The organism is Rahnella sp. CFA14(1/10), assembly GCF_004195095.1.
In the GTDB taxonomy this organism is placed as follows: domain Bacteria; phylum Pseudomonadota; class Gammaproteobacteria; order Enterobacterales; family Enterobacteriaceae; genus Rahnella; species Rahnella perminowiae.
On record NZ_SEWS01000005.1, the window covers coordinates 115,344 to 173,014 of the forward strand.

The following is a 57,671-nucleotide window of genomic DNA, read 5'->3' on the forward strand; positions in this document are numbered from 1 at the left end:
TCCTGCTCACCGATTTCCTTTGCCAGTTGCTGTGCCTGCTCGCCGCCGTTGGAATGCATCTCCAGCAGGCGGTCGCGGCCATTTTCCAGCTTCTCTTTCAGCGCGTCATGTTCTGCACGACATTTGAGGATGAAGTCGTCCAGTCCTTCCTGTTCGGCAGGTGTCGCCAGGAACGCAATCAACTGATCATAAGCACTGTCATAAATAGTGCGGCCGGTCGGGCAGGTATGCTCGAATGCATCAAGACCTTCATGGAACCAGCGCACCAGAACCGATTGCGCAGTCTGTTCGAGGTAAGGCACCATAATATCGATATTGTTTTGCTGCCCGATACGATCCAGACGTCCGATACGCTGTTCCAGCAGATCCGGGTTGAACGGCAGGTCGAACATCACCATTTTGCTGGCGAACTGGAAGTTACGGCCTTCGGATCCTATTTCAGAACATAGCAGAACCTGGGCACCTTCTTCCTGGGAAGCAAAGTATGCGGCAGCGCGGTCACGTTCAATGATCGACAACCCTTCGTGGAACACCGCTGCGCGGATCGCTTCACGCTCACGCAGAACTTGTTCCAGTTGCAAGGCTGTGGCGGCTTTCGCACAGATCACCAGGACTTTTTCGTCACGGTTAGCTGTCAGATAACCCAGCAGCCACTCGACGCGCGGATCAAAGTTCCACCAGGTGGCGTTCTCGCCTTCAAATTCCTGATAAATCTGTTCCGGATACAACATATCGTGCGCACGCGCTTCGGCGGTTTTCTTCGCGCCCATAATGCCTGAGACTTTAATCGCAGTCTGATATTGCGTCGGCAGCGGAAGTTTCACGGCGTGCAGATGGCGTTCAGGGAAACCTTTCACGCCATTACGGGTGTTGCGGAACAGCACGCGGCTGGTGCCGTGGCGGTCCATCAGCATGGAAACCAGTTGTTTTGCTGCGGCTTCGTCGCCTTTATTGGCGGCGGCCAGCAGGGCATCGGTATCCGCATTTCCGACACTTTCACCCAGCAGCGCCAGGGCTTCCGGCGTCAGCGGTTCTTTGTTCAGCAATAACGTTACGGCATCGGCTACCGGCTGATATTGCTGTTGTTCTTCGATGAATTCTTCGTAATCGTGGAAACGGTCCGGATCCAGCAGGCGCAGACGTGCAAAGTGGCTTTCCTGACCCAGTTGTTCCGGCGTAGCGGTCAGCAGCAGAACACTCGGGATTTGCTGAGAAAGCTGTTCGATAACCTGATATTCGCGGCTCGGCGTGTCTTCGCTCCACACCAGATGGTGGGCTTCATCGACCACCAGCATGTCCCAGGCAGCATCAGATAACTGCTCGAGACGGGATTTATTGCGGCGGACGAAATCAAGGGAACAGATCACCAGTTGTTCCGTTTCAAACGGGTTTGTCGCTTCGTGTACGGATTCAGCGTAGCGGTCATCATCAAACAAAGAGAAGCGCAGATTGAAGCGGCGCAGCATTTCTACCAGCCACTGATGTTGCAAGGTTTCCGGCACCACGATCAGTACGCGTTCAGCACGGCCGGACAACAGTTGCTGATGAATAATCATGCCCGCTTCGATGGTTTTACCCAGACCCACTTCATCGGCCAGTAAAACGCGCGGCGCATGGCGCTGACCCACTTCGTAAGCGATGTGTAACTGATGTGGGATCAGGCTGGCGCGCATACCACGCAGGCCGCCGAATTCCAGCCGGAACTGCTCCCGCTGATATTTACGGGCGCGGAAACGCAGGGCAAAACGGTCCATGCGGTCAATCTGACCGGCGAACAGACGATCCTGCGGTTTGCTGAAGGTCAGTTTGCTGTCAAGCAGCACCTCGCGCATGGCAACACCGGTTTCTTCTGTGTCCAGGCGGGTGCCGATATAGGTCAACAGACCTTTGTCTTCAACAACTTCTTCGACCTGCAACTGCCAGCCTTCGTGACAGCTAATGGTATCACCGGGGTTGAACATCACGCGGGTGATCGGGGAATCATTTCGGGCATACAAACGGTTTTCACCGGTGGCGGGGAAAAGCAGGGTGACCATGCGCACATCCAGCGCTACCACGGTTCCTAATCCTAATTCGCTTTCCGTATCGCTTATCCAGCGTTGACCCAATGTAAACGGCATAATCTCTCTCTGTGTTGTTTGCTCTGTATACGGCGACTGCGCAATGCTTGTTCAGCCCGGGATGTTTCACGGGCAATAGTTTTCTTTCCCCGCCCGTAGGCGCGGAGTGATTCACTGTGTGAGGATGATTCAGAAATGGGAAAGGGCGCTATGGTAATGGAAGGTAAGCGATTCGTCACCTGTGAATCACAAGAGCAGCACCTTCTTTTGTTTAAAATAAACCCATCTGACCTGTAATCAGTGTAGCAAAATCATCGTGAAGGAAAGGCAAAATGCCATCGGCGACCGGTTCCAGCTGACGCTCGATGTAGTGATCGTAATCGACAGGGGACTGCCGATTTTCCAGCGGTTCTGGGCCGGACGTGGTCATTACATAGCTGATCCAGCCGCCATTCTGGTACTGCTTTGCCCGGCCATGCAGTGCGTTATAGTCATCGGCCAGCCGCGCGGCGCGAACATGTGGGGGCACATTTTTTTCATAATCGCTCAGCTTACGGCGCAGACGTTTGCGGTACACCAGTTTGTCGTCAAATTCTCCGCTGAGGGTACGTGCCACATAGTCGCGCACGTAATCCTGATATGGCTGACGGTGAAATATGCGCTGATACAATTCCTGCTGGAACTCCTGTGCCAGCTTCGTCCAGTCGGTGCGCACGGTTTCCAGCCCTTTATAAACGATGTGCTCACCGTCTGCATCATTCACCAGCCCGGCATAGCGCTTTTTGCTGCCGGTTTCTGAGCCACGAATGGTCGGCATCAGGAAACGCTGATAATGCGTTTCGAATTCCAGCTCCAGCGCGCTTTCCAGCCCGTATGCCTGTTGCAGATGCGCTTTCCACCAGGCATTCACCTGTTCTACCAGACGGCGGCCAATCGCGTTGGCGTCTTCCTGCGAACGGGCTTTATTCAGCCAGACAAAGGTAGAATCGGTATCACCGTAAATCACCTGATAACCCTCGGCTTCAATCAGTTCGCGGGTCTGGCGCATAATGTCGTGTCCGCGCAGGGTAATGGAAGAGGCGAGACGCGGATCAAAGAAGCGGCAGCCGCTGGAGCCGAGCACGCCGTAAAAAGCATTCATGATGATTTTGAGTGCCTGCGAAAGCGGTTTGTTTTTCTGTTTCTTGGCTTCTTCGCGACCCATCCAAATCTGGCGGACGATTTCCGGCAGACAATGTTTTTCGCGTGAGAAGCGGGCGTTGCGATAGCCTGGTACCGAATGTTCATCATCCGGTTGTTGCAGACCGGCAACCAGCCCGACCGGGTCGATCAGGAAAGTGCGGATAATTGACGGGTACAGACTTTTATAATCAAGTACCAGCACCGAATCATACAAACCGGGACGCGAATCCATCACAAAGCCGCCGGGACTCATTTCGCCCTGCAATTCACCCAGATTGGGCGCGACGTACCCGGCGCGGTGCATGCGGGGTAAATAAAGATGAGTAAAGGCCGCCACTGATCCGCCGCTGCGATCCACGGCCAGACCGGTGACCGAGGCGCGTTCCAGCAAAAACGGCATCAGTTCGGTTTTGGCGAAAATACGCGTTACCAGTTCGCAGTCTTTGAGGTTATAGCGTGCCAGCGCCGGTTTATCTTCCCGAAAACGCTGTTCGATTTCGGCCAGCCGCTGATAAGGATTGTCGCTGGCCTTGCCTTCGCCTAATAAACTTTGCGAGACGAATTCCAGACTGAATGAGCTGAAGTTCCAGAACGCCGATTTCAGTGCTTCAATGCCGTCGATGATCAGGCGGCCAGCCGCTGCAGCAAAAAAATGCCCCTGTTTGAAACCGTGTTCACGCCACTCCAGTTCACCACCACCGCGCCCGAATTTCAGCGGAATTTTGTAGCGGTCAGCATGCTTTTGCAAAACACGCAGGTCAAACTGCACTACGCTCCAGCCGATGATGGCGTCGGGATCGTAAGTTTCCAGCCACTCATTAAGCTTTTCCAGCAACTGCGGGCGGCTGTCAACATACACCAGATTGAAATCAAACTGACTGTCCGGATCGCCGTTAGGCGGACCAAGCATATACACGTGTCGCTGCCCGCAGCCTTCCAGCCCGATGCAGTACAACTCGCCGTTGCCGCTGGTTTCGATATCCAGAGAACACAGTTTTAGCGGCGGGCGGTAACCCTCCGCTGGTTTCATTCTCGTGTCGAGCAGCAGCTTGTCCGGCCCGGGTTTGCCGCTAAACCAGACCGGCGCGGTAATATAGCGCTCCATCAGAAAGCGTTCAGGCGGGCGGATATCCGCTTCGAAAACATTAACGCCGTTTTCTTTCAGCAGTTTTTCTATCCGCATCAGCTGGCGGTGTTGCGGGCAATACAGCCCGAGAACCGGCCGGGAATGGAAATCCTGTAGCGGTAATTCACGCAGGCTGACATTTTTTTCATCGGTGAGAATTCGCTCCGCCGCCGTGCGCTGCGCGGCCGGAATAAACGCCACTGATTCCTGTAAAGGCAGGCGCACCTTTTGCGGCCCTTGATCGGTCGCCAGCCACAATTCCACCTCCGTACCGCGCGGCGTGTCGCGCCAGTGGCGGGTCAGCACAAATCCCTGAAGCGGCAGGGTGTCATTGTTGGCTGAAGCGGGACGAACAAAGGTGGAAGTAATAAGCGCCTCGAAACGGTAGAGATAAACAAATAAGAGCCTGAGACAGAGTATGGTTATTTATACAGTCTTTGTCTACGGCTCAGGTTTCTGCCAAATACGCATACAATTACCCGGTTGACTGTGATAGTTCGTGCACTGACAATTCAGCCGCTTAATGTATTTACTACAATGAGAATGCAGAAAACTTACACTTGTCTCATTTGTACGCTGCGTAATTTGCGCAGTCATCACTCAATTTTGGGAATTTATGGAAGCCTATCTACAACATCTGGTCGCTCAGTCGGTGGGCTTTGCATTAATTATTGTCGCCGTGGTGGCCTTCTTCGAGTCGCTGGCGCTGGTGGGCCTGATCCTTCCGGGTACTGTCATGATGGCGACGCTGGGGACGCTGATCGGCAGCGGTCAGGTGGGACTGTACGAAGCCTGGCTGGCTGCGGGACTGGGATGTTTCTTCGGTGACTGGGCCTCGTATTTTATTGGCCGTGGTTTCAAGGAGCCGCTGCATCGCTGGCGTTTCCTCAGGCGTTACCAGTCTTTACTGGATAAAACCGGTTACGCGCTGGATCGCCACAGTTTTGCGACAGTGATTATCGGCCGCTTCATCGGGCCAACACGTCCGCTGGTGCCGATGGTTGCCGGTATGCTGAATTTGCCGCCGTATAAATTTGCACCGCCGAATATTATCGGCTGCATCACCTGGCCACCGGTGTATTTTCTGCCAGGCATTCTGGCAGGCGTTGCCATTGATATTCCGGCCAGCCACAACAGTTCGGTATTCAAATGGATGTTGTTTGCTGCCGTGGTATTGATCTGGCTGAGTGCCTGGTTGCTGTGGCGCTGGATCCGTTCGGGGAAAAGCTCACCTGACGCGATGAATAAATGGTTGCCATTACCGCGTCTGCGCGTGGCTTGTGTACTGAGTCTTGTGGCGACAGCCGTGAGCCTGGTGATGTTGAGCAAACAGCCGATGATGCCGGTTTATGGTCATTTGCTGTGGAAAGTGATCACCCGCTGATCCCCGGTGTTATTCCTAACACTCTGGCCTGCGGTGCACTGCCGTTGGCCAGCGCCTGCGTCGGCCCGTCGTAAAAAATCCGGCCGTCAACAATCAGCAGCGTTCGCGGTGCAATCCTTGCGGCATCATCGAGATTGTGTGACACCATCAGCAGGGTAAGATTACGTTGCCCGCATACCTTATCCAGCAACGTGAGCATCTCACTGCGCAGCGCCGGATCGAGTGCGGAAAAGGGTTCATCAAGCAGTAAAACCGGCTGGCTGCGCAGCAGACAACGCGCCAGTGCCACACGCTGACGCTGGCCGCCGGACAGCTGCGACGGCAGCCGGTCCAGACATTCGGCCAGCCCGACCTGTTGCGCGATGTTTTCAAGTTCCTGCTTCTGTTGCGCGGTCAGTTTCAGCCCCGGATGTAATCCCAGCCCCATGTTCTGACGCACCGTCAGATGCGAGAACAGGTTATTTTCCTGAAACAGCATCGACACCGGACGCCTGGCCGGAGGTGTTGTGCTGTGATCTGCGCCGTTGAGCAGGATCTTTCCGCTGACCGGTGCCAGAAAACCGGCGACCAGACTCAGCAGGGTACTTTTCCCTGCGCCGCTCGGGCCAAGGATCGCCACACGTTCACCGGCATCGATGTGTAAATCGAAGCGCATCGGCAGATGTTCGTACAAATACGTCAGTTTATTCAGCGTCAGCATGGCGGCCCGGCAGTTTCTCAATCAGAGTGAATAACAGAAAGCATAGCAGCAGTAATAACAGCGCCGTCACCGCACCATCCTGGCTGCGGTAGGAGCCGATCTGCTGATACAGATAAAACGGCAGGGTGCGGAAATTCTCATTGCCGAACAAGGCAATGACACCGAAATCCCCCAGCGAAAGCACACAGGCAAACGCCAGTGCCTGCGCAAGCGGACGTTTCAGTGCGCTGAGTTCAACCCGGCGCAGCCGATACCAGCCGTGCATATCCAGCGAAAGGCACAGCAGCGTGTAACGATCTGCCACGTCGCGCATCGGGTTATCCAGCACTTTTAACGCATAAGGTACGGCCATCAGCGCATTCGTGAGGATCACCAGCGGCCAGGGGGACTGCGGTAAACCCAGGGTATCGCCGAGCAGCAGAAAAAAGCCGGTGGCCAGCACAATACCCGGCATTGCGAGGATCAGCATACCGCTCATATCCATCGCCTGTGCCCAGCTGTTTCTCTGGCGTAAACGCAGTTCGCGGCTGCTCCACAGCAGCATCATGGTCAGCAGCACACACAATAATCCGCTGCCCAGCGCGATACGTACTGATGTCCATAATGCCTGCCAGAGTGCGGGTTGCTGCAAAACACCCACGGCTGCCCGGTTTACGCCATCAGTAATCACGGCGAGTAACGGCGGCAGGATCAGCAGCAACGCGAGGCCAATCAGCACGGCATCGGCGATGCGGCGCGGCCAGGAATCGTCGGGATTACGCCAGCGCTGAGAATGCGTTTGCCCGACCGGCAACGCCTGACTGAGTTTCTGACTGAGCAATACCAGGGCCAGACAACAAAATAGCTGGATCAGCGCCAGGCTAGCCGCGCGGCTTAAATCGTAGTCGTAGCTCAGCGCCTGATAAATGGCGAGTTCAATGGTCGTCGCCTGCGGACCGCCGCCCAGGGAAAGGACGGTGGCGAAGCTGGCGAAACACAGCATAAAAATTAAGGCGGCAGCGGGGAAAATCTGCCGGCGCAACGCGGGCCATTCCACGAAGCGGAATTGCTGCCAGACATTCATGCCCAGTTGGGCGGCCAGCTGGCGCTGTTCAACAGCGATATTTTCCAGTGCCTGCACTAAAAGACGGGTCGCCAGCGGCAGATTGAAAAACACGTGCGCCAGCAAAATCCCCTGTAATCCATAGGGCGAGAAATGATAATCCATGCCCAGCCAGCCGCAAATCTGCGCCAGCCAGCCCTGCCTGCCGTAGACACTGAGAATGCCAAACACCGCCACCAAAACTGGCAATACCAGCGTCATCGCGCATAAGCGCAATAACAGCTGGCGGCCGGGAAAACGGCGACGGAACAACGTGCGGGCCAGCAAAATGGCCGGCAGCACTGAGCATAGCGCTGAAAGCAGCGCCTGCCAGAAGGTAAAGCGGATCACGTGCCAGAGATAAGGATCCTGCCAGAGGGCGGGGCCGCTCATCTGTGGCGCATGACGCCACAGAGAGCCTAAGGCCAGTGCGGCCACCAGCAACATAGCCAGCGACGCGATGACCCCCGGCCACAGCCAGCGCGGGATCAACGGCTGACGGCGTTCTGCCATGCCTGAATCCACTGGCTGCGGTGAGTGGCGACATCCTGTGCGCTGTATTGCAGGGATTTCGCTGGCACGGTCAGCTGTTTAAAGGCGTCAGGCAACGGCGTATTCACGACCGGATACATCCAGTTGCCGGTCGGGATCACTTTCTGGAAATCTTCCGTGGTGACGAACTTCATGAACTGTTCAGCCAGTTTCGGTTGCCTGCTGTTTGCCAGCTGCCCTGCAACTTCAACCTGCATATAATGACCTTCAGTGAAGTCCGCTGCGGCGTAGTTATCTTTCTTCTCTTCAACAATATGGTATGCCGGAGAGGTGGTGTAGCTCAGTACCAGATCGCTTTCGCCTTTGAGGAATAAACCGTAAGCCTCGCTCCAGCCTTTGGTGACGGTAACGGTTTTCTTCGCCAGTTTTTGCCAGGCTAGCGGGGCTTTGTCGCCATAAACTTTTTGCATCCACAGCATCAGGCCCAGACCCGGCGTGCTGGTGCGCGGATCCTCATAAATAACTTTCCATTTCTGGTCGCTGTTAATCAGCTCATCAAGGCTTTTTGGCGGGTTCTTGAGTTTATTTTTGTCATAGACGAACGCGAAATAGCCGTAATCGTAAGGCACGAACGTGCTGTCATTCCAGCCACCCGGCACTGTCAGTGTGGCGCTGGTTTTCGGCGCTTTGGCAAATAAACCGGTTTGTTCTGCCGCCTGCAGCAGGTTGTTATCCAGACCGAGGACGACATCAGCTTTGCTGTTTTTACCTTCCATCCGCAGACGGTTCAGCAAAGATACGCCATCTTCCAGCGCCACGTATTTCAGTTCACAGCCGCATTGCGCCTCAAAGGCCTTTTTAATGGCCGGACCGGGGCCCCAGTCGGCAGAGAAAGAATCGTAGGTGTATACCGTCAGAACAGGTTTTGCAGCCAATGCAGGTGCAGAAAGTAACAGCAGGCAGGACAATAATTTTTTCAACTTTGCGCTCCAAAAAAATGAAAGGGCAAAGGATTTTGAGTGAGCATCGCGCAGTCTCAAATCCCTCCGCCGGTATCAACCGGATCAGGTTCGACGGGTCTATATCTCAGCCAAACTTGCTGCGCAGGTGTTGATCCGGCGTCGGGCAGTGCTCGAAATGCTCACGTACTTTGTGTACGCTCTGCTTTCTCCGCGCTGGCCTTCACCGGCTGAACACTTGCTCGCGGCGTTTACATCGCTGCTTTAACAAGTCGGGCACCCCGTTGAGAACGGATGTCATTCTAGTGATTAACGGCGCGATGCGATAGTCCGATTAACTGTCAGGTGGCGCAAACCAGGCGGATTTAAAGTCGAACCAGCCGAGGGTATTCATGCGCACGCCGCGCATACTGCGTTGACCCTGCAATACCAGCCAGTGATGGAACAGCGGGTGGATCTGATGGCTGACCGTCTGTTTCTGACTCCATGTCGCCATCGATAAGTTCCCTGCGTGCCACTGCGCGGCATCGTCGTTCATCTCTTCGCTGAAGCAATGCCTGGCCAGTGGCAATTCGTAGAAATGCGCGAATAATGAAAACTCCAGCGGCAGGGTGAAGTTGGCACTGCCGAGCCATACATCACTTTTAGCGTCGCCGCGGTGCCAGACTGCGTAATCCACTACCTGAGTAATCAGTTCGATACCTTCAGCCACCAGCAGCGGTTTCAGCGCATTACAAATGGCCTGATGTTCGGAGTGCTCGCCGTAAAATGTCAGTGTTATCTGCGTCAGATTTTGCGGTCTGGGCGGACGCGGCTGCGGCGCTTTATGATGCCATCGCGGCAAAAGGCCGTACGCCGGGGACCAGTAGCGCTGATAAATGGGTTCCGCATTATTCAGCAGAGCGATGGGATTGAGTAAATCGCACAACCACTGGCGTGTTTCTTCTGATTGTCCGACCGGTGAGCGCTGGTCAAAAAGCAGGAAATAGCAGCCTTCTTCAAGGCGGCTTTCCAGCTCGCTTTTGCCGGATTCATCGGCCTGAAGCTGCACGCCGGAATGCACCAGCTCTTCACTCAGTTCCGGTAGTACCCAGATATTCACTTCATCAATAAGCGCCCGGAAGCCAAAATAATCGTCAAAGGCGCGGATGCGCAGCTGCGTTTTAATATTACGTACCACGGCGTAAGGACCGGTGCCGACCGGATGGCGGGCAAAATCAGGCAGGGACTGCCATTCCTGTGGCAGGATCATGGCGTGGATATTGCCGAACAGCCATGGCAGCCAGCGATCGGGTTCATTCAGATGGATATCGATGACATTCGGCGTGGGCGTTGTGACCGACTTCAGGTTGCTGAACAACGGATGCGATTTCAGGCGCATAAAAGTAGTGATGATATCCGCCATCCCGAGTTCACGGCCGTGATGAAAATGAATGGCGGGACGCAGATAAAACCGCCAGTGTAGCGGAGAAACTTTCTGCCAGTGATGGGCTAAATCGCCTTCTGCTTCCCCATTTTCCTCATTTATGCGTGTCAGACCGCTGAAGATCTGTCTGGCAATATGGGTTTCTGAACGGCGCAACATAGTGCCGGGCAGCAGGTTAATCAGCGGACGGTAATACAACACGCGCAGGATATGTTTGCCCTGGCGAAAACTGCGTCCGAGCTGTGACAGCAGCATCTGACGCACCCTCGTTTTGTCGCCGACCAGTTGCACCAGTTGATCAATGCTATCTTGTTCCAGCAACTCCTCGGCGCGCTGTTGCTGGAGTGCCAGCCCGGTATACAAAAAACGCAGGGTAGATCGTTTGCCGCGTCCGGCTTCAGCATCCCACGTCAGCCAGCCCCGTTGCTGCATGGTGCTGAGCAACGATCGCATATGTCTGCGCGAGCAGTTCAGAACCTCAGACAACGCCTGTAAGGTAGTTTCGGTGTCTTCACCGTGACAACTTTGCCACAAGCGGATGAATTGTTGTTGCAAACGGGACGAGGGCATAAAAGAGGAACTCCGTGAGCGATTTTCATCAATTTATCTTTCCCCATATTACTCCGATACTGTTTCTCAACCAAAGCCTGTTGTGAATGACCGGAGGTCAGCATGAAACGCCAGTTAACTGCCCGTTTTTATCAGTTTTACTTCAAGGCCATCAGACAAGGCGCGGAGAAAAACCGTGCTGACTGGCTGTCATGGGTGCCGGTGCAGTACCGGATGGATATTCTGGCGCGGCTGACGCAGTGGGATATGGATTCCATGAATGACGAGGAATACCGTCAGCGGATGTAAACCCCCGTATCACAACGGCAACCGAATCCGATTTTCTGAGTAATGGTGTATTGTCACCAGCCAGTGAGGTAACTCACTGGTTTTTTTATGCACATTATCCCCTTCACATTTCAAGCTGCAGATGCGTTGGTTGCTCTTGCTCACCCGAATCAGGGACTTATGTCAGCTCATCGGGATTCGCGCGATTGCCGCCGTTCTGCAACCCGAACTGTTTGGGTATACACTGTATGTTTTGCCGTAAGACATTCATTTCTCAGGGACGACGTTATGTCAAAACCTCGTATTAATGCCATTTATGTCACCTTTCTGGTGGTGTCCTTGCTGTGTGGTATTGCAGGGGCGCTGCAGGCGCCCACACTCAGCTTGTTTCTGACCAACGAAGTGAAAGTCCGCCCGTTGTGGGTTGGCTTCTTCTATACCGTCAATGCGCTGGCGGGGATCGCGATCAGCTTTCTGCTGGCTAACCGTTCCGATAACAAAGGCGACCGGCGGAAATTGCTGATGTTCTGCTGCCTGATGGCGCTGGGTAACAGCCTGGTATTTGCCTTTAGCCGCGATTATCTGGTGCTGATCACCGTCGGCGTATTGCTGGCGGCGATAGGCAATGCGTCGATGCCGCAGCTCTTTGCGCTGGCGCGTGAACATGCCGATCGCTCCGCCAGTGAAGTGGTGATGTTCAGCTCGATGATGCGTGCGATGCTCTCGCTGGCGTGGGTGCTGGGCCCGCCGCTCTCTTTTATGCTGGCGCTGAATTACGGCTTTACGCCGATGTACCTGAGTGCCGCCGCAGTGTTTGTCGGCAGCATATTAATGATCCTTTTCTTCCTGCCGTCAGTGCCGCGCCTTGAACAACCGGTGGATGAAAAAGTGGTGCCGGTTAGCGCCTGGCGCAACAAAGATGTGCGGCTGTTGTTCTTTTCCTCCCTGCTGATGTGGACCTGCAATATCATGTATGTCATTGATATGCCGCTGTACATCACCAGTGATTTAGGGCTGCCGGAAGGGCTGGCGGGGCTGCTGATGGGAACCGCTGCCGGACTGGAAATTCCGGCGATGTTGCTGGCGGGTTATCTGGTCAAACGTACTGGTAAACGCAAGCTGATGCTGTATGCCGTGGTAAGCGGTGTGATTTTCTATGCCGGACTGGTGGCGTTTCAGTTCAAAGCCGCGCTGATGATCCTGCAATTGTTCAACGCGATTTTCATCGGCATCGTCGCCGGGATCGGAATGTTATATTTTCAGGATCTGATGCCGGGAAGGGCGGGTTCAGCGACCACACTGTTCACTAACAGCATCTCCACTGGTGTGATTTGCGCGGGGTTGTTGCAGGGCTTTATCGTGGAAAACTTCGGCCACTATCCGGTGTACTGGGCGGCGACTGTGCTGGCGGTGGTGGCGCTCGGGCTGATGTATAAAGTCAAAGACGTGTGAATGACGTGGGCTTAAAGAGCGATTAATTCGCTCTTTAACCTATTCAACTGAATAATACATTTAGTTTTTCAAGTTTCTGCAATGACTTAATTTTTATTAGTTATCTGGATTCTCCCTCAGGAATAAACATTCTTCTCCCCCTCTAATCCTCCTTACCGTCTGGATAATTAAAGGAAGTGGCTATATTATCGGCTTTCTAATATAGTGACAAAGGGGAAAAATATGATTCCGGGTGTACTTATAAGGAAAACATATAATTCATTTATTGATGAGAAGAAATCTGAGAGCGTTTGTATTGGTTTATGTCTGGCCTGGCTTGGTGATATATTAAAAGAACGGCCAGCACAGAAAATGGGCAGCTGGTTTTCCGGCTGGCTTTCCGGTTGGTTTTCCCCGCCACTGACACCGGATAAGAAAGCCTCAATCCCCTCTGATACTGTGAAGCTAAGGCTATTACTGGAGCGGGCATACCGACGGCATGAGAGCTATCTGAAAAGCTGCAGGGAGAGTCAGCAGGATCCGAAACGTCAGACAGGACGCCATGAGGCCTTTGTTAATTACAAAATTTTCCGTCAGGCAGAAAAGGAAAAAATAACCGGTGTTCCTGGATTACAATATCGTCTGATAGCACGTAATGATTTCATGTTGTTTAACGGCTTAAATATTTTTGGTCACGCTCACCCTCTCACCGGGGCGATCATTGCTTTCCGGTTTTCTGAGATACCGGGTGAGATCGGCTACCATCCCGTCGCGGCTTTTCGCTACAACGCCACGGAATATTTTTTCTCGATCCCAATTTAGGGTTATTTAAAACATCATCTTCTTATCCTATGCGGGATATCACTAAATATATTAATAAACTATACAAGGAGGTAGTGTCATTATTAGAATTTATAGTTACCAGGAATAATTAATAAAAAAGTGGCGGTTTTACGCGCAGCACCCGCAGTTGAATAAAAACATTGGAAGTTTTTTAATATGATTAATATTATTTCTATAGAAAAAAATTATGCGTCGTTTCTTGCTGAGCAACAAGCTAAGGGATGTTGTTTTGGCTTTTGTCTGACCTGGCTGGGCGACATTATAAAAGAACGGCCATTACAGCCCTCCGGCCGCTGGTTGTCCGGATGGTTTTCATCCGTACCGTCTGCTGATAAAAAAGCTCTGTTACCTGCAGATGCCGCCCGTCAACGTCTGCTTTTCGAACGGGCGATGAGGAAGCAAAAAAACTATGCCAGGCGTTATCAGGAGAATCACTTGAACAGCTTTGATGCGTTAACGTATGACGAAGTCACGGTGAACTATAAAAATGCGCATCAGCAGGAAAAAGGAAAAATAACCGGTATTCCGGGACTGCATTACTCGCTGAGGGAGCGAAGTGATTTTATGTCATTTAAGGGGATGGAGGCGTACAGAGATAAAAAAACCATCTCAGGCGTGATCATTTCATTCCGTTTCACAAAAGGAGAGGATAAAGCGGCATTCCATGCCGTCGCTGCATTTCGTCATAGTGAGTTCGAGGCTTTTTTCCTCGATCCCAACTTCGGTTTATTTAAGACGATTACAAGATATCCCATGCTGGAAATTGCTCAGTTCTTATCAGGGAAGTACAAGAATGTTATGCCTCTAAGCGAGATAACGATCACAAGACGCTTGCAGATAACATGAGTCTGTCAGGAAAAAGAGACTTGCCATGCGCAAAAGCGGGAGGATTTCCCGCTTTTGCTTTTTCTTCGCAGGCCAGTAAATAATTAGCGCATAAAGGCAGGCTGATTTTTCTCGTAGCTGGAGATGTTTGTTTCGTGCTGCAACGTCAGGCCGATGCTGTCCAGACCGTTGATCATGCAGTGACGGCGGAAGCTGTCGATGACGAACGGATAGGTTTTATCGCCTGCTTTGACGGTTTGCGCTTCCAGATCTACTTCGAACTGAATACCTTCGTTGTTTTTTACCAGTTCAAACAACTCGTCGATTTCTGCTTCGCTCAGGGTGATGGGCAGCAACTGGTTGTTGAAAGAATTACCGTAGAAAATATCGGCAAAGCTTGGCGCGATCACCGCATGGAAGCCGTAATCGGTCAGCGCCCAGGGCGCATGTTCGCGGGAAGAACCGCAACCAAAGTTTTCGCGTGCCAGTAAAATGCTCGCGCCTTTGTAACGCGGCTTGTTCAGCACGAAATCAGGGTTTGGCACCTGACCGGCATCGTCCAGAAAACGCCAGTCATTAAACAGATGCTGGCCGAAACCGGTACGGGTCACTTTCTGCAAAAACTGTTTGGGAATGATGGCATCGGTATCGACGTTAGCTGCATCCAGCGGAACCACCAGACCGATGTGTTGGGTAAATTTAGCCATGGTGTTTTTCCTCAGTTCAGTTCACGGATATCAGCGAAACGGCCGGTGACAGCCGCCGCCGCCGCCATTGCCGGACTGACCAGATGCGTACGGCCGCCACGACCCTGACGGCCTTCAAAGTTACGGTTGCTGGTGGATGCGCAACGCTCACCCGGTTCCAGGCGGTCATTATTCATCGCCAGGCACATAGAACAGCCTGGCAGACGCCATTCGAAACCGGCTTCGATGAAGATTTTATCCAGACCTTCTTCTTCAGCCTGCGCTTTTACCGGGCCGGAGCCAGGGACCACGATGGCCTGCACACCGCTGGCGACTTTACGACCCTGGGCTATCGCTGCCGCAGCGCGTAAGTCTTCGATGCGTGAGTTGGTGCAGGAACCGATGAAGACTTTATCAATCGCCACGTCGGTCAGTTTAATGCCCGGCTGCAAATCCATATACGCCAGGGCTTTTTCAGCCGATGCACGTTCTACCGGATCAGCAAACGAGGCAGGATAAGGGATGGTTTGATTCACAGCCATTACCTGACCCGGGTTGGTGCCCCACGTGACTTGCGGTGCTATTTCGGAGGCATCCAGCGTCACAACGCTGTCGAATTTCGCACCCTCTTCTGTTTTCAGGGTTTTCCAGTATTCCACTGCCGCGTCCCAGTTCTGGTCCTTCGGCGCAAACTGACGTCCTTTCAGATAGGCAAACGTGGTTTCGTCCGGCGCAACCAGACCGGCCTTAGCACCCATTTCAATCGCCATGTTGCACAGGGTCATCCGGCCTTCCATGGACAGCCGCTCGATGGCTTTACCGCAGAACTCCACCACATGACCGGTACCGCCCGCGCTGCCGGTTTTACCGATAATGGCCAGAACGATATCTTTCGCCGTGATACCCACAGGTGCTTCGCCGGTTACTTCGATTTTCATTGTTTTGGCGCGGCCCTGTTTCAGGGTTTGTGTCGCCAGAACGTGTTCAACTTCAGAAGTCCCGATACCGAAAGCCAGTGAGCCAAATGCACCGTGTGTGGCGGTATGGGAATCGCCGCAGACAATCGTCATGCCCGGCAAAGTCATGCCCTGCTCAGGGCCGATAACGTGAACGATGCCCTGATACGGGTGGTTCAGGTCATACAACTGCACGCCGAATTCAGCACAGTTCTTGATTAATTCCTGCATCTGAATGCGTGCCATTTCGCCGCTCGCATTGATGTCTTTAGTTTGCGTGGACACGTTGTGATCCATGGTCGCAAACGTTTTACCCGGCTGACGTACCTGACGGCCCATCGCACGCAGGCCATCGAACGCCTGCGGGGAGGTCACTTCGTGAACCAGGTGGCGGTCAATGTATAACAATGGCGTTTCGTTTTGCGCTTCGTAAACCACATGCGCATCAAACAATTTCTGATACAGAGTCTTGGCCATGTTATGCCCCTTCTTTTACAAAGCGGGCAATGATATCGCCCATTTCACTGGTACCCAGCGCCTGCTGGCCGTTAGCCAAATCACCGGTGCGGTGGCCTGCTTCCAGTGCTTTATTAACGGCCTGCTCGATAGCATTGGCCGCGTCATCAGCGCCCAGGCTGTAACGCAGTAACAGCGCGGCAGACAGAATTTGTGCAATCGGGTTGGCAATGTTTTTACCGGCGATATCCGGCGCTGAGCCGCCCGCGGGTTCAAACAGACCAAACGCCTGCTCGTTCATGCTGGCTGAAGGCAGCATCCCCATCGAACCGGTGATCATCGCGCATTCGTCCGACAGGATGTCGCCGAACAGGTTTGAACACAGCAACACGTCAAACTGCGACGGATCTTTAATCAGCTGCATGGTCGCGTTATCGATATACATGTGGCTCAGGCTGACATCCGGATAATCTTTGGCGATTTCATTCACCACTTCGCGCCACATAATCGAAGTCTGCAAGACGTTGGCTTTATCGATGGAGGTCACTTTACTGCGGCGTTTGCGCGCCGATTCAAAGGCGATGCGGGCGATACGTTCAATCTCAAAGCGGTAATATACTTCGGTATCAAACGCTTTCTCGTGCATGCCCTGACCTTCGCGGCCTTTAGGCTGACCGAAGTAAATACCGCCTGTCAGTTCGCGGACACACAGAATGTCGAAACCTTTTGCGGCGATATCGGCACGCAGCGGACAAAACTCTTCCAGCCCCTGATACAGGCGGGCAGGGCGCAGATTGCTGAACAACTTGAAATGTTTACGCAGGGGCAATAATGCGCCACGCTCAGGCTGATCGTTCGGGGGCAGATGTTCCCACTTCGGGCCACCCACGGAGCCAAACAGGATCGCATCAGCTTGTTCGCAACCGGCGACGGTCGCTGGCGGCAAGGGACTGCCGTGTTTGTCGATGGCTGCGCCACCCACATCGTATTCGCTGGTGGTGATCTTCAGGCCAAAACGCTGACGTACGGCATCCAGCACTTTGTATGCCTGGGCCATGACTTCCGGGCCAACTCCGTCTCCGGGTAAGACGGCAATATGATGGGTCTTGCTCATGTTCACACCGTTTCCTGATTATTTTGAATGTTGTTGTGTTGCTGACCTGTCTGCTGCAAACGTTGCTTTTCGATCTCAACTTGTTTGCTGCGCCAGATGTTATTCAGTACATGTACCATCGCTTTTGCGGAGGATTCGACAATGTCTGTCGCCAGCCCGACACCGTGGAAGCGGCGGCCATTGAAGGAGACGACCACGTCAACCTGGCCCAGCGCATCGCGGCCCTGACCTTTGGCGCTCAGCTGGTATTTCACCAGTTCAATCTGATAACCGGTGATGCGGTTGATGGCCTGATAAACGGCGTCAACCGGGCCGTTGCCGGTGGCGGCTTCGGTAATGATTTCTTCGCCACAGGCCAGATTAACTGACGCGGTGGCGGTAATCTTAGAGCCGGACTGCACACTAAAGTTATCCAGGCGGTAGAATTCAGGCTCTTCCTGCTGCTTGTTAATGAAGACCAGCGCTTCTAAATCGTAGTCGAAAACCTGGCCTTTTTTGTCCGCCAGTTTCAGGAATGCGGCATACAGATGATCCAGGTTGTAATCGGATTCTTTGTAGCCCATTTCTTCCATACGATGTTTAACGGCAGCACGGCCGGAACGGGAAGTCAGGTTCAGTTGAACCTGGTTCAGGCCAATGGATTCCGGTGTCATGATTTCGTAGTTTTCGCGGTTTTTCAGCACGCCATCCTGATGGATACCTGAAGAGTGTGCGAAGGCATTAGAGCCGACAATGGCTTTATTGCCCGGGATAGGCATGTTACTGATCTGGCTGACAATCTGGCTGGTACGGTAGATTTCTTTGTGATTGATGTTGGTGTGAACGTTCATGTAGTCACTGCGGGTGCGGATCGCCATGATCACCTCTTCCAGCGCGGTGTTACCGGCGCGTTCACCGATACCATTCAGCGTGCCTTCCACCTGCCGCGCACCGGCCTGAATCGCAGCGATGGAGTTACCGACTGCCATGCCCAGATCATCGTGGCAATGCACAGAGATAATCGCCTTATCAATATTGGGCACGCGCTCATACAAATTGGTGATGATGCCACCGAACTGAACCGGCGTGGTGTAACCGACAGTGTCGGGGATGTTGATGGTGGTCGCACCGGCTTTAATCGCAGCTTCTACCACACGGCACAGGTTATCCAGCGGGGTCCGGCCTGCATCTTCGCACGAGAATTCAACGTCATCGGTATAGTTACGGGCGCGTTTTACGGAGTGTGTGGCCATCTCCAGCACCTGATCAAATGAACGTTTCAGTTTAGATTCAATGTGCAGGGTAGAAGTGGCCAGGAATACGTGAATGCGGAAGGCCTCTGCCACGCGCAATGCTTCGGCGGCGGCGTCAATATCACCGTCTACGCAACGGGCCAGACCACAAACACGGCTGTTTTTAATCTGGCGCGCAATAGTTTGTACAGACTCGAAATCACCGGGAGAGGAGACCGGGAAGCCGACTTCCATCACATCAACGCCCATTCTTTCCAGCGCCATTGCAATTTGAATCTTCTCTTTAACACTCAGGCTGGCTTGTAACGCCTGTTCACCGTCACGCAGCGTGGTATCGAAAATAATGACTTGCTCGCTCATGGGTTATTCCTTGTCTGCTTTTATTTTCGCGCCCTGCGGGGAGATAAAAAAAAACCCGCGCATCGGCGCGGGTTTATTGTCTGTGGAAGTTGAATCAGTTCTGATTTTCGCCCACTGGCTTACCGCGCATATATTCTGCGTTGAGTAGTAGGCCTAGGAGACGGGTCATCTTGAACATGTGTTTTCAGCTTCTCATCATGGGGTGGTCAGAACGGCTTTCGTTCAAACAGTGACTAAAGTGATACGGGAATGTGTGCGGTATGTCAACCTTCACTGTGTGGAAATTCCAGAAAATTGGCATGATGATATTCACTCTCATTTAGCATAAAACTCTGGTATTAATGAAGTCCTCGGCATGCCGACGTTTTAACAAGGGTCGTAAAAAAACAACAACAAAAAAAATGCCATGTTCGCCATTGTCGGGATAAATACTCTATTTAATACAGTGGTTTAAAAGTGATTTAGTTTGGCTTAACTTATTATTCATTTTTCAAATGTTGTTTCCAAAAATATTTTGCTGTCTTATATCATAAGTTTCTTTGCGGGAAATAAAATTTGCATTTCTGTTTCTGATTATTGGAAACAAAAATTCATATTTTTCTAAAAAATGAATTGATGAGAATATAGCGTGTTTTCTCTGCCGATATTTATGTTCCCCAATGTCATCTCAATGCCGCGCTTTATAAAATAGATTATTGAAGATAATCATTTTTATTTGGATTCGAATGTCAATTATGAGGGATATCATGTCTGACGCCGATACAGAAATTCACCCTAAACCTGCTGAGGCAGAAACGCACCTTCGCAATGTTGATTTAAATTTGTTAACAGTTTTTGATGCCGTGATGCAATTACAAAATATTACACGTGCGGCCAATATGTTGGGGATGTCCCAGCCGGCGGTCAGTAATGCCGTTGCCCGTTTAAAAGTAATGTTTAACGATGACTTATTTGTGCGTTTCGGGCGTGGGATCCAACCAACAATGCGCGCGCGTCAGCTTTTTGGCCCTGTCAGACAGGCCTTGCAGCTCGTGATGAATGAATTACCGGGGGCAGGTTTTGACCCTTTCCTCAGTACGCGCCAGTTTAATGTCGCTATTTGCAGCCCGCTCGATAAACGCTTCACCAGCCAGGTGTTGAATGCTGCAGAAGAATTATCACCGGGTGTCAGTGTTAAACTACAGACCATTGTGAACGATGATATTGAACATCAGTTGCGTTATCAGAATATAGAATTTGTGATCAGTTATCGTAAGTTTGAACGTGCTGATTTTTGCAATCAAGCTTTATTCAATGATGAGCTGGTTCTGGTTGCAGCGCAAAATCATCCCCGTATCAGTCCGCATATGTCAGATGAAAAATATCTGAAAGAAAAACATGCTGTCATGATGATGGACCGGTTCTACTCGTTCAGCTCTCCTTATTACGACGACTCTGAGTTAGTTTCGTTGATTTCCTATCAGGGAACTGATTTATTTAGTGTTATGGAAATTGTCTCCAAAACCGACATGGTTGCGCTGGTGCCGCGCTGGCTGGCACAGGCAAATGCCGGAATACTTAATTTGTCAGTCATTCCGCTACCGTGGATGAAAAATACACTCACATGTTATCTTTCCTGGCATGAATCCTCCAGCAAAGACAAAGGCAATATGTGGATGAAAACATTATTGAGCCAGTGTGTTGTTTCTCTGTAATCAGACAGTCTTTACGATGTTTTTTGCGGCTGTGATTGCAGCGAAAGTGGCTGCCTGCTCTTCTTCACAAGGTTTTTTATCCTGCAGGTTTTTTCCTCGTTAATGCCCTGCAGGTTTTTTTTCGTCATCGGATTTCCGGGGCATCTTCCCAAAACCCTGCTGCTGCTCCTACAATTTCATTTCACCGTGCAATATTTGCCGGTAGACTGCGTTAAATTTTTGTAACAGAGCAACGCAGTGAGCTCCCTCCCTTTTACTGACTACGCCTGACGCCGGTATAAACGCTCAATGAATCCAACCTTAAATGATTACCATCAGATAACCCGTTTCCGTCAGCAAGTCAGTGCCCGTGCTGAACAGACTGCATTTCGCGAGTGGTCCCCGGCGGTGACATCCGCCCTGACCTGGCGTGAGCTTGGCGGAAAGGTGGATGCCTTATCCGATGTGTTATTGCAGGAACACGTTGGCGTTCAGGAACGCATCGCCATTTGTGGGAATAATTCGATAGCCTGGGCGACGGCAGACCTGGCGATCTTGCAATTGCGTGCGATCACCGTGCCGGTTTATGCAACTAATACCCCCGCGCAGTCTGCGTATGTCCTCAATGATGCGGATATCCGTATTTTGTTTGTCATCGGCCAGAAGCAATATGACGCAGCGGTGGCCGTACGTGATCTCTGTCCGCAACTGAAACATATTCTGGTGCTGGACAATGAGGTCGAGTTACGTGGCGTACCGATTGCCCGGCATGTTTCTGGCGTCGTTCCGCAGGATGCGGCTTTAGCTGCTGAGCGTGAAGTGCGGATCAATGCCCGTAACCTCGATGATCTGTTCACGCTTATCTATACCTCCGGTACCACCGGAGAAGCAAAAGGTGTGATGCTGGATTATCGCAGCATGGCGACGCAACTGATGCAGCATGAAAAGCGTCTGAGTATTACTGAACATGATGTTTCCCTCTGCTTCCTGCCGCTTGCGCATGTTTTTGAACGCGCGTGGAGTTTCTTCGTGATGCATAGCGGTGCGCAAAATGTCTTCCTGCGCGAAACCGATCTGGTGCGTGAGGCCTTGCAGGCCATTAAACCGACGGTAATGTGTGCGGTTCCGCGTTTCTATGAAAAAGTGTTCAGCGCGATCCACGACAAAGTCGCCCGCGCGGGCCCCCTCAAAAAGCGGCTTTTCCACTGGGCCGTCGCACAGGGTAAAGAGAAGTTTCTGATCGAACGTCGTGGCGGGCGTCATCCGTTTTGGCTGACGCCCGCACATTTTCTCGCTGATAAGCTGGTGCTGAAAAAGTTGCGTGATTTGCTGGGAGGTAATCTGCGCTTTCTGCCTGCCGCCGGTGCGAGTCTGGATGACAACGTCATTCTTTTTTTCGAATCACTCGGCCTGAACATCAAATATGGCTACGGCCTGACGGAAACCTGCGCGACGGTGACCTGCTGGGAGGAAAATGACTTCCGCTTTGGTTCTGTCGGTACGGCATTACCAGAGATCGAAGTGCGGATCGGCGGGGAGAATGAAATTCAGGTTCGCGGTCCGACTTTACTGCGTGGTTATTTCAATAAGCCGGAAGAGACGGCGGCCAGCTTCACCGCTGACGGCTGGTTCAAAACCGGTGATGCCGGGAAAATGGATGCACAAGGTAACGTATTCATTACTGAGCGGCTGAAAGATCTGATGAAAACGTCCGGGGGTAAATACATTGCTCCACAGCGTATCGAAGGCACGCTGGTTCAGGATCGTTATATTGAGCAGGCAGCCGTTATCGCCGATGAACGGCACTTTGTTTCCGCGCTGATCGTGCCTGATTTTGATGTGCTGAATGTCTATGCCCAGGCGCACCATATCGATTACTTCAATCGCGCCGGGCTGGTGAAAAATGCGCAAATCCTCTCGCTGTTTGCTCATCAGTTACGTGAGATACAGCATGATCTGGCCGGTTTTGAGCAGGTGAAAAAGTTTGTATTGCTGACCAAACCTTTCACGATGGAGGCCGGGGAACTGACGCCAACCCTTAAACTGCGCCGCAAAATCATTTTCAGCCGTTATCAGAAGGAAATCGATCAGCTTTATCAGGAGTAATGCTTCACCCGTCCGCTTCATCATTTTCTTTTCTGAATCACCGGTGCCTGTCACTTCGCCGGTTTTTCCCTTCGTTTTACCTCCCTTACAGACATAATTTAATACTGTAATTTTTCCAGCCTCCCTGATATTTCTGACTGGTTAATGCGCGCAGGCAGTGTTTTGTCCCGAACGAAAGAATGAAGGCAGTGTGAGGCGATAAAATTCTGTCTGCACAGAATTTTTGGCGTTTGCCTGACTCGGGTTCTGACGCTAAGGTACTGAGTTAGATTCTTGAACGCTAATAAGAACAGCAGGGTGTAGTAAGCCCGATAGAAAGTCCTAAAATTCAGCGATTTATGTTGAAATCGCTGCTGATAGAACAGCTAGCTGAAGCAAAAGTCATCCTATAGAAGAAGCAAAAAGCCTGGAGGCAAAACCATGGAGATGTTGTCAGGAGCCGAGATGGTCGTCCGGTCATTAATCGACCAGGGCGTAAAGCACGTATTCGGTTATCCCGGCGGTGCGGTGTTGGATATTTATGATGCCCTGCATACGGTCGGTGGGATAGATCATGTGCTGGTGAGACATGAACAGGGTGCGGTTCATATGGCGGACGGTTATGCGCGTGCTACGGGTGACGTGGGCGTCGTGCTGGTAACTTCTGGCCCCGGCGCAACCAATGCTATCACCGGTATTGCCACGGCTTATATGGATTCCATTCCGTTAGTGGTGCTGTCCGGCCAGGTACACAGTTCGCTGATCGGTTATGACGCATTTCAGGAATGCGACATGGTGGGGATTTCCCGCCCGGTGGTAAAACACAGCTTTCTGGTAAAACGTGCGGAAGATATTCCGACTGTACTGAAAAAAGCGTTTTATCTTGCCTCTACCGGCCGTCCTGGCCCGGTGGTTGTCGACCTGCCAAAAGACGTAGTGAATCCGCAGATTAAACTGCCTTACGCCTATCCCGAACAGGTTGCGATGCGCTCTTATAACCCGACGGTGCAAGGCCATCGCGGGCAAATCAAACGCGCGGTTCAGACATTACTGGCGGCGAAGAAACCGGTGCTGTACGTGGGCGGCGGTGCGGTTAATTCTGAATGTGACGCTGAACTGCTGCAACTGGCGGAGAAACTGAATCTGCCTGTCACAAGTTCCCTGATGGGGCTGGGCGCATTTCCTGGCACTCATCGCCAGAGCCTCGGTATGCTCGGCATGCACGGTACTTACGAAGCCAATATGGCGATGCATAACGCCGATCTGATCTTCGGGGTGGGGGTGCGTTTCGATGACCGCACCACCAACAATCTGGCGAAGTACTGCCCGAATGCGACGGTTATGCACATTGATATCGACCCGACGTCCATTTCCAAAACCGTGAATGCTGATATTCCGATCGTGGGCGATGCAAAACAGACGCTGGTTCAGATGCTGGAATTACTGGCACAAAGCGATGAAAAGCAGGAATTCGATGCCCTGCGCGACTGGTGGCAAAATATTGAGAACTGGCGCGGGCGTGAGTGCCTGAGTTACGACAAAAATACCGGTACCATCAAGCCACAGGCCGTTATCGAAACGTTGCATCGCCTGACTCAGGGTGATGCGTATGTGACGTCGGACGTCGGGCAGCACCAGATGTTTGCCGCGTTGTATTATAAGTTCGACAAACCGCGTCGCTGGATCAACTCGGGGGGGCTCGGCACGATGGGCTTTGGACTGCCCGCTGCGCTGGGTGTGAAACTCGGCCTGCCGGATGAAACGGTAATTTGTGTTACCGGTGACGGCAGTATTCAGATGAACATTCAGGAGCTGTCAACCGCGCTGCAATATGATTTGCCGGTGATCGTTGTGAACCTGAACAATGGTTATCTTGGCATGGTGAAGCAGTGGCAGGACATGATTTACTCCGGTCGCCATTCCCAGTCTTACATGCAATCGCTGCCTGATTTCGTGAAACTGGCGGAAGCTTACGGGCATGTGGGTATTGCTATCCGCACGCCTGATGAGCTGGAAAGCAAGCTGGCGCTGGCGCTGGAACAGAAAAACCGTCTGGTATTTGTTGATATCAGCGTGGATGAAACAGAACACGTTTACCCGATGCACATCCGTGGCGGTGCGATGGACGAAATGTGGTTAAGCAAAACGGAGAGGACCTGATCATGCGCCGGATTTTATCAGTATTACTGGAAAATGAATCGGGGGCATTGTCCCGCGTTGTTGGCCTGTTCTCTCAGCGTGGCTACAACATTGAAAGCCTGACCGTTGCACCGACGGATGATCCCACGCTGTCACGTATGACCATTCAGACCGTGGGTGATGCCAAAGTACTCGAGCAGATAGAAAAGCAGCTCCATAAGCTTGTGGACGTCTTACGAGTGACCGAGCTGGTGCAGGGCGCTCACGTTGAGCGTGAAATCATGCTGGTGAAGGTGCAGGCTTCGGGTTATGGCCGCGAAGAAGTGAAGCGTTCAACCGAGATTTTCCGCGGGCAGATCGTCGATGTCACGCCAACGCTTTACACCGTTCAGCTGGCGGGTACCAGCGACAAGCTTGACGCGTTTTTGGCCAGTATTCGTGATGTGGCTGAAATCGTCGAAGTTGCACGCTCCGGTGTAGTTGGCGTTTCCCGTGGCGACAAGATCATGCGCTAAAGTGTAAATAATCAGCAAGATGTGAAACTTATCTGATATATACAAGCCCGGCTGCTGAGCCGGGCTTTATTTTTGCGAATCTGGTGAAGCGATTCGGTAAAACACCTTGCCCGGCAGGGGCTTCTGCGGTTAGATAAAGCATTATCTTTATTAAGGGGTTTTCTCAGTGAAGCTGGATGAGATCGCGAGGTTAGCGGGCGTTTCGCGTACAACGGCCAGTTATGTCATTAATGGCAAAGCGAAACAGTATCGTGTCAGCGATAAGACAGTCGAAAAAGTGATGGCTGTCGTGAAGGAACATAACTATCACCCGAATGCGGTGGCAGCGGGCCTACGCGCCGGTCGCACCCGTTCTATTGGCCTGGTGATCCCGGATCTGGAAAATACCAGCTACACCAAAATCGCGAACTTCCTGGAACGTCAGGCCCGTCAGCGGGGTTATCAGCTGCTGATCGCCTGTTCTGAAGATCAGCCTGACAATGAGATGCGCTGCATCGAGCATTTGCTGCAACGTCAGGTCGATGCAATCATCATTTCCACGTCGTTACCGCCGGAACATCCTTTCTATCAGCGCTGGGCCAACAACGATTTCCCGATCATTGCACTTGATCGCGCTCTTGATCCTGAACATTTCATTAGTGTTGTGGGAGCCGATCAGGACGATGCACTGATGCTGGCGCAGGAACTGCGCTCGTTCCCTGCTGAATCGGTATTGTATCTTGGTGCGCTGCCTGAGCTTTCCGTGAGTTTTCTGCGTGAGCAGGGGTTCCGTCAGGCATGGGCTGAAGATCCACGTCAGCCAAAATATCTTTATGCGAATGCGTATGATCGTGAATCTGCGGCGATTGTGTTTGCCGAATGGTTGAAAACGAACCCGATGCCACAGGCGTTATTCACGACATCATTCCAGCTGCTGCAGGGCGTGATGGATGTTACGTTAAAGACGGAAGGACGTTTGCCGGTCGATCTGGCTATCGCCACATTTGGTGATAACGAACTGCTCGATTTCCTTGAATGCCCGGTTCTGGCCGTGGCGCAGCGTCATCGCGATGTGGCTGAACGCGTGCTTGAACTGGTTCTGGCTTGTCTGGATGAACCTAAAAAGCCGAAAGCAGGGCTAACCCGTATCCGGCGTAATTTGTTCCGCCGGGGCCGTCTGAGCCGAAAATAATCAGCAGGCGGGCATTCATAATGACTGCCCGACTCTTTCTTCGTTGCTGAATCGCGTTAAACCTTCCGATAATTTGTCTCACCGGTTCTTATAATCAAAATACGAAAATTCCCATATGACTTTAACGGGTAATTTAGGAGCATTCCCAGCCTGCTGAATTATTAACAAATGTTTTATGCTTTCTTGCACAGATATAAATCCTCCCATCAATTTCTAAAATACGTTAATGCTCCCCGCAAAAGTGCTGTAGAATTCCCCGCTTAATTTCCGGAAGCGTGGTTTTACTGCACGACTGGTGGTTTTGAAACTCCCCAAAGGCTTATGCCATGCGGGTTGGCATGTAAAATGATGTTGATTTAGACGTGACAGCCAGAAAAAAATTGAAAATGATTTTTGTTAAGGCAAAGCGGTCAGGAAATGAGAGTTAGATAGCAGAAGAATATAAATAGTTAAATAATGTTCAGTTTGGCTTTTTTTTAAACGAAATTATTAACCCTCCGAAATTTCTTCAACTAATCATGACGTTATTTTCTATCCCCCCTCTAAAAAACCTCATCACATTGCGCTAAGCATTTGTGTGGCTGCGTAAATATTGCCAAACCGTCTCCGCTCTGGCTTGACAAGGTTTTAAAACCATCCGTAAACTCTTTTCTGTGGGAATTTGTGGGGGAAAGTGGTGGAAAGGGTCACAGAGGGGTAGAGCGGTCATGTTTCGTGGCGCGACGATGGTTAACCTCGACAGCAAAGGGCGACTTGCCGTACCTACCCGTTATCGGGATTTGTTGAGCGAAGAATCGCAAGGTCAAATGGTATGTACCATAGACCTCCATCACCCATGCCTTCTTCTTTACACCCTCCCTGAGTGGGAAGTTATCGAACAAAAATTGTCCCGTCTGTCGAGCATGAACCCTGTTGAGCGCCGTATTCAGCGCCTGTTACTGGGGCATGCCAGTGAGTGTCAGATGGATAACGCCGGACGTCTGCTGATTGCAACGACATTACGTCAGCATGCCGGGCTGGCAAAAGAAGTGATGCTGGTTGGGCAGTTCAACAAGTTTGAACTGTGGGATGAACAGACCTGGTATCAACAAGTTAAGGAAGACATCGACGCTGAACAATCGTCTCAGGAACCCCTTTCTGACCGGTTACAGGACTTGTCATTATAAGCATGGTTGAAAACTATAAACACACTTCCGTTTTGCTGGATGAAGCCGTTAACGGCCTCAACATTCAACAGGACGGCATTTACATAGACGGAACTTTTGGCCGTGGTGGCCATTCACGTTTGATTCTGTCCCAGCTTGGGCCGGACGGACGCTTGCTGGCGATTGATCGCGATCCACAAGCGATCAAAGCCGCAGAATCTATTGATGATCCCCGTTTCTCCATTGTTCACGGACCTTTTTCCAACCTTGCTGACTATGCGCGGGATCGTGGTCTGGAAGGCAAGATCGACGGCGTCTTACTGGATTTAGGTGTTTCCTCTCCGCAGCTTGACGATCCTGAACGTGGATTCTCCTTCATGCGTGACGGGCCACTGGATATGCGTATGGATCCGACCCGAGGTTATTCAGCTGCTGAGTGGCTGATGAAAGCTGAAGCTGAAGATATTGCCTGGGTGTTGAAAACGTTTGGTGAAGAGCGTTTTGCCAAACGTATCGCACGCGCGATCGTCGAGCGTAACCGCGAATTGCCGATGACACGGACCAAGGAACTGGCGGATTTGATCGCTAATGCCTCGCCAGTACGTGAGAAGCACAAACACCCGGCCACACGCAGTTTCCAGGCGATCCGTATCTATATCAACAGTGAACTGGAAGAGATTGAACGCGCGCTGGATGGCGCACTGGAAATTCTGGCGCCTGAAGGCCGTTTATCCGTGATCAGCTTCCACTCTCTTGAAGACCGGATTGTAAAACGTTTCATCCGTCAGCATAGCCGTGGCGCGCAGGTGCCGGCCGGTATTCCGATGACGGAAGCACAAATCGCAGAACTTGGCGGACGTTCACTGAAATCAGTCGGGAAAATGATGCCCTCTGAAGCCGAAGTGGCCGAAAACCCACGGGCCCGCAGTTCTGTTCTGCGTTTTGCTGAGAGAACAACAGCGTGATAGGCAACGAACGCCACGGATTAGTGGGAGTGATCGCCGGCGATATTCTTCGCAACGGCAAAATCCCGTTAATTCTGATGATCGCCGTTTTGGTCAGTGCAATTTTAGTGGTCACTACCGCTCACCGTACGCGTTTGCTGACGGCTCAGCGCGAACAATTAGTCCTGGAAAGGGATGCGCTGGATATTGAATGGCGCAACCTGATCCTTGAAGAGAACGCCCTCGGCGATCACAGCCGGGTGGAACGCATCGCAACGGAGAAATTGCAGATGCAACACGTTGATCCATCTCAAGAAATTATTGTGGTTCAACCTTAAATGCCCACGGAGAATACAGGCAGCGAATGAAAGCAACACGCACCGCGAAGTTAAAGCGTCCCGAAAACCAAGCCAGCTTCATCAGCTGGCGTTTTGCGTTGTTGTGCGCCTGTATCCTGCTGGCATTGGTTGGCCTGATGTTGCGCGTGGCGTATCTGCAGGTGATTAATCCGGATAAGCTGGTGAAGGAAGGCGACCTGCGTTCCCTGCGCGTACAAACCATTCCCACATCCCGTGGCATGATTACTGATCGCTCAGGTCGCCCGCTGGCGGTCAGTGTGCCGGTTAACGCCATCTGGGCTGACCCTAAAGAAATTAGCGATCGCGGCGGTATCACCACCGATACCAAATGGAAAGCACTGGCCGATGCGCTGAATATGCCGCTTGCTCAGCTTTCTTCCCGTATTACTGCCAATCCCAACGGACGCTTTGTCTATCTGGCACGCCAGGTCAATCCTGCGGTCGGTGAGTATATTCGTAAACTCAAACTGCCGGGGATTTCCCTGCGTCAGGAATCCCGCCGCTATTACCCTGCCGGGCAGGTGACATCGCATGTTATTGGCGTCACCAATATCGACGGCGAAGGTATAGAAGGCGTTGAGAAGAGTTTTGACCGCTGGCTGACCGGTAAACCGGGCGAGCGAACTATTCGTAAAGACCGCTTCGGTCGCGTTATCGAAGATATTTCTACCGTAGACAGCCAGGCGGCACACAATCTGGCGCTGAGCATCGATGAGCGTTTGCAGGCGCTGGTTTACCGCGAGCTCAATAACGCGGTGGCATTCAATAAAGCGGAGTCGGGCACTGCGGTACTGGTCGATGTGCAAACCGGTGAAGTTCTGGCGATGGCCAACAGCCCGTCCTACAACCCAAATAACATGCCGGATACGCCAAAAGACGTGATGCGTAACCGCGCCATCACCGATATCTTCGAACCGGGTTCAACCGTGAAACCGATGGTAGTGATGACGGCATTGAAAAATGGTGTGGTGCGCGAGAACAGCGTACTCAATACCTTGCCGTACCGGATTAACGGTCATGAGATTAAAGATGTGGCCCGTTACGCGGAACTTTCCGTCACGGGTATCTTGCAGAAGTCGAGTAACGTTGGTGTTTCACGACTGGCGTTATCGATGCCATCCGCAGAGCTGGTAGACACTTACTCGCGATTCGGATTGGGAAAACCGACCAATTTGGGGCTGGTTGGAGAAAGCAGTGGCTTATACCCTAAAAAACAACGGTGGTCTGACATAGAGAGGGCCACCTTCTCTTTCGGCTACGGGCTAATGGTGACACCTCTCCAGCTAGCGCGAGTCTATGCAACCATCGGCAGCATGGGCGTTTATCGCCCGTTGTCGATTACCCGGGTTGATCCGCCGGTTTCCGGCGAGCGCGTTTTCCCTGAACCACTGGTGCGTACCGTCGTACATATGATGGAAAGCGTGGCGCTGCCCGGCGGTGGCGGTGTGAAAGCGGCGATCAAGGGCTACCGCATTGCGATCAAAACCGGTACCGCGAAAAAGGTCGGGCCGGACGGGAAATACGTTAATAAATACATTGCCTATACCGCCGGCGTTGCGCCAGCAAGCAATCCAAGATTTGCCCTTGTCGTGGTTATCAACGATCCACAGGCAGGGAAATATTACGGTGGGGCCGTTTCCGCACCGGTGTTTGGCGCCATCATGGGCGGGGTATTGCGTACCATGAACGTTGAACCAGATGCGCTGACTGCCGATGAAAACGCAGACATAGTGAATAATCAAAAAGAGGCTTCAGGTGGCAGATCGTAATTTGCGCGACATCTTAGCGCCCTGGGTGAGTGATGCCCCGGCGGTAGCGCTAAAAGACATGATTCTGGACAGCCGCGTTGCGGCTGCCGGCGATCTGTTTGTCGCGGTTTCAGGCCATACTAGTGACGGGCGTCGTTTTATTCCCCAGGCAATTGCTCAGGGCGTCGCCGCCGTGGTGGCCGAGGCAAAAGGTGAACAAAAGCACGGAACGGTCTGCCAGATGCATGGTGTACCGGTCGTTTATCTGGAAGATTTAAATATTTTGCTGTCACAGCTGGCGGGCCGTTTTTACCAGCAGCCGGGCAAAACATTACGTCTTGTTGGCGTAACAGGCACCAATGGCAAAACCACCACCACGCAACTGCTGGCGCAGTGGAGCCAGTTGCTGGGCGAAACCAGTGCCGTCATGGGCACCGTGGGCAACGGGTTGCTGGATAGCGTGGTGCCCGCCGAAAACACCACCGGTTCTGCCGTACAGGTTCAGCATATTCTGGCTGATCTGGTGAAACAGGGCGCAACTTTTGCTGCAATGGAAGTCTCTTCACACGGGCTGGTTCAGCATCGTGTTGCCGCACTGCCCTTTGCCGCTGCCGCATTTACCAACCTGAGTCGTGATCACCTTGATTATCATGGTGATATGCAAAGCTATGAAGACGCCAAATGGCAGCTTTTCGCTTCACATCAGGTCGGCCAAAAAATTATTAATGCTGACGATCACGTTGGCGCACGCTGGCTGGCAAAAACGCCAAATGCGATTGCGGTCAGCATGGAAGACAAAATTCCGGCAGGCTGGAATGGCCGCTGGCTGGTAGCCCGTAGCGTGAATTATCACGATAACGGTGCCACCGTAAACATCGATTCCAGCTGGGGCGAAGGCCGGCTGGAGAGCCGCCTGATGGGCGCATTCAACGTCAGTAACCTGCTGGTTGCCTTGGCAACGCTGCTTTCCCTGGACTATCCGCTGGCACAATTGCTGGCGACAGCCTCTCAGTTGCAACCGGTCTGCGGTCGCATGGAAGTTTTCAATGCGCCGGGTAAACCCACGGCGGTGGTTGATTATGCTCATACGCCTGATGCACTGGAAAAAGCCCTGGCGGCAGCACGTCTGCATTGTCGTGGCACGTTGTGGTGTGTCTTTGGTTGCGGTGGCGATCGTGACAAAGGCAAGCGTCCGCTGATGGGTGGTATCGCTGAGCAATACGCCGACCGCGTGATTGTCACCGATGATAATCCCCGCAGTGAAGAGCCTCGCGCTATCGTTGCCGATATTCTTGCAGGCCTGCTTGATGCCGGGCGCGCGCAGGAAATTCATGGCCGCGCAGAAGCAGTCACCAGTGCGATCATGCAGGCTAAAGAAGATGATGTCGTGTTGATTGCCGGTAAGGGACATGAGGATTACCAGCTTGTCGGCAATCAGCGTCTCGATTATTCCGACCGCGTTACGGTCGCTCGTTTGCTGGGGGTGATCGCATGATCCGCGTTTCCCTGCAAACTCTGGCCGATGCGCTCAACGCTGAGCTTATCGGGGTTGATACCCAAATCGACAGTGTAACGACCGATACCCGTCAGGTGACCGAAGGCGGTTTGTTTGTGGCACTCAAAGGCGAAAAATTTGATGCCCACGACTTTGCGGTTGATGCCGTAAAAGCCGGTTCCGGGGCTTTACTGGTAAGTAAGCGCTTACCGGTGGATGTTCCTCAACTCCTGGTAACGGACACTCGTATTGCACTCGGACAACTGGGCGGTTGGGTGCGTCAGCAGGTTCCTGCCCGAGTCGTTGGTCTGACGGGGTCTTCCGGCAAGACTTCTGTGAAAGAGATGACAGCGGCGATTTTGCGCGAGTGCGGCAATGTGCTGTATACCGCAGGTAACTTCAATAACGATATTGGTGTTCCGCTGACATTGCTGCGACTGACGGCAGAACATGATTTTGCTGTGATAGAAATGGGCGCGAATCATCCGGGTGAAATCGCCTATACCACTGCGCTGGCGCGGCCTGAAACGGCGCTGGTAAATAACCTGTCTGCCGCACATCTGGAAGGTTTCGGTTCTCTCGCTGGCGTGGCCCGTGCGAAAGGCGAGATTTTCGAAGGGCTGCCGGAAAAAGGCATTGCCGTTATTAATGCGGACAACAATGATTATGCCAACTGGCAGCACAAGCTTAACGGCAAAACTGTCTGGCGTTTCTCCCCGATTCTTGCTGAAGGCATCGATTTCAGTGCAACTGACGTCAAGCTCAGCCCGTTAAATACCGCATTCACGCTGCATTCTCCTCAGGGAAACATTGACGTTTCACTGCCGGTGCCTGGCCGTCACAACATCGCCAATGCTCTGGCTGCGGCCGCGCTGGCGCTGTCTGTAGGCGCATCGCTGGAAAACGTGCGCGCCGGGCTGGCGACATTGCAATCCGTCAAAGGGCGTCTGTTCCCTATCGCACTTTGCGACGGCAAAACTTTGCTCGATGACAGCTACAACGCCAACGTCGGTTCTATGACCGCTGCCGCACAGGTGCTGGCAGAGATGCCGGGATACCGCGTAATGGCGGTAGGCGATATGGCGGAACTGGGCGCTGAAAGCGAAAGCTGCCACCGCCAGGTCGGCGAAGCTATCCGCGACGCCGGTATCGACAAGGTATTCAGTATTGGTCATGACAGCCGCATCATCAGTGATGTCAGCGGGTGTGGTGAACATCTGGAAGATAAGGCAGCCCTGACGGCCCGTTTAACGAGCTTACTGTCTGAACATGCGGTAATTACCGTTTTAATTAAAGGTTCACGTAGTGCCGCAATGGAGCAGGTAGTACGCGCGTTACAGGAGAATGCAACATGTTAGTTTGGCTGGCCGAACACTTGGTCAAATATTATTCCGGCTTCAACGTCTTTTCTTACCTGACGTTTCGCGCCATTGTCAGCCTGCTGACCGCGTTGTTCCTGTCGTTATGGATCGGGCCTCGCATGATTGCCCGCCTGCAGAAAATGTCTTTCGGTCAGGTTGTGCGTAACGACGGCCCGGAATCACATTTCAGTAAACGTGGTACACCGACGATGGGCGGCCTGATGATTCTGGCGTCTATCACGATTTCCGTATTGATGTGGGCCTATCCGTCCAACCCGTACGTGTGGTGTGTACTGTTCGTATTGCTGGGCTACGGGGTGGTGGGCTTTATCGATGACTACCGTAAAGTCGTGCGTAAAGACACCAAGGGCCTGATTGCCCGTTGGAAATATTTCTGGCAGTCCGTGATTGCGCTGGCGGCGGCCTTCACGATGTATGCCATTGGTAAAGACACGCCTGCGACCGAGCTCGTGGTGCCGTTCTTTAAAGACATCATGCCGCAGCTGGGTTTGATGTACATCCTGCTGAGCTATTTTGTGATTGTCGGTACCAGTAACGCAGTAAATCTGACGGACGGTCTGGATGGTCTGGCGATTATGCCAACGGTTTTCGTCGCGGCGGGGTTTGCGCTGGTGGCATGGGCGACCGGTAACATGAATTTCGCCAGCTACCTGCACATTCCGTATCTGCGCCATGCCGGTGAGCTGGTGATCGTGTGTACCGCCATTGTCGGTGCCGGGCTGGGGTTCCTGTGGTTCAACACCTATCCGGCACAAGTTTTCATGGGGGATGTCGGCTCTCTGGCTTTGGGAGGCGCGCTGGGTACTATCGCCGTGCTGCTGCGTCAGGAGTTCTTACTGGTGATTATGGGCGGTGTGTTTGTTGTCGAAACGCTGTCGGTCATCCTGCAGGTCGGGTCCTTTAAGTTACGTGGGCAGCGTATTTTCCGTATGGCGCCGATTCATCATCACTATGAACTTAAAGGCTGGCCGGAACCGCGCGTCATTGTGCGTTTCTGGATTATTTCGCTGATGCTGGTGCTGATTGGCCTGGCGACGCTGAAGGTGCGATAAATATGGCTGACTATCAGGGTAAAAAAGTGGTCATCATCGGGCTGGGTCTTACCGGCCTCTCTTGTGTTGATTTCTTTGCAGCACGTGGCGTAACGCCGCGTGTTATTGATACCCGCGTCAGCCCGCCAGGGCTCGATAAACTGGCGGATAACATTGAGTGTCACCTCGGTTCGCTCAATGAAGACTGGCTGCTGGACGCGGATTTGATCATTTCAAGTCCGGGTGTTGCGCTGGCAACGCCGGCACTCAGCGCTGCTGCAGACGCAGGCGTGGAAATCATCGGCGATATCGAATTGTTCTGCCGTGAAACGCAAACCCCGATCGTCGCCATTACCGGTTCGAACGGCAAAAGCACCGTCACCACGCTGGTTGGCGAGATGGCGAAAGCGGCCGGATGGCGCACGGGCGTAGGCGGTAATATCGGTTTGCCTGTGCTGACTATGTTGGATCACGAATATGATTTGTTTGTGCTTGAGCTCTCCAGCTTCCAGCTTGAAACCACGCACAGTCTGCACGCGGCTGCGGCGACCATTCTTAACGTAACTGAAGATCATATGGATCGCTATCCGTTTGGTTTGCAGCAATACCGGGCAGCCAAGCTGAAGGTTTACGAGAACGCAGCATTGTGTGTCGTTAATGCCGACGATGCGCTGACCATGCCGGTACGTGGTGCGGATAAACGTTGCGTGAGTTTTGGCGTCGATGTGGGTGATTACCATCTGACCCGTCAGCAAGATGATATCTGGTTGCGTGTCCGTGGTGAGAAAGTCCTGAATACCCGCGAAATGCCGCTCACAGGACGCCATAACTATACCAATGCCCTGGCGGCGCTGGCGCTGGCGGATGCGGTCGGTATCCCTCATGCATCCAGTCTGAAAGCGCTGACGACCTTTACCGGTCTGGCTCACCGTTTCCAGCTGGCATGGCAGCATAACGGCGTGCGCTGGATTAATGATTCGAAGGCCACCAATGTGGGCAGCACCGAAGCGGCATTAAACGGGCTGCATGTTGAAGGCACGTTGCACCTGCTGTTGGGCGGAGACGGGAAATCAGCTGATTTCTCGCCACTGACGCGCTATCTGCAAGGCGATAAGTTACGTATTTATTGTTTTGGGCGTGATGGTGCGGAGCTTGCGGATTTGCGTCCTGAGGTTTCCTCCCTGTTTGAAACGATGGAACAGGCGATGCGTGATATCAGCACGCGTGTGGCTTCCGGGGACATGGTTTTACTGTCGCCAGCCTGCGCGAGTCTGGATCAGTTCCGCAGTTTTGAACAACGCGGCGATGTCTTTACCGCGCTGGCGAAGGAGCTGGGCTCATGAGGATTCGGATCCCCGGGCTGAGTCTCGCCGCCAAGTTTAATGACTGGGTGATGGGCTCCAAAGAAAACGACTCCGTCACACTGGTATTGTATGACCGGACGTTGCTGTGGCTGACATTCGGGTTGGCTATCGTCGGCTTCGTGATGGTGACATCGGCCTCAATGCCGATTGGCCAGCGTCTGGCAGATGACCCGTTTTTGTTTGCTAAACGCGATGCGATTTATCTCGGTCTGGCGTTTGGTTTATCGCTGGTGACATTACGCGTGCCGATGGCGGTCTGGCAGAAGTACAGCAACGTTCTGCTACTGCTGTCGGTGATCATGCTGCTGGTGGTGCTGGTTGTGGGTAGCTCGGTTAACGGGGCATCACGCTGGATTTCTCTCGGACCCCTGCGTATTCAGCCAGCAGAGTTCTCCAAGTTGTCACTGTTTTGCTACCTCGCCAGCTATCTGGTGCGCAAAGTGGATGAAGTGCGCAGTAACTTTTGGGGCTTCTGCAAACCCATGGGCGTGATGGTGGTGCTGGCCGTATTGCTGTTGGCTCAGCCTGACCTCGGTACGGTGGTTGTGCTGTTTATCACTACGCTGGCGATGTTATTCCTGGCGGGTGCCAAGATGTGGCAGTTCCTGGCCATTATCGGTTCGGGCGTATTCGCCGTAGTACTGCTGGTTCTTGCCGAGCCATACCGTATGCGTCGTGTGACATCGTTCTGGAATCCGTGGGCGGATCCGTTTGGTAGTGGCTACCAGTTAACGCAGTCACTGATGGCATTTGGTCGTGGGGAATTCTGGGGGCAGGGATTAGGTAATTCAGTCCAGAAACTGGAGTATTTACCTGAAGCACATACCGACTTTATCTTCTCCATTTTAGGTGAAGAATTGGGGTATTTCGGTGTGGTTTTAGCCCTGTTAATGGTATTCTTCGTCGCTTTTCGCGCCATGTCTATCGGACGCAGGGCGTTAGAAACTGACCAGCGTTTTTCCGGGTTTTTAGCCTGTTCAATTGGCGTATGGTTCAGCTTTCAGGCGTTGGTTAACGTCGGAGCCGCGGCGGGCATGTTGCCAACGAAAGGCCTGACACTGCCGCTCATCAGTTACGGCGGTTCGAGCCTGTTAATTATGTCGACGGCAATCGTGTTATTGCTGCGAGTGGATTTTGAAACGCGGCTGGCAAAAGCCCAGGCGTTTGTAAGGAGTGCCCGATGAGTGGCAATGCCCGGCGTTTAATGGTGATGGCCGGCGGTACCGGTGGACATGTTTTCCCTGGACTGGCAGTAGCCCATCATCTTATCGCGCAAGGTTGGGAAGTTCGCTGGCTGGGTACAGCAGACCGGATGGAAGCGGATTTGGTACCCAAACACGGTATCGATATTGATTTCATTAAAATTGCCGGATTGCGTGGGAAAGGTCTGAAAGCGCAACTTACTGCCCCTGTTCGCATATATCATGCGTGGCGTCAGGCGAAGGCGATCATGAAACGCTTCCAGCCAGATGTGGTATTGGGCATGGGCGGATACGTGTCCGGCCCCGGGGGGCTGGCGGCCTGGTCACTGGGCATTCCGGTGGTGTTACACGAGCAAAATGGTATTGCCGGTATGACCAATAAAGGTTTGTCGCATATTGCCAAAAAAGTGTTGCAGGCGTTTCCGGGTGCATTTCCGCATGCTGACGTTGTTGGCAATCCGGTGCGCACGGATGTCCTGGCGCTGGAATTACCGGCAACCCGACTGGCCGGTCGTGAAGGGCCAATCCGTGTGCTGGTGATTGGTGGCAGTCAGGGCGCACGCGTCCTTAATCAGAGCATGCCGGACGTGGCGGCGCTGATGGGCGATAAAATTACGCTGTGGCATCAGGTGGGTAAAGGTGCGCTGGAGTCCGTGAATCAGGCTTATGAAAAAGCCGGTCAGGCGCAGCATAAAGTGACCGAATTCATTGATGACATGGCAGAGGCTTACGCCTGGGCTGATGTGGTGGTTTGCCGTTCCGGGGCGTTAACGGTCAGCGAAATTGCTGCCGCAGGCTTACCCGCGATTTTTGTGCCTTTCCAGCACAAAGACCGTCAACAGTACTGGAATGCGCTGCCGCTGGAAAAAGCCGGCGCTGCGAAGATTATTGAGCAGAAAGATTTTAGTGCCGCCGCCGTCGCTGATCTGATGGCCGGATGGGACAGAACCCATCTGATGGGGATGGCGATGGCTGCACGTGCCGCCGCCATTCCCGATGCGACAGAGCGTGTTGCCGCAGAAGTGGTTACCGCCAGCAAAAAATGAAAGTGAACGGGCCATGTAGTGTGTGGTCCCAGCCGTAAGAAACGGATTAATCAGTAACCTGAAATAGTGAATAAAAACGTGAATACACAACAATTGGCGAAACTGCGTACCTTCGTGCCTGAGATGCATCGTGTCCGGCACATTCACTTTGTTGGCATCGGTGGTGCCGGCATGGGTGGTATCGCCGAAGTGTTGGCCAATGAAGGCTATCAGATCAGCGGTTCTGATTTAGCACCGAATGCGGTGACTCAGCAACTGACTGCACTGGGCGCGACGATTTATTTTAATCACCGCCCTGAGAACGTGCTGGATGCCAGCGTGGTGGTGGTTTCCACGGCGATTTCATCCGATAACCCGGAAATCGTTGCGGCGCGCGAAGCCCGTATTCCGGTGATCCGCCGTGCGGAAATGCTTGCAGAACTGATGCGTTTTCGTCACGGCATCGCCGTGGCAGGTACGCACGGTAAAACAACGACCACGGCAATGGTAACCAGTATTTATGCCGAGGCCGGGCTGGATCCGACCTTTGTCAACGGCGGACTGGTGAAAGCCGCAGGCACGCATGCGCGTCTGGGTTCAAGCCGTTTTCTGATTGCTGAAGCAGATGAAAGCGATGCGTCTTTCCTGCATCTGCAACCGATGGTTGCTATCGTGACCAATATCGAAGCAGATCATATGGATACGTATCAGGGTGACTTTGAAATCCTGAAACAAACCTTCATCAATTTCCTGCATAACCTGCCGTTTTACGGACGCGCAGTGATGTGCATTGATGATCCGGTGATCCGTGAGCTGATACCCCGCGTAGGCCGTCATATGACGACGTACGGTTTCAGCGAAGATGCCGATGTGATTATCGAAAACTATCGTCAGGTAGGTGCGCAAGGGCACTTTACGCTGCGCCGCCAGGACTTGCCGCTCATCAGTGTGACGCTGAACGCGCCGGGTCGTCACAATGCCCTGAACGCTGCGGCCGCCGTCGCCGTCGCGACTGACGAAAATATCAGCGACGACGCTATTTTACGTGCACTGGCAGGCTTCCAGGGTACCGGACGCCGTTTCGATTTCCTGGGCGAGTACGCGCTGGAAAATGTGAACGGTAAAACGGGGAGTGCAATGCTGGTCGATGACTACGGTCACCATCCGACAGAAGTCGATGCCACGATCAAAGCGGCACGTGCGGGCTGGGCAAACAAACGCCTGGTGATGATTTTCCAGCCGCACCGTTACACCCGTACCCGCGATTTGTACGATGATTTTGCCAATGTGCTTTCACAGGTTGATGTGCTGATTATGCTGGATGTCTATCCGGCCGGAGAAGCGCCAATCCCGGGCGCGGACAGCCGCTCGTTGTGCCGCACTATTCGTGCACGCGGCAAGCTTGATCCGATTTTGGTTTCTGATATTGAGGCGGTGCCGGAAAGTCTGGCGCAAATCCTTGAAGGTGATGATTTAGTTCTGGTTCAGGGTGCCGGTAATGTCGGCAGAGTAGCCCGTAAATTGGCTGATCAAAAGCTGCAACCGGTTAAGAAAGGTGAAGAACATCATGTCTGAGAAAGTAGCGGTATTGTTCGGGGGAACTTCCGCAGAACGCGATGTGTCATTACAGTCAGGCGCCGCGGTACTGGCAGGTTTACGCGAATCCGGTGTTGATGCCCACGGCATCGATACCAAAACCTTTAATGTGGCGCTTCTCAGGGAAGAAGGTTACAGCAAAGTCTTTATCGCACTTCACGGTCGCGGTGGCGAAGACGGGACGATGCAGGGGTTGCTGGAACAAATCGGTTTGCCTTATACCGGCAGCGGTGTAATGGCGTCGGCGCTGACCATGGATAAGTTCCGCACCAAACTGGTGTGGCAGGCTTTAGGGCTACCGGTTACGCCGTTTGTCGCATTGCATCGTTCACAAATTGAAGAAGCAGGGCAGGGCGCTCTGGCGGCAAAAATCGCCGAACTGGGTCTGCCGCTGATCGTCAAACCAAGCCGTGAAGGTTCCAGTGTCGGGATGAGCAAAGTGACAACGGAAAAAGAGTTGCTGCCTGCTCTGCAGGAAGGCTTCAGGCATGACGATAACGTACTGATCGAAAAATGGCTGAGCGGCCCGGAATATACCGTGGCTATCGTGGGCGATCAGGTGATGCCATCAATTCGCATCCAGCCTGCCGGTACATTTTATGACTATCAGGCAAAATATTTGTCTGATGAAACACAATATTTTTGCCCGAGCGGGTTAAGCGAAGCGCAGGAGCAGCAGTTGACTGTACTGGCGTTGCAGGCTTATAAGGCGCTCGATTGCAGCGGCTGGGGGCGTGTCGACGTCATGCAGGACGGTGATGGCAACTTCAATTTACTGGAAGCGAATACCTCGCCAGGAATGACGAGTCACAGTCTGGTGCCGATGGCGGCTAAACACGCCGGGCTGAGTTTCCCGCAACTCGTTTTCCGTATTCTGGAACTGGCAGACTGATATGTCGCAAGCCGCCCTGAATACCCGAGAGCGTGAGACGGCTGAGAGCAACGGCCGTCGCAGTAACGGTGGCCAGCTGGCAGGGATCGTGTTTCTGCTGCTGGTGGTAGGAACGATTTTATGGAGTGCGTGGGCCGTTGTCGGCTGGATGCAGGATGCAAACCGATTGCCGTTATCCCAGTTAGTCGTCACCGGCGAGCGGCATTACACGACCAATGATGATATTCGTCAGGCGATTCTGTCCTTAGGGGCACCGGGAACGTTCATGACGCAGGATGTAAACGTCATTCAGCAGCAGATTGAGCGTTTACCCTGGATAAAACAGGTCAGCGTACGTAAGCAATGGCCGAATGAACTCAAGATACACCTCGTGGAGTATGTGCCGGTCGCACACTGGAATGATCTGCATATGGTTGATGCCGATGGCAAATCTTTCAGCATACCCGCTGAGCGTGTGGTCAAACAAAAAATGCCGTTGCTTTACGGTCCGGAAGGCAGCGAACAGGATGTTTTGCAGGGCTTTCAAACGATGAGTCAGGCGCTGGCCGCCGGTAAGTTCACGTTGAAAGCGGTAGCAATGAGTGCGCGTCACTCGTGGCAGTTAACTCTGGATAATGACGTCCGGCTGGAATTGGGGAGAGATGACCGGATGGGGCGTTTACAACGTTTTATCGAGCTTTACCCGCGATTCCAGCAACAGGCACAAGCCGATAAAAAACGCATCACTTATGTCGATTTACGTTATGACAGCGGTGCGTCGGTGGGTTGGGCTCCAGAGTTTATTGACCAGCAAAACAGTAATCAGCAACAGAATCAGGCACAGGCTAAACAACAATGATCAAGTCGACGGACAGAAAACTGGTAGTTGGGCTGGAGATCGGTACGGCAAAAGTAGCCGCATTGGTGGGGGAGGTTCTGCCCGATGGCATGGTCAATATTATCGGTGTGGGCAGTTGCCCGTCCCGGGGCATGGACAAGGGTGGCGTGAATGATCTGGAATCGGTGGTGAAGTGCGTACAGCGCGCCATCGATCAGGCTGAACTGATGGCGGATTGCCAGATTTCCTCTGTTTACCTTGCTTTGTCTGGTAAACATATCAGCTGTCAGAATGAAATAGGGATGGTTCCTATTTCAGAAGAGGAAGTCACGCAGGAAGATGTAGAGAATGTGGTGCATACCGCTAAATCAGTCCGCGTGCGGGATGAGCATCGGGTTCTGCATGTGATCCCTCAGGAATATGCCATTGATTATCAGGAAGGGATTAAAAATCCGGTCGGTCTTTCCGGCGTGCGTATGCAGGCTAAAGTCCACCTGATTACCTGCCATAACGATATGGCAAAGAACATTGTGAAGGCGGTTGAACGCTGTGGCTTAAAAGTTGACCAGCTGATTTTTGCCGGTCTGGCCGCCAGTTATGCGGTACTGACCGAAGATGAGCGTGAATTAGGGGTTTGTGTCGTTGATATTGGTGGTGGAACCATGGATATCGCGGTTTATACCGGCGGCGCACTACGTCATACTAAGGTCATCCCGTATGCAGGGAACGTGGTCACCAGCGACATCGCTTATGCGTTTGGAACGCCGCCGACCGATGCCGAAGCGATCAAAGTTCGCCACGGTTGTGCATTAGGATCGATTGTCGGCAAAGACGAAAATGTCGAAGTGCCGAGCGTCGGTGGACGTCCACCACGCAGTCTGCAGCGTCAGACACTGGCTGAAGTTATCGAGCCTCGTTACACAGAATTGCTGAATTTAGTGAACGACGAAATTTTGCAATTGCAGGAGCAGTTACGTCAGCAAGGCGTAAAACATCATCTGGCCGCTGGCATTGTACTCACAGGCGGTGCAGCACAAATTGATGGTCTGGCAGCTTGTGCGCAGCGGGTATTTCATACCCAGGTGCGCATCGGGCAACCTTTGAACATCACCGGGCTGACAGATTATGCGCAGGAACCTTACTACTCAACGGCTGTAGGGCTGCTGCACTACGGGAAGGAGTCTCACCTGAGCGGTGAGGCCGAAGTGGAAAAACGCGCCTCAGTGGGCAACTGGTTCAAACGAATCAACAGCTGGCTGAGAAAAGAGTTTTAATGTTTTAACAACGGGATCATGCTGTTAAGCTTTTTGATCCCGAAGCGACAGGCACAAAACGGAGAGAAACTATGTTTGAACCTATGGAACTGACCAATGACGCGGTGATTAAAGTCATCGGCGTCGGCGGTGGCGGTGGCAACGCTGTCGAACACATGGTGCGTGAGCGCATCGAAGGTGTTGAATTCTTTGCCGTTAATACAGACGCCCAGGCGTTACGTAAAACGGCAGTAGGACAGACTATTCAGATCGGTAGTGGTATTACCAAAGGTCTGGGTGCTGGTGCGAACCCGGAAGTGGGTCGCAATTCTGCAGAAGAAGATCGTGAAGCTCTGCGCGCTGCGCTTGAAGGTGCTGATATGGTCTTTATCGCAGCGGGCATGGGTGGCGGTACCGGTACCGGTGCAGCGCCTGTGGTGGCTGAAGTAGCAAAAGATTTAGGTATTCTGACCGTTGCTGTGGTGACTAAGCCTTTCAACTTTGAAGGCAAAAAACGCATGGCATTTGCGGAGCAGGGTATCGCTGAATTGTCCAAACATGTGGATTCTCTGATCACTATCCCGAACGACAAGCTGTTAAAAGTTCTGGGTCGCGGTATCTCTCTGCTGGACGCCTTCGGTGCGGCCAACGACGTGCTGAAAGGTGCGGTGCAGGGTATCGCTGAGCTGATCACCCGTCCGGGTTTGATGAACGTCGACTTCGCCGACGTGCGCACCGTCATGTCCGAAATGGGTTATGCCATGATGGGTTCTGGTGTGGCATGCGGTGAAGACCGTGCTGAAGAAGCGGCAGAAATGGCGATCTCCAGCCCGCTGTTGGAAGACATCGACTTGTCCGGCGCGCGCGGCGTTCTGGTCAACATTACTGCTGGCTTCGACCTGCGTCTGGATGAATTCGAAACCGTGGGTAACACCATTCGTGCTTTCGCATCAGATAACGCAACCGTGGTTATCGGTACGTCTCTTGACCCGGAAATGAACGACGAGCTGCGTGTGACCGTGGTTGCAACCGGTATCGGCATGGACAAACGTCCTGAGATCACTTTGGTGACTAACAAGCCAGCCAGCCAGCCCGTGATGGATCATCGTTACCAGCAGCACGGTATGTCTCCGTTGCCGCAGGAAACGAAACCTGCTGCTAAAGTGGTGAATGATCAAAGTGCGCAATCCAATAAAGAGCCCGACTATCTGGACATCCCGGCCTTCCTGCGTAAGCAGGCAGACTAGTCCGAATTGTAGGATCTCCGCTCTTTGTGCTAAACTGTCCCGCCGACCTTAAGGTATGCTTAGGTCGGTTGGATGGATAAACATTGCGAGATAAAAACGATGATCAAACAACGTACATTAAAACGTATCGTTCAGGCGACGGGCGTCGGTTTGCATACCGGCAAGAAAGTCACCCTGACTCTGCGTCCTGCACCGGCAAATACCGGGGTCATCTATCGTCGCACTGACTTGAATCCACCGGTTGATTTCCCGGCAGATGCAAAATCCGTGCGTGATACCATGCTCTGTACTTGCCTGGTTAATGAGCATGACGTACGCATTTCTACGGTAGAACACCTTAATGCGGCATTAGCAGGCCTGGGCATCGATAACATTATTATCGAAGTCGACGCGCCGGAAGTGCCTATTATGGACGGTAGTGCCGCACCTTTCGTCTATCTGTTGATGGATGCAGGGATTGAAGAACTGAACAGCGCGAAGAAATTCTTGCGCATCAAAGATACTGTGCGTGTTGAAGACGGTGATAAGTGGGCTGAGTTCAAACCCTTTAATGGTTTCTCTCTGGACTTCACCATCGACTTCAATCACCCGGCGATTGATTCCAGTTCTCAGCGCTACAAGATGAACTTCTCCGCAGAAGCATTTGTTCGCCAAATCAGCCGGGCACGTACTTTCGGTTTCATGCGTGATATCGAGTACCTGCAGTCACGCGGTTTGTGCCTGGGTGGCAGCTTTGATTGCGCAATTGTTGTAGATGATTACCGTGTGCTTAATGAAGATGGCCTGCGTTTTGAAGATGAATTCGTTCGTCACAAAATGCTGGATGCTATCGGTGACTTGTTCATGTGTGGGCATAACATTATTGGTGCGTTTACCGCCTACAAATCTGGCCACGCCTTGAACAACAAGTTATTGCAAGCGGTACTGGCTAAGCAGGAAGCCTGGGAATTAGTCACGTTCCAGGATGAAGCTGAGATGCCACTGGCTTTTAAAGCACCGTCTACAGTATTGGCGTAATCGGTACTTTTGGTATTACTTATTACGACTGGTTGGTTTGGCACTCTCTCCGGCCAATTCAGCCAGTCGTTCTAAAGCCTTTCTGAGTTTCTCCGGGCTCCGGCTCGCAAGTCCCCTTAATTCCTCTGCACTTTGTGCACTCAAATGCCTGACAGGCATAGATTCTGACGCGTTCGCTTTATTTTTAACCGCAATCTGCGAAGCATTTTCCATTTTCGCCATGAGCGAAGGATTAATCCTGATGTCGATTGATGACAATGATGGTAGAATTTGCGCTCGAAGTGCAGAGAGTAATGCGGGTTGTTCATAGCGTAATCGCATCATCCAGCTGGCATTAGCTATTTCAAGTACTAAAACTCCCTGTCGATAATTACCGACACGACACCAGGGTTGCATGGGTGCCGGTAACAGGCCTTTCACTGCGCGGTTGAGTTTCAATAACGCCGCCGCACGCTGTTGAACAATACGCAGCGGGCTTTGTTCAGTCGAAGAGGCGTCATCGAACAGGATATCTAATAATTGTGGGCGACTATCGCGCATGATGGGCTCCGGCGGATTGTAAACTTGTGATTGGCATTCTAAATCGTTGGCGACAATTTGGCAGAAGGTATTTTTGGCCGCATCTCCTGTTGGGGATGGTCGCGGCAAGCCTTGGCGTGTCCACTAACCTGTCGCAAACGGAACTGCCAGCGGCTCCCAATACATCCTCAAGCCTAAACCGTCTTACTATCGCCAGCACAGGGCTGAGTAATCTTGCGTTACTCCAGGCGAATCGCCGCCCGTCTTTCGGTGTAGATTACTGGCAACAGCATGCATTACGCACGGTCATCCGTCATCTTTCTTTTGCTTTGGCACCGCAGGTCGTTTACACCGTCGCGCAGCCGGAAGCAGAAATGCAGGAAGCTGAACCGCTGCATGTTCAGCAACTCGCGTTGCTGGTGACCCTGAATGCTTTACTGACCCATGAGCCAAAACCTCCGGTTATCATCCGTCAGACGCAGCAACCTTTTCTCCCTCTTGCTTCATCGTATCAAACCGGCCTGTGGTTAGCACAGGTGCAAGGCATTCGTGCCGGTCCGTCCCCTCTGATTTAACAGACTGTAATTCTAAACTCTATTTATAAATCAACAAATTATTGGCTACATTGCGTGGCCTCCAAGAGATATTAAGCACTATGTTAATCAAATTATTGACCAAAGTTTTTGGTAGCCGTAACGAACGTACTTTGCGCCGTATGCGTAAAGTGGTTGACCTGATCAACCGCATGGAACCTGAAATCCAAAAGCTGACCGATGAGCAACTGCAGGCGAAAACCAACGAATTCCGTGAGCGCCTGGCGAAAGGTGAAGTACTGGAAAACCTGATCCCGGAAGCCTTTGCGGTTGTCCGTGAATCCAGTAAACGTGTATTCGGTATGCGTCACTTCGATGTGCAGCTGCTGGGCGGTATGGTGCTGAACGAGCGTTGCATCGCAGAAATGCGTACCGGTGAAGGTAAAACGCTGACCGCAACCCTGCCAGCTTACCTGAACGCATTGAGTGGCAAGGGCGTTCACGTCGTTACCGTCAATGATTATCTGGCACAGCGTGACGCCGAAAATAACCGTCCGCTGTTTGAATTCCTTGGCCTGAGCATCGGCATCAACTTGCCAGGTATGCCTTCTCCGGCGAAGCGTGCTGCTTATGCTGCAGACATCACCTACGGTACAAACAACGAATACGGCTTTGACTATCTGCGCGACAATATGGCATTCAGCCCTGAAGAACGTGTACAACGCAAACTGCACTATGCGCTGGTGGATGAGGTTGACTCCATCCTGATTGATGAAGCACGTACCCCGCTGATTATCTCCGGCCCGGCCGAAGACAGCTCAGAAATGTATACGCGGGTAGATAAACTGATCCCTAAACTGATCCGTCAGGAAAAAGAAGATTCAGATACCTTCCAGGGTGAGGGACATTTTTCTGTTGATGAGAAAGCGCGCCAGGTTCACCTGACCGAGCGTGGCCTGGTCTTGATCGAAGAAATGTTGGTAGATGCAGGCATTATGGATGAAGGCGAATCTCTGTATTCCCCGACTAATATCATGCTGATGCACCACGTCACGGCGGCATTACGCGCGCACGTGCTGTTTACCCGCGATGTTGATTACATCGTGAAAGACGGCGAGGTCATTATCGTCGACGAACATACCGGTCGTACCATGCAAGGCCGTCGCTGGTCAGACGGTCTGCATCAGGCAGTTGAAGCCAAAGAAGGCGTTGAAATTCAAAACGAAAACCAGACGCTGGCATCCATCACCTTCCAGAACTACTTCCGTCTGTATGAAAAACTGGCCGGCATGACCGGTACTGCGGATACCGAAGCGTTCGAATTCAGCTCTATTTATAAACTGGATACCATTGTTGTGCCAACGAACCGCCCTATGGTGCGTAAAGATATGGCCGACCTGGTGTACATGACCGAAATGGAAAAAATTGGCGCGATTATCGAAGATATCCGCCAGTGTACTGCCAAAGGCCAGCCTGTTCTGGTTGGTACTATTTCCATTGAAAAATCAGAAGTTGTTTCCAACGAACTGACCAAGGCGGGCATTGCGCATAGCGTCCTTAACGCCAAGTTCCATGCCAAAGAAGCAGACATTGTTGCTCAGGCGGGTCAGCCAGGTGCAGTCACCATCGCCACCAATATGGCCGGTCGTGGTACAGATATCGTGCTGGGCGGCAGCTGGCAGGTTGAAGTCGAAAACCTGGGCGAAGAAGCAACGGATGAGAAAATCGCTGAAATTAAAGCCGCATGGCAGATCCGTCATGACGCCGTTCTGGCTGCAGGTGGTTTACACATTATTGGTACTGAGCGTCATGAATCCCGTCGTATTGATAACCAGTTGCGCGGCCGTGCGGGTCGTCAGGGTGACGCCGGTTCATCCCGTTTCTATCTGTCTATGGAAGATGCCCTGATGCGTATCTTCGCCTCTGACCGCGTGTCAGGCATGATGCGTAAACTGGGTATGAAACCGGGCGAAGCGATTGAACATCCATGGGTCACTAAAGCCATTGCTAACGCTCAGCGTAAAGTTGAAAGCCGTAACTTCGATATTCGTAAGCAATTGCTGGAATACGATGATGTGGCAAGTGATCAGCGTCGTGCGATCTATAGCCAGCGTAACGAATTACTGGACGTGTCTGATGTGAGCGAAACCATCGCCAGCATCCGTGAAGATGTATTCAAAGCCACTATCGACAGTTACATTCCGCCACAATCCCTTGAAGAAATGTGGGATGTAAAAGGTCTGGAAGAGCGCCTTAAGAATGATTTCGAGCTGGAAATGCCGATTTCTGAATGGCTGGATAAAGAGCCGGAACTGCACGAAGAAACCCTGCGCGAACGTATCATGGAGATCGCGAAAGAATCTTACGCCCGTAAAGAAGAAGTGGTTGGCGCTGAAATGATGCGTAACTTCGAGAAAGGCGTGATGTTGCAGACACTGGACTCACTGTGGAAAGAGCACCTGGCGGCGATGGATTACCTGCGTCAGGGCATCCATTTACGCGGCTATGCGCAGAAGGATCCTAAGCAGGAATACAAACGCGAATCCTTCGCGATGTTTGCTGCCATGCTCGAATCCCTGAAATATGAAGTGGTCAGCGTACTAAGCAAAGTCCAGGTGCGTATGCCTGAAGAAGTGGAAGCGATGGAGATTCAGCGCCGTGAAGAAGCTGAGCGTCTGGCTCGTCAGCAGCAGCTTAGCCATCAGGATCAGCAGGAAATCGAAGTGGCTGAGGCAGCGCGACTTGCTTCTTCCGGAGATCGCAAAGTAGGCCGTAACGATCTCTGCCCGTGTGGTTCCGGTAAAAAATACAAACAATGTCATGGCCGCCTGCAAAAGTAACATCTCCGGCTAAGTCATCGTGTTAATCTTGAAGGCGGCTTAATTGCCGCCTTTATTTTTGGCTAAATAGTCCTCATAACAACAGTCAATGTAGTCAGCGGATAGGTGGAACTGTGGCGCTTAAACAACTTAATATCGCAGCAGGCATTATCCGGAATGCCAGCAAAGAAATCTTTATCACTCAGCGCGATGCATCATCACATATGGCCGGGTTCTGGGAGTTTCCGGGCGGTAAGATTGAAGCGGGCGAAACACCGGAACAGGCCGTTATTCGCGAGCTACAGGAAGAGGTCGGCATAGATGCTAAATCTCCTGTGTTGCTGAAAACGTTGGAGCACCGGTTTCCGGATCGTATTATTACGCTCTATTTTTTTCTGGTAGAAGACTGGCAGGGCGAGCCGTATGGCAAAGAAGGGCAGCCGAAGCGCTGGATTGCGCAGGCCGGCTTGAAAGAGGAGGAGTTTCCTCCCGCCAATGAAGGGATTGTTACCGCCCTCAAGAATAATCAGTACTGATTACGCCTGGAATTCAATGGTATACACAATTCGAAAGCGTATAAAAAGGGGCCGGAGCTCCTTTTTATACGCTGTACGGATTAAATCTCTTCTTCACTCCAGTCATCCAGATCATTCACATCCCCCTTACTTGGAATGCGTTTCTCTTCATCGGCCCATTCGCCGAGATCAATGAGCTGACAACGCTTGGAACAAAAAGGGCGGTAAGGGCTTTGTTCACCCCAAACCACGATTTTCTGACAGGTCGGGCAATTTACTTCAATAATTTCAGGGTCCATTTGCAACTCCTAGCAGCAGGCAAGTTCAAAATTCAGTCGCGCGGGAACCACGCCATGTTCACTGTCGAGGGGTAAAAAGCGAATGGCATAACGGGTTTTATGCCCGGATACTTGCGGATAAAGCTGGTTTTCCATCGAGAGCCGTAATCGTAACAGATCTGCGCCTTCCGCGTTGTCCTGGAAAAATCCATTCAAACTGATTTGATTACGAAACGCGCCAGACTGACGGATCAGATCCAGTACCATCATCAGCGAATTATTCAGCGGAGCCAGAGTTTCGAGCCAGTTTTGCACTTCACGATCACGTTGTGACTGTGCCAGATGAAGCCAGATATGCAGTGTCGGCAAATCAAAGCTGCAGCACCCGCCCGGGATACTCAGACGTTGGCGAACCAGCGCGACCAGACGATCCTCCTTCAGGGCTTGACCTATGCGTGGAGCTTTCATTAATACCGATGCGCATTGCTTAAGCTCAGCGCGCAATCCTTCGATCCTGACTAAATCAACGCCCGGGACATCTTTCCATTGAGACAATTTTTGCTGCTGGCGTTCAAGCTCTTTCAGTAAATCGGTGCGGACTTCACCACGTTCCAGCACATCCAATAAATCTGCAGCGGTGCGAAAAAATAGCAGAGCAGAGGCGATATCAGTGAGTTGTGCGTTGGAATGCATCTGTTGCAATAAAAACTCGATGCGAAGCCAGGTACGCATTTTCTCATTCAGTGGATGTTCAAAGAGAACGGTTGCAGCTACATCAGTCATGCTTGGCAATATCCTGTCTGTTTACTCACACCGCAAGTTGCAGGTAGCGGTGATGTAATTGGGCAACACGCGGTTCAATTAATTTCGGATCACCGCTGTTATCAATAATGTCATCCGCGCAGGCCAGACGTTTTTCACGGCTGATCTGCGCAGCAATAATACTTTCAGCCTGCTGGCGGCTGATACCATCGCGCGACATCGTCCGGGAAAGCTGAATATGGGGTTCTACATCCACGACCAGAACGCGGTTCGCTTGCGTCTGTAATCCATTTTCAATCAGCAGCGGTACGACCCAGAGTACGTACGGCGTCTGCGCCTCAGCAATCAAATATTGTGTTCTGGCATGAATAATGGGGTGTAATAATTTATTAACCCATTCTTTTTCATCAGCATTGCTGAAAATTCGCTCACGAAGCGCCGGACGTTTCAGTGAGCCATCAGCGGAAATAATACTTTCACCAAATCGCTGACGCAGTTCTTCCAGCGCGGGTTCACCGGGTGCAACAACCTGACGGGCAATCTCATCTGCATCGACAATGCTTACGCCGTGGTGTGCGAAGCTTGCGGAAACGGTACTTTTGCCACTACCGATACCTCCGGTCAATGCAACGATATAGCTCATATTGATGCTCTGATAAAATTCGTTAGGTAAATGATAAAGAGATTATGAGTAAGTGCAAGCCGTGGTGTTCCCGGTTTTGATGAGAAAAATTATTAATCTGCACAATCAAAAGTCTGTGATGGAGGTTGTAAAAGCCATCTTGCCGTTGTCATTTTCCTGTGTATGATAAAACCACTGGAAAGGGTGTGTAAAAATTTGCCGTGCACCCTAGCGACCCGTCGCCAAACCAGGACTCACACGCCATGCGCATTGAAGAAGATTTGAAGTTAGGTTTTAAAGACGTACTCATCCGCCCAAAACGTTCTACCCTCAAAAGTCGTTCCGAAGTTGAACTGGAGCGCACATTCACTTTTAAACACTCAGGTTTCAACTGGTCCGGCACCCCGATTATTGCCGCGAACATGGACACTGTTGGCACATTCCGCATGGCGACCGTACTGGCGTCTTTTGGCCTGCTTACGGCTGTACACAAACATTATACCGTAGAACAGTGGCAGGCTTTCGTGACGTCCTCCGATGAATCCGTGCTGCGTAATGTCATGGTATCAACCGGGACGTCAGAAGCTGATTTCGTTAAGACCCTGCAAATTCTTGCTTTATCGCCTCTGCTGAAGTTTGTTTGTCTGGATGTTGCTAACGGTTATTCCGAGCACTTTGTAGATTTCCTGCGACGTGTACGCGAAGCCTGCCCGGATAAAGTCATTTGCGCGGGCAACGTGGTGACCGGTGAAATGGTGGAGGAGCTTATTCTCTCTGGCGCGGACATCGTAAAAGTCGGCATCGGTCCGGGGTCGGTATGTACGACTCGCGTAAAAACCGGTGTGGGATATCCGCAGCTTTCCGCTGTTATCGAATGTGCTGACGCTGCTCATGGTCTGGGCGGGCAGATTGTCAGCGATGGCGGTTGTGCTGTTCCTGGCGATGTGGCAAAAGCGTTCGGTGGCGGTGCTGATTTTGTCATGCTTGGCGGCATGCTGGCTGCGCATGATGAATGTGAAGGCACCGTCGTTGAAGAGAATGGCGAAAAATTCATGCTCTTCTATGGCATGAGTTCAGAGTCTGCCATGAAACGCCACGTTGGTGGTGTTGCTGAATACCGCGCAGCAGAAGGTAAAACAGTCAAATTGCCTTTGCGTGGCCCGGTTGAAAACACCGTGCGTGACATTCTCGGTGGATTGCGTTCTGCCTGTACTTATGTCGGTGCAGAGCGTCTGAAAGAACTGACCAAGCGAACAACCTTTATCCGTGTCGCGGAACAGGAAAATCGTCTGTTTGGCAGTAAATAAGCCCGATTCAGTCATAGCGGCGAAACATGTTTCGCCGCTATTTCACCGTTTTTTACCTCTCTGTTTACCCCATCACCGAACCCAGTTGGAAAATGGGCAGATACATCGCAATCACCAGTCCACCAACAATCACTCCCATTACAGCCATGAGTATTGGTTCAATCATTTGTGCCAATGAGTCCGCAAGCGAGTTAGCTTTGTCACGATGCAGATGTGCGAGTTTCAGCAATAACTCATCCAGCGCTCCTGATTCTTCACCGATTTTTATCAGCTGATGACATAAGGTCGGGAACAGTGGCGATTGGACAAAAGCTTTATGCAGCGGCGTTCCTTGCATGATGTGCTCGCGTATGTGGTTCAGTGCAGCCTGAAAATGCAGATTAGACATTGATGCAGATGCTGCTGTGAGCCCGGCAATTAACGTCATTCCAGCCTGCTGTGTCATTGCCAGCGTTTGAAATATCTGGCTGAGGCAACTGTCTGTCACCAGGCGTGATGTCAGAGGTAGCCTGAGCAGTAACATCTGCTCGCGTAGTTTCCAATGCTTAAGCGGGTGCAATTTCTGCCAGTAGCCGAAACACAAAAGCGACAAAATACCCGCCAGCCAGGGGCCGCTGTTAAGGATGGCATCAGAAGCAACGACCAGCATGCGTGTAAACCAGGGGAGTTCGGCATCAAAAGAAGCATAAATTTTGGCAAACTCAGGCAACACTAAAGTCAGCATGAGCAACGTGACCACTATCGCGATCAGGCTGACAATCAGAGGATACCGCAGTGCTTTTTTCACTTTGCTTCTTAGTTCAGCCTGTTGTTCCTGTTGAGCGGCCAGTTGCAGACAGCATTTGTCCAGTTGTCCCGTGAGTTCACCAATAGAAATTATCTGCCTGTAAATATCTGGAAAAACATCCGGATAATAATTCAGTGTGACCGATAACGGTTTTCCTTCGCGAACGCCTTTCGCGATATTTAACAATACACAATGCCACGCGGGTTTCGGGTGTTCATTGGCCAGCAAGGTCAGGCCATTCACCAGTGGTAACCCGGCTTGTAGCAGCGTTGCAAGTTGCCTGATGAACGCAACACGTTCCTGATTTTTCCAGAAACGCTTTCCCAGTCGTTGTTTCATAGTGATTTTAAGGGGTTGCAAACCGGCCGCAAAAAGCTGCGGATAAATTCTGGCCTTATCCAGCTCAATACAGTGATCTTGCTGAATACTTCCCTGTGTGTCGATAGCCTGCCAGCGATAGAGTCGCCAGGAATGAGGTGTGTCACCCTCAGTTTTCATGCCCCTTCCCCCTCACCGGTAACACGATATAGTTCTTCAAGTGAGGTGATCCCCTGTTCGACCAGCAACATACCGGCCTCATGCAATGTCTTTTGCCCTTGTTCCCGGGCAATTTTACTCAGCTCATGCACATTGGCCTCTGCCACCAGTGCCTGCTGTAGCATGGGGGTTATGTTCAGCGTTTCATAAATACCGGTACGCCCGTAATAGCCTGAAAAGCATTGATGGCATCCTGCAGGCAGCCATAAAGGTATGTGGCCGCTTATGCCATCAGCATTTTTTTCAACCAGCGACATGTGCGGTTTGCGGCAATGCGGGCACAATTTTCGTACCAGTCGCTGGGCAATCACAAGACGCAAACTGGCGGCAATATGGAAACCTTCAATCCCCATCTGTCGGAGGCGGGTCAGTGTTTCGCAGGTAGAATTAGTGTGGAGGGTTGAGAGGACCAGATGCCCGGTTTGCGCCGCCTTTACGGCGATTTCGGCTGTTTCTTTGTCTCTGATTTCGCCAACCATAATGACATCAGGATCCTGACGTAATAAGGCACGCAGGACGCTGGCAAAACTAAGATCTGTTTTGCTGTTAATCTGCGTCTGATTGATGCCACTGACCGGGATCTCAATCGGATCTTCCACGCTGCAAATATTGCGGGAGATGGCATTCAGGTGACGAAGGCCGCTGTAAAGCGTTACCGTTTTTCCACTGCCTGTCGGGCCGGTGACCAGAATTAAACCTTGTGGATGCTTCAGTGCGGTTTTGAAAAAGTCCAGGTCTCGTGGCGTAAAACCCAGTTGCGACATAGAGAGATCCTGCTGAGTCATGTGCAGAATGCGCAGCACGATTTTCTCTCCGTGCAGGGTCGGCAGGGAAGATACTCTCATGGAGTATCTCTGCTTTTGCAGCATGACTGAGAGCTGGCCATCTTGTGGTAGCCGTCGTTCAGCCACATTCAGCTGCCCCATAATCTTCAGTCGCGCGCATACCCCGGCTGCCATCGAAAATTCAGGGCCGGGCACTTCCTGCAATACTCCGTCAATTCGCATACGAACCCGGAAACTGTGCTCGTAGGGCTCAAAATGTATATCAGATGCCCTGCGGGTGATTGCCAGTCTGAGTATCTGATTGAGGATGTTAATGACTGGCGCATCACTCTGATTATTCAGCTCATTGCTTTCATCCGTTTCTGCGGGCGATAACGGTTTTTCTGCAGCGATATTTTCCTTTATTTCTGAACTGCCTTGCTCCATAGCTTGTTCCAGCCGCGTTTGTGGCCAGCGTTCAAGTTGCACTTTTAAGCCGGTGGCAAAGCGCAGTACCTGACTTAACGCCTCAGAATCTGCCTCTGTTTCATGGCATGCAACATGAAGCATCTGGTGGTCGCGATGCAACACAACGGCTTTGTAGCGCTGACACAATGCTTCAAGTGACGCTTCACTTTGCAGGCGGTTGTTAATGGATGGAGACTCTGGGCGCAGGGGGGTATCGCTCATTATGGCGCTCCTGTGGTGTCAAAGCGGAAAATGCTTTCGCAAGCTTCAACCATCGAGGTATTACCGGCATTGTTGCAGATTCTGCTCCATGTAATACCTCCCGCCTGGTTATCCGGAACCGGCGTCATCACAACACTGAGGCCATCCAGTGCCTGCTGACCGGTCAGTGAAATTACACCGGAATTAACCTGGATCTGGCTGACATAGCGACTGGTGGTCGTTGCCGGAATGCCCTGACTACCGGCGTTGCAATTTGTCAGCGCCCCCGTATCTATGACGCACAGTTCGACACCGGTTTTGTAGGGCACCATGGTTTGCAGCATGTCTGTCATGGCTGCTTTCTGGATATAGCTCTGGTACGCGGGTATGCCGATGGCACTGAGGATCGCAATAATCGCGATCACCACCATCAGTTCAATGAGGGTAAATCCTTGTTGCCGGTTCATGACGTTCTCCGTTTCGTAAGGCTGCGTTGTCGTTTCTCAGGCAGCAAATTAAACGGAGAAAAAACCTGACTCCAGTGCCATTTCTGGCTTTTCCACGATATCTTCCAGGATAAATATGTCTGCCAGCAAGGCAGTCAAAATTTTTGCGCGAGGACTCGCAACAACAAAGATGAAATGAAAAAAGTGATGGTGGTCAGAAGGAGAGAATGTGAGGGTAGTACGGCAAGATGAAATAGAGCGAAAGACGTCGTGTTGCCCCTGAAAAGGAATCCGGGGGCAACAGCGAAATGATTAGCTGAAGCGCATGGAAAGATCCATGGCTCTGACATGCTTGGTCAGCGCACCGACAGAAATGTAATCCACGCCGGTTTCCGCGAATTCGCGTAGCGTTGTTGCCGTCACGTTACCGGACACTTCAAGCAGCGCACGGCCTGCGGTCAGAATAACGCCTTCGCGCATCATCGGCACGGTGAAATTATCCAACATAATAATATCAGCACCCGCATCCAACGCCTGCTGAAGTTCATCGATGGATTCGACTTCTACTTCAACGGGCACCTCCGCGTGGATCCATAAGGCACGCTCTACGGCCGCTTTGATGGAGCCGCAGGCAATGATGTGGTTTTCCTTAATCAGAAACGCATCAGCCAGACCAAGGCGGTGATTGCTTCCGCCGCCACATAACACGGCATATTTCAGCGCTGTACGCAGGCCGGGTAAGGTTTTGCGGGTATCGAGCAACTGAGTTTTGGTGCCCTCAAGGATTTTCACATAGTGATTCACCTCAGTTGCCACGCCGGACAAGGTCTGCACAAAATTCAGTGCGGTACGTTCACCGGTCAGCAGCATGCGCGCGGAACCTGAGAGTTCACATAAAGTCTGGTTTTCAGATACGTTATCGCCGTCTTTAACATGCCATCTGACGGTGATTTTATCGCCAGCCAGTTGGGTAAAGACTTCGTCCAACCAGCCCTGACCGCAGAAAATGCCAGCTTCGCGGGTAATAATGGTGGCGTTAGCCTGTTTATCTTGCGGCAACAGCTGAGCTGTTAAGTCATTGTTGGCATTGACTTCGCCCCCCAGATCTTCACCGAGAGCCTGAGTAACAAGAGAAGGAATATCATTCTGGATACGTTCGAGTAACTGTGCGCGGCGACTTTCAGGGCTGTAGCTGCGGGTAGACATACAAATACTCCGAAATGGCGGATAAGAAGGAGAAAAAAACATGCTACCCTGTTGCTGTGATAAGTACCACCCGAGCACATCATTGAGGTCTTTGATGCACTTAAAACAAGGCTGGATTACTGAAGCCCGGCAGGTCGTTTCTCCCCATTTTGATCTCCGTCCTGAAGATGAAATACCCTCATTGCTGGTGATCCATAACATCAGTTTGCCGCCTGGAAAATTTGGCGGTCCTTATATTGATCAATTGTTTACCGGCACGCTGAATCCACTGGATGATCCTTATTTTGAAGGGATCAGCCATTTACGCGTTGCTGCGCATTGTTTAATTCGTCGTGATGGCGAGATTGTGCAATATGTTCCGTTTGATAAACGTGCCTGGCATGCCGGTATATCCAGCTGGCGGGGGCGTGAGCGCTGTAATGACTTTTCGATTGGTATTGAGCTGGAAGGGACTGATTTTCAACCCTTTACTGATGCACAATATCGCAGTCTGGCTTCTGTTACTGAGTTGTTAATTAAGCATTATCCTATCAGTCCCGATGCCATTACCGGACACAGTGATATTGCTCCCGGGCGTAAGACCGATCCCGGCCCTGAATTCGACTGGGCATTTTATCGCAAGCTGCTAGCGTTGCCGGTAGGGCAGAATGATCTTTC

49 protein-coding genes and 1 riboswitch (2 of these 50 cut by a window edge) are annotated in these 57,671 nt (G+C 52.1%); of the genes, 31 read left to right on the plus strand and 18 right to left on the minus strand.

Features of this window, described 5'->3' with window-relative positions:
* Together rapA and EVX52_RS11470 are read right to left on the minus strand one after the other, a co-directional pair.
* A protein-coding gene (gene rapA, locus EVX52_RS11465; protein WP_129991305.1) for an RNA polymerase-associated protein RapA crosses the window boundary here: on the minus strand, positions 1-2,120 show its 5' portion. Its footprint begins 778 nt before the window's first position; the window shows 2,120 of its 2,898 coding nt (coding positions 1-2,120); its start codon is at positions 2,118-2,120; its stop codon lies off the left edge, out of view.
* 211 nt (positions 2,121-2,331) lie between these two features.
* The gene (locus EVX52_RS11470) at positions 2,332-4,674 is read right to left on the minus strand and encodes a DNA polymerase II (RefSeq protein ID WP_129953222.1); all 2,343 of its coding nucleotides are present in this window, start codon (positions 4,672-4,674) and stop codon (positions 2,332-2,334) included.
* Between the two features lie 310 nt (positions 4,675-4,984).
* On the opposite strand from EVX52_RS11470, the gene EVX52_RS11475 reads away from it, so the two are divergent.
* The gene (locus tag EVX52_RS11475) at positions 4,985-5,752 is read left to right on the plus strand and encodes a DedA family protein (RefSeq protein WP_129953221.1); all 768 of its coding nucleotides are present in this window, start codon (positions 4,985-4,987) and stop codon (positions 5,750-5,752) included.
* On the opposite strand, the gene thiQ is transcribed toward EVX52_RS11475, so the two are convergent.
* The 4 genes from thiQ to sgrR all read right to left on the minus strand — a co-directional run bounded on the left by thiQ (position 5,742) and on the right by sgrR (position 10,980).
* On the minus strand, positions 5,742-6,452 hold the full coding sequence (thiQ, locus tag EVX52_RS11480; protein ID WP_129953220.1) for a thiamine ABC transporter ATP-binding protein ThiQ: 711 nt from the start codon (positions 6,450-6,452) through the stop codon (positions 5,742-5,744). The two genes, EVX52_RS11475 and thiQ, sit on opposite strands and share 11 nt — an antisense overlap.
* A complete protein-coding gene (gene thiP, locus EVX52_RS11485) occupies positions 6,436-8,046 on the minus strand; it encodes a thiamine/thiamine pyrophosphate ABC transporter permease ThiP (protein WP_129953219.1) in 1,611 nt (536 codons plus the stop codon). Before thiP ends, thiQ begins: the two co-directional genes overlap by 17 nt.
* The gene (gene thiB, locus EVX52_RS11490; RefSeq protein ID WP_129953218.1) at positions 8,022-9,005 is read right to left on the minus strand and encodes a thiamine ABC transporter substrate binding subunit; all 984 of its coding nucleotides are present in this window, start codon (positions 9,003-9,005) and stop codon (positions 8,022-8,024) included. The genes thiP and thiB overlap by 25 nt, the downstream gene beginning before the upstream one ends.
* A gap of 43 nt (positions 9,006-9,048) precedes the next feature.
* Positions 9,049-9,278, minus strand: a riboswitch (TPP riboswitch).
* Positions 9,279-9,318: 40 nt separating this feature from the next.
* Positions 9,319-10,980: an HTH-type transcriptional regulator SgrR gene (sgrR, locus tag EVX52_RS11495; RefSeq protein ID WP_129953217.1), complete on the minus strand. Its 1,662-nt coding sequence runs from the start codon at positions 10,978-10,980 to the stop codon at positions 9,319-9,321.
* Positions 10,981-11,082: 102 nt separating this feature from the next.
* Between sgrR and sgrT the strand changes: the two genes are divergently transcribed.
* The 4 genes from sgrT (at position 11,083) to EVX52_RS11515 (ending at position 14,367) form a co-directional block, all read left to right on the plus strand.
* Entirely contained in the window at positions 11,083-11,268 is a 186-nt protein-coding gene (gene sgrT / locus EVX52_RS11500) for a glucose uptake inhibitor SgrT (RefSeq protein ID WP_129953216.1), read from the plus strand.
* A gap of 267 nt (positions 11,269-11,535) precedes the next feature.
* Positions 11,536-12,699, plus strand: coding sequence for an MFS transporter (locus EVX52_RS11505; RefSeq protein WP_129991306.1), 1,164 nt, complete (start codon positions 11,536-11,538; stop codon positions 12,697-12,699).
* Between the two features lie 222 nt (positions 12,700-12,921).
* Positions 12,922-13,500 carry a hypothetical protein gene (locus tag EVX52_RS11510; protein ID WP_240782835.1) on the plus strand — a complete coding sequence of 193 codons (579 nt, stop codon included), beginning with the start codon at positions 12,922-12,924 and terminating at the stop codon, positions 13,498-13,500.
* Between the two features lie 177 nt (positions 13,501-13,677).
* Entirely contained in the window at positions 13,678-14,367 is a 690-nt protein-coding gene (locus EVX52_RS11515; RefSeq protein ID WP_129953214.1) for a hypothetical protein, read from the plus strand.
* A gap of 83 nt (positions 14,368-14,450) precedes the next feature.
* Here the strand turns inward: EVX52_RS11515 and leuD are convergent, their stop codons facing one another.
* Genes leuD through leuA form a run of 4 tightly spaced genes read right to left on the minus strand, consistent with a single transcriptional unit; the run spans position 14,451 to position 19,150 of the window.
* Positions 14,451-15,053: a 3-isopropylmalate dehydratase small subunit gene (gene leuD, locus EVX52_RS11520; RefSeq protein WP_129991307.1), complete on the minus strand. Its 603-nt coding sequence runs from the start codon at positions 15,051-15,053 to the stop codon at positions 14,451-14,453.
* Positions 15,054-15,064: 11 nt separating this feature from the next.
* Positions 15,065-16,465 (minus strand): 3-isopropylmalate dehydratase large subunit, encoded by a 1,401-nt coding sequence (gene leuC / locus EVX52_RS11525; RefSeq protein ID WP_129991308.1) that lies wholly within the window; start codon positions 16,463-16,465, stop codon positions 15,065-15,067.
* A gap of 1 nt (position 16,466) precedes the next feature.
* The gene (gene leuB / locus EVX52_RS11530; protein WP_129991309.1) at positions 16,467-17,558 is read right to left on the minus strand and encodes a 3-isopropylmalate dehydrogenase; all 1,092 of its coding nucleotides are present in this window, start codon (positions 17,556-17,558) and stop codon (positions 16,467-16,469) included.
* Between the two features lie 2 nt (positions 17,559-17,560).
* Positions 17,561-19,150 (minus strand): 2-isopropylmalate synthase, encoded by a 1,590-nt coding sequence (gene leuA / locus EVX52_RS11535; RefSeq protein WP_129991310.1) that lies wholly within the window; start codon positions 19,148-19,150, stop codon positions 17,561-17,563.
* A 746-nt stretch (positions 19,151-19,896) separates the two neighbouring features.
* Between leuA and leuO the strand changes: the two genes are divergently transcribed.
* The 21 genes from leuO to lpxC all read left to right on the plus strand — a co-directional run bounded on the left by leuO (position 19,897) and on the right by lpxC (position 45,250).
* Positions 19,897-20,844, plus strand: coding sequence for a transcriptional regulator LeuO (gene leuO, locus EVX52_RS11545; RefSeq protein ID WP_129953331.1), 948 nt, complete (start codon positions 19,897-19,899; stop codon positions 20,842-20,844).
* A gap of 288 nt (positions 20,845-21,132) precedes the next feature.
* Entirely contained in the window at positions 21,133-22,929 is a 1,797-nt protein-coding gene (locus tag EVX52_RS11550) for a long-chain fatty acid--CoA ligase (RefSeq protein ID WP_129991311.1), read from the plus strand.
* 420 nt (positions 22,930-23,349) lie between these two features.
* Positions 23,350-25,068 carry an acetolactate synthase 3 large subunit gene (gene ilvI / locus EVX52_RS11555; RefSeq protein ID WP_129953209.1) on the plus strand — a complete coding sequence of 573 codons (1,719 nt, stop codon included), beginning with the start codon at positions 23,350-23,352 and terminating at the stop codon, positions 25,066-25,068.
* Positions 25,069-25,070: 2 nt separating this feature from the next.
* Positions 25,071-25,562, plus strand: a complete 492-nt coding sequence (gene ilvN / locus EVX52_RS11560; protein WP_120132476.1) for an acetolactate synthase small subunit — start codon at positions 25,071-25,073, stop codon at positions 25,560-25,562.
* Positions 25,563-25,728: 166 nt separating this feature from the next.
* Positions 25,729-26,733, plus strand: coding sequence for a catabolite repressor/activator (gene cra / locus EVX52_RS11565; protein WP_129953208.1), 1,005 nt, complete (start codon positions 25,729-25,731; stop codon positions 26,731-26,733).
* 707 nt (positions 26,734-27,440) lie between these two features.
* Positions 27,441-27,899, plus strand: coding sequence for a division/cell wall cluster transcriptional repressor MraZ (mraZ, locus tag EVX52_RS11570; protein WP_034787151.1), 459 nt, complete (start codon positions 27,441-27,443; stop codon positions 27,897-27,899).
* A gap of 2 nt (positions 27,900-27,901) precedes the next feature.
* Positions 27,902-28,843, plus strand: coding sequence for a 16S rRNA (cytosine(1402)-N(4))-methyltransferase RsmH (gene rsmH, locus EVX52_RS11575; protein WP_129953207.1), 942 nt, complete (start codon positions 27,902-27,904; stop codon positions 28,841-28,843).
* Positions 28,840-29,160: a cell division protein FtsL gene (ftsL, locus tag EVX52_RS11580; RefSeq protein ID WP_129953206.1), complete on the plus strand. Its 321-nt coding sequence runs from the start codon at positions 28,840-28,842 to the stop codon at positions 29,158-29,160. Before rsmH ends, ftsL begins: the two co-directional genes overlap by 4 nt.
* Before the next feature lie 26 nt (positions 29,161-29,186).
* Complete coding sequence (locus EVX52_RS11585) at positions 29,187-30,950, plus strand: peptidoglycan glycosyltransferase FtsI (protein WP_129953205.1); 1,764 nt, start codon at positions 29,187-29,189, stop codon at positions 30,948-30,950.
* Positions 30,937-32,424, plus strand: a complete 1,488-nt coding sequence (murE, locus tag EVX52_RS11590) for a UDP-N-acetylmuramoyl-L-alanyl-D-glutamate--2,6-diaminopimelate ligase (protein WP_129953204.1) — start codon at positions 30,937-30,939, stop codon at positions 32,422-32,424. The genes EVX52_RS11585 and murE overlap by 14 nt, the downstream gene beginning before the upstream one ends.
* Complete coding sequence (murF, locus tag EVX52_RS11595) at positions 32,421-33,782, plus strand: UDP-N-acetylmuramoyl-tripeptide--D-alanyl-D-alanine ligase (RefSeq protein ID WP_129991312.1); 1,362 nt, start codon at positions 32,421-32,423, stop codon at positions 33,780-33,782. The genes murE and murF overlap by 4 nt, the downstream gene beginning before the upstream one ends.
* On the plus strand, positions 33,776-34,858 hold the full coding sequence (mraY, locus tag EVX52_RS11600; protein WP_129953202.1) for a phospho-N-acetylmuramoyl-pentapeptide-transferase: 1,083 nt from the start codon (positions 33,776-33,778) through the stop codon (positions 34,856-34,858). Before murF ends, mraY begins: the two co-directional genes overlap by 7 nt.
* 2 nt (positions 34,859-34,860) lie before the next feature.
* The gene (gene murD / locus EVX52_RS11605; protein WP_129953201.1) at positions 34,861-36,180 is read left to right on the plus strand and encodes a UDP-N-acetylmuramoyl-L-alanine--D-glutamate ligase; all 1,320 of its coding nucleotides are present in this window, start codon (positions 34,861-34,863) and stop codon (positions 36,178-36,180) included.
* A 2-nt stretch (positions 36,181-36,182) separates the two neighbouring features.
* Complete coding sequence (gene ftsW / locus EVX52_RS11610) at positions 36,183-37,385, plus strand: cell division protein FtsW (protein WP_370278342.1); 1,203 nt, start codon at positions 36,183-36,185, stop codon at positions 37,383-37,385.
* Positions 37,382-38,449, plus strand: a complete 1,068-nt coding sequence (gene murG / locus EVX52_RS11615) for an undecaprenyldiphospho-muramoylpentapeptide beta-N-acetylglucosaminyltransferase (protein ID WP_129953199.1) — start codon at positions 37,382-37,384, stop codon at positions 38,447-38,449. The genes ftsW and murG overlap by 4 nt, the downstream gene beginning before the upstream one ends.
* 78 nt (positions 38,450-38,527) lie before the next feature.
* Entirely contained in the window at positions 38,528-40,003 is a 1,476-nt protein-coding gene (murC, locus tag EVX52_RS11620; protein WP_015690468.1) for a UDP-N-acetylmuramate--L-alanine ligase, read from the plus strand.
* Positions 39,996-40,916, plus strand: a complete 921-nt coding sequence (locus EVX52_RS11625) for a D-alanine--D-alanine ligase (protein WP_129953197.1) — start codon at positions 39,996-39,998, stop codon at positions 40,914-40,916. Before murC ends, EVX52_RS11625 begins: the two co-directional genes overlap by 8 nt.
* 1 nt (position 40,917) lies before the next feature.
* Positions 40,918-41,754 carry a cell division protein FtsQ gene (ftsQ, locus tag EVX52_RS11630; RefSeq protein ID WP_129991313.1) on the plus strand — a complete coding sequence of 279 codons (837 nt, stop codon included), beginning with the start codon at positions 40,918-40,920 and terminating at the stop codon, positions 41,752-41,754.
* Entirely contained in the window at positions 41,751-43,007 is a 1,257-nt protein-coding gene (gene ftsA, locus EVX52_RS11635; protein WP_009634688.1) for a cell division protein FtsA, read from the plus strand. The genes ftsQ and ftsA overlap by 4 nt, the downstream gene beginning before the upstream one ends.
* A 71-nt stretch (positions 43,008-43,078) precedes the next feature.
* The gene (gene ftsZ / locus EVX52_RS11640; RefSeq protein ID WP_013577005.1) at positions 43,079-44,233 is read left to right on the plus strand and encodes a cell division protein FtsZ; all 1,155 of its coding nucleotides are present in this window, start codon (positions 43,079-43,081) and stop codon (positions 44,231-44,233) included.
* Positions 44,234-44,332: 99 nt separating this feature from the next.
* Positions 44,333-45,250, plus strand: a complete 918-nt coding sequence (gene lpxC, locus EVX52_RS11645; protein WP_129953195.1) for a UDP-3-O-acyl-N-acetylglucosamine deacetylase — start codon at positions 44,333-44,335, stop codon at positions 45,248-45,250.
* A 15-nt stretch (positions 45,251-45,265) separates the two neighbouring features.
* Here lpxC and EVX52_RS11650 read toward each other — a convergent pair whose 3' ends face one another.
* Positions 45,266-45,790: a DUF721 domain-containing protein gene (locus tag EVX52_RS11650; protein WP_129953194.1), complete on the minus strand. Its 525-nt coding sequence runs from the start codon at positions 45,788-45,790 to the stop codon at positions 45,266-45,268.
* 26 nt (positions 45,791-45,816) lie between these two features.
* On the opposite strand from EVX52_RS11650, the gene secM reads away from it, so the two are divergent.
* The 3 genes from secM (at position 45,817) to mutT (ending at position 49,657) form a co-directional block, all read left to right on the plus strand.
* Entirely contained in the window at positions 45,817-46,344 is a 528-nt protein-coding gene (secM, locus tag EVX52_RS11655) for a secA translation cis-regulator SecM (protein ID WP_129953193.1), read from the plus strand.
* An 80-nt stretch (positions 46,345-46,424) separates the two neighbouring features.
* The gene (gene secA, locus EVX52_RS11660; protein WP_129991314.1) at positions 46,425-49,142 is read left to right on the plus strand and encodes a preprotein translocase subunit SecA; all 2,718 of its coding nucleotides are present in this window, start codon (positions 46,425-46,427) and stop codon (positions 49,140-49,142) included.
* Between the two features lie 113 nt (positions 49,143-49,255).
* Positions 49,256-49,657: an 8-oxo-dGTP diphosphatase MutT gene (mutT, locus tag EVX52_RS11665; RefSeq protein WP_129991315.1), complete on the plus strand. Its 402-nt coding sequence runs from the start codon at positions 49,256-49,258 to the stop codon at positions 49,655-49,657.
* 80 nt (positions 49,658-49,737) lie between these two features.
* Here mutT and yacG read toward each other — a convergent pair whose 3' ends face one another.
* The 3 genes from yacG to coaE are packed head-to-tail and all read right to left on the minus strand — an operon-like array spanning position 49,738 to position 51,319.
* Positions 49,738-49,935, minus strand: a complete 198-nt coding sequence (yacG, locus tag EVX52_RS11670; protein ID WP_013576999.1) for a DNA gyrase inhibitor YacG — start codon at positions 49,933-49,935, stop codon at positions 49,738-49,740.
* A gap of 9 nt (positions 49,936-49,944) precedes the next feature.
* The gene (gene zapD, locus EVX52_RS11675) at positions 49,945-50,697 is read right to left on the minus strand and encodes a cell division protein ZapD (protein WP_129953190.1); all 753 of its coding nucleotides are present in this window, start codon (positions 50,695-50,697) and stop codon (positions 49,945-49,947) included.
* Between the two features lie 25 nt (positions 50,698-50,722).
* Positions 50,723-51,319, minus strand: a complete 597-nt coding sequence (gene coaE, locus EVX52_RS11680) for a dephospho-CoA kinase (RefSeq protein ID WP_129991316.1) — start codon at positions 51,317-51,319, stop codon at positions 50,723-50,725.
* 242 nt (positions 51,320-51,561) lie between these two features.
* Between coaE and EVX52_RS11685 the strand changes: the two genes are divergently transcribed.
* Entirely contained in the window at positions 51,562-52,605 is a 1,044-nt protein-coding gene (locus EVX52_RS11685; protein ID WP_129953188.1) for a GMP reductase, read from the plus strand.
* Between the two features lie 64 nt (positions 52,606-52,669).
* On the opposite strand, the gene hofC is transcribed toward EVX52_RS11685, so the two are convergent.
* From hofC to nadC, 4 genes are all read right to left on the minus strand, one after another.
* Positions 52,670-53,890 (minus strand): protein transport protein HofC, encoded by a 1,221-nt coding sequence (gene hofC / locus EVX52_RS11690; protein ID WP_129991317.1) that lies wholly within the window; start codon positions 53,888-53,890, stop codon positions 52,670-52,672.
* A complete protein-coding gene (gspE, locus tag EVX52_RS11695; protein WP_129991318.1) occupies positions 53,887-55,383 on the minus strand; it encodes a type II secretion system protein GspE in 1,497 nt (498 codons plus the stop codon). The genes hofC and gspE overlap by 4 nt, the downstream gene beginning before the upstream one ends.
* Complete coding sequence (gene ppdD / locus EVX52_RS11700) at positions 55,383-55,829, minus strand: prepilin peptidase-dependent pilin (RefSeq protein ID WP_129953185.1); 447 nt, start codon at positions 55,827-55,829, stop codon at positions 55,383-55,385. The genes gspE and ppdD overlap by 1 nt, the downstream gene beginning before the upstream one ends.
* 291 nt (positions 55,830-56,120) lie before the next feature.
* The gene (gene nadC / locus EVX52_RS11705; RefSeq protein WP_129991319.1) at positions 56,121-57,014 is read right to left on the minus strand and encodes a carboxylating nicotinate-nucleotide diphosphorylase; all 894 of its coding nucleotides are present in this window, start codon (positions 57,012-57,014) and stop codon (positions 56,121-56,123) included.
* A 94-nt stretch (positions 57,015-57,108) separates the two neighbouring features.
* On the opposite strand from nadC, the gene ampD reads away from it, so the two are divergent.
* Positions 57,109-57,671, plus strand: the 5' portion of a protein-coding gene (ampD, locus tag EVX52_RS11710; RefSeq protein ID WP_129991320.1) for a 1,6-anhydro-N-acetylmuramyl-L-alanine amidase AmpD. Its footprint extends 10 nt past the window's final position; 563 of the gene's 573 nt are visible here — the first part of the coding sequence; its start codon is at positions 57,109-57,111; the stop codon falls past the right edge of the window.

Excerpts from the sequence above, each read along its gene's own strand:
- EVX52_RS11505 (WP_129991306.1), top strand. The coding sequence starts at position 11,536 with ATGTCAAAACCTCGTATTAATGCCATTTATGTCACCTTTCTGGTGGTG.
- zapD (WP_129953190.1), bottom strand. The coding sequence starts at position 50,697 with ATGACTGATGTAGCTGCAACCGTTCTCTTTGAACATCCACTGAATGAG.
- ilvN (WP_120132476.1), top strand. The coding sequence starts at position 25,071 with ATGCGCCGGATTTTATCAGTATTACTGGAAAATGAATCGGGGGCATTG.
- secA (WP_129991314.1), top strand. The coding sequence starts at position 46,425 with ATGTTAATCAAATTATTGACCAAAGTTTTTGGTAGCCGTAACGAACGT.
- murD (WP_129953201.1), top strand. The coding sequence starts at position 34,861 with ATGGCTGACTATCAGGGTAAAAAAGTGGTCATCATCGGGCTGGGTCTT.
- mraY (WP_129953202.1), top strand. The coding sequence starts at position 33,776 with ATGTTAGTTTGGCTGGCCGAACACTTGGTCAAATATTATTCCGGCTTC.
- EVX52_RS11625 (WP_129953197.1), top strand. The coding sequence starts at position 39,996 with ATGTCTGAGAAAGTAGCGGTATTGTTCGGGGGAACTTCCGCAGAACGC.
- lpxC (WP_129953195.1), top strand. The coding sequence starts at position 44,333 with ATGATCAAACAACGTACATTAAAACGTATCGTTCAGGCGACGGGCGTC.
- leuA (WP_129991310.1), bottom strand. The coding sequence starts at position 19,150 with ATGAGCGAGCAAGTCATTATTTTCGATACCACGCTGCGTGACGGTGAA.
- thiP (WP_129953219.1), bottom strand. The coding sequence starts at position 8,046 with ATGGCAGAACGCCGTCAGCCGTTGATCCCGCGCTGGCTGTGGCCGGGG.
- EVX52_RS11685 (WP_129953188.1), top strand. The coding sequence starts at position 51,562 with ATGCGCATTGAAGAAGATTTGAAGTTAGGTTTTAAAGACGTACTCATC.
- EVX52_RS11550 (WP_129991311.1), top strand. The coding sequence starts at position 21,133 with ATGAATCCAACCTTAAATGATTACCATCAGATAACCCGTTTCCGTCAG.
- EVX52_RS11650 (WP_129953194.1), bottom strand. The coding sequence starts at position 45,790 with ATGCGCGATAGTCGCCCACAATTATTAGATATCCTGTTCGATGACGCC.
- EVX52_RS11475 (WP_129953221.1), top strand. The coding sequence starts at position 4,985 with ATGGAAGCCTATCTACAACATCTGGTCGCTCAGTCGGTGGGCTTTGCA.
- ftsQ (WP_129991313.1), top strand. The coding sequence starts at position 40,918 with ATGTCGCAAGCCGCCCTGAATACCCGAGAGCGTGAGACGGCTGAGAGC.
- mraZ (WP_034787151.1), top strand. The coding sequence starts at position 27,441 with ATGTTTCGTGGCGCGACGATGGTTAACCTCGACAGCAAAGGGCGACTT.
- leuD (WP_129991307.1), bottom strand. The coding sequence starts at position 15,053 with ATGGCTAAATTTACCCAACACATCGGTCTGGTGGTTCCGCTGGATGCA.
- leuO (WP_129953331.1), top strand. The coding sequence starts at position 19,897 with ATGTCTGACGCCGATACAGAAATTCACCCTAAACCTGCTGAGGCAGAA.
- ppdD (WP_129953185.1), bottom strand. The coding sequence starts at position 55,829 with ATGAACCGGCAACAAGGATTTACCCTCATTGAACTGATGGTGGTGATC.
- ftsA (WP_009634688.1), top strand. The coding sequence starts at position 41,751 with ATGATCAAGTCGACGGACAGAAAACTGGTAGTTGGGCTGGAGATCGGT.
- leuB (WP_129991309.1), bottom strand. The coding sequence starts at position 17,558 with ATGAGCAAGACCCATCATATTGCCGTCTTACCCGGAGACGGAGTTGGC.
- yacG (WP_013576999.1), bottom strand. The coding sequence starts at position 49,935 with ATGGACCCTGAAATTATTGAAGTAAATTGCCCGACCTGTCAGAAAATC.
- hofC (WP_129991317.1), bottom strand. The coding sequence starts at position 53,890 with ATGAAAACTGAGGGTGACACACCTCATTCCTGGCGACTCTATCGCTGG.
- murG (WP_129953199.1), top strand. The coding sequence starts at position 37,382 with ATGAGTGGCAATGCCCGGCGTTTAATGGTGATGGCCGGCGGTACCGGT.
- gspE (WP_129991318.1), bottom strand. The coding sequence starts at position 55,383 with ATGAGCGATACCCCCCTGCGCCCAGAGTCTCCATCCATTAACAACCGC.
- sgrT (WP_129953216.1), top strand. The coding sequence starts at position 11,083 with ATGAAACGCCAGTTAACTGCCCGTTTTTATCAGTTTTACTTCAAGGCC.
- ilvI (WP_129953209.1), top strand. The coding sequence starts at position 23,350 with ATGGAGATGTTGTCAGGAGCCGAGATGGTCGTCCGGTCATTAATCGAC.
- EVX52_RS11510 (WP_240782835.1), top strand. The coding sequence starts at position 12,922 with ATGATTCCGGGTGTACTTATAAGGAAAACATATAATTCATTTATTGAT.
- leuC (WP_129991308.1), bottom strand. The coding sequence starts at position 16,465 with ATGGCCAAGACTCTGTATCAGAAATTGTTTGATGCGCATGTGGTTTAC.
- ftsZ (WP_013577005.1), top strand. The coding sequence starts at position 43,079 with ATGTTTGAACCTATGGAACTGACCAATGACGCGGTGATTAAAGTCATC.
- coaE (WP_129991316.1), bottom strand. The coding sequence starts at position 51,319 with ATGAGCTATATCGTTGCATTGACCGGAGGTATCGGTAGTGGCAAAAGT.
- sgrR (WP_129953217.1), bottom strand. The coding sequence starts at position 10,980 with ATGCCCTCGTCCCGTTTGCAACAACAATTCATCCGCTTGTGGCAAAGT.
- EVX52_RS11515 (WP_129953214.1), top strand. The coding sequence starts at position 13,678 with ATGATTAATATTATTTCTATAGAAAAAAATTATGCGTCGTTTCTTGCT.
- thiQ (WP_129953220.1), bottom strand. The coding sequence starts at position 6,452 with ATGCTGACGCTGAATAAACTGACGTATTTGTACGAACATCTGCCGATG.
- EVX52_RS11585 (WP_129953205.1), top strand. The coding sequence starts at position 29,187 with ATGAAAGCAACACGCACCGCGAAGTTAAAGCGTCCCGAAAACCAAGCC.
- nadC (WP_129991319.1), bottom strand. The coding sequence starts at position 57,014 with ATGTCTACCCGCAGCTACAGCCCTGAAAGTCGCCGCGCACAGTTACTC.
- murF (WP_129991312.1), top strand. The coding sequence starts at position 32,421 with ATGATCCGCGTTTCCCTGCAAACTCTGGCCGATGCGCTCAACGCTGAG.
- rsmH (WP_129953207.1), top strand. The coding sequence starts at position 27,902 with ATGGTTGAAAACTATAAACACACTTCCGTTTTGCTGGATGAAGCCGTT.